The sequence below is a fragment of the Pseudonocardia sp. genome, assembly GCF_029263155.1.
In the GTDB taxonomy this organism is placed as follows: domain Bacteria; phylum Actinomycetota; class Actinomycetes; order Mycobacteriales; family Pseudonocardiaceae; genus Pseudonocardia.
The window spans coordinates 53123-109694 of the sequence record NZ_JAJCYB010000111.1; the positions used below are offsets into that span (position 1 = coordinate 53123).

The following is a 56572-nucleotide window of genomic DNA, read 5'->3' on the forward strand; positions in this document are numbered from 1 at the left end:
TTCGTTGCGGTCTCGGCGGGTCAGCTCCAGTCGGCGAGCACCGCGTCGACGTCCTCCGGTTCCCGCGCCCCGGTCGGCACCTCGGCCGCGGTGCGGGAGAAGCGTGGCGCGGGTGCGGCCTGGGGCACGCCGTCGGCCTCGACGATCGTCTCCCGCGCGGCGATGTGCGGGTGCACGGCAACCTCGCCGAACGCCAGCACCGGCGTCACGCAGGCGTCGGTGCCGTCGAACACGGCGGCCCACTCGTCACGCGGTCGGCTCGCGAACTCACTCGTGAAGCGTGCGCGCAGGGTGGGCCAGCCGTCCCGGTCGTACTGCTCGGGCAGTTCGGCCGGGTCGATGCCCAGGCCGGCGAGCAGCGCGGCGTAGAACTGCGGTTCCAGCGAGCCGACGGCCACGTGCCGCCCGTCGGCGCAGGTGTAGGTGTCGTAGAACGGCGCGTGGCCGTCGAGCATGTTCGCGTCGCGCTCGTCGGTCCAGATCTTCTGCGACAGGAAACCCCAGAACATCTGGCTCAGCAGCGACACGCCGTCGACCATCGCGGCGTCCACGACCTGGCCCTGCCCCGATCGCTGCGCCTCCCACAGCGCCGACAGCACGCCGACGACGAGCAGCATCGAGCCGCCGCCGAAGTCGCCGACCAGGTTCAGCGGGGGCACCGGCCGCTCGCCGGACCGCCCGATGGCGTGCAACGCGCCGGTCAGCGAGATGTAGTTGATGTCGTGCCCGGCGCGCTGGGCCATCGGCCCGTCCTGGCCCCAGCCGGTCATCCGCCCGTAGACGAGCTTCGGGTTGCGGGCGTGGCACTCGGCGGGTCCGACGCCGAGGCGCTCGGTGACGCCGGGCCGGTAGCCCTCGATCAGCACGTCGGCGCGCTCGGCCAGTCGCAGCACCGTCTCGATCCCCTCGGCCGACTTCAGGTCGGCGGCGACCCGGCGGCGGCCGCGCAGGGAGGGGTCGGGTGCGCCGGGCACGCCGAGGTGCAGCCCACCCGGGCGGTCCACGCGGACCACCTGAGCGCCCAGGTCGGCGAGGATCATCGCCGCGTGCGGACCCGGCCCGATCCCGGCCAGCTCCACGACCTTCAGCCCTGCCAGCGGTCCAGCCACACTTACCTCCAGTTGATCGACGTGCTCGGACCGGACCCTATGCGACCGCAACCGGTTCCGGCGGCACCCCGGCCTCGACCTGATCGAGGCCCGCCCACGCCAGCAGCAGCCGGTCCAGCGCCGCGTCGACGCGGTCGCGGCGCAGGGTGCAGGGCAGTCGCAGCCGCCGCTCGAACGCGCCGTCGAGGCCGAACCGGGGCCCGGCGGCGATCACGAGTCCGTGCCGGCGGGCGGCGACGGCCAGCCTGCTCGAGACCGGCGCACCGACGTCGACCCACAGGAACAGACCGCCGGTCGGCCGGTTCGCCGCCCAGCCTGGGAACAGCGCGCTCAGCCTGCCCAGCAGGTGGTCCCGGGCGGCGGTGACCTCGATGCGGCGCTGGGCCGCGATCTCCTCCACCTCGCCGAGCAGCCGCGCCGTGATCAGCTGCTCCAGCGGCGGCCCGCCCAGGTCCAGTGCGGCGCGGCGCGCGGCGAGCCTGCGCACCATGGGTGCCGAGGCCCGGACCCAGCCGACGCGAAGTCCACCCCAGATCACCTTGCTGGCCGAACCCACGGTGAGCACGTGCGGCGAGTCGGGTCCGCCGAAGGACCCGACCGGCGGCGGCGACGGCCCGTCGAGGGACAGCTCGGCCAGCGTCTCGTCGACCAGCAGCGGGGTGCCGGTGCGCCGGGCCAGATCCACCAGACGTTCCCGGTCCTGCGCGGGCAGCACCGCCCCGGTGGGGTTCTGGAAGTCCGGGATGAGGTAGGCCAGCCGCGGGGCGGCGTCGCGGACGGCGGCGGTGAGCAGGTCCAGGTCCCATCCGTCGGCACGGGTGCCCGGGTCGGTGGTCATCGGCACCGGCACGGGGTGCGCACCCCGTGCGGCGATCGCGTCCAGCGCGTTGGGGTAGGTGGGGTGCTCGACGAGCACGCGGTCGCCCGGACCGGTCAGCGTGGCGAGGACCAGCGCGATCGCGCCCTGCGCCCCCGTGGTGACGAGCACCTGGTCGGCGGTCGTCGGCAGGCCGCGCGCGGTGAACCGCCCCGCGATCGCGGTCCGGAGGACGGGCAGGCCCAGCAGGTCGTAGCCGTGGCCGCCGAGCAGGGCGTCGAGGTCGTGGACGGCCGCCGTGGTCGCCCGCCGCAGGTGCTCCGACGGGGCCGGCAACGCGGCGTGGGCCAGCTCGTGCGGGGCGGTGTCGTCGAGCAGGAAGAACGGGGACGGCGGCGCGCCACCCGGCGGGCCGGTCGGGAGCCGGGTCCAGCTGCCCGCGCCGCGCCGGCTGCGCAACACCGCGGCATCGCGCAGCTGGTCGTAGGCCGCGGCCACGGTGGTGCGGCTGACGGCGAGGGCTCCCGCCAGCTCGCGCTCGGCGGGGACCCGGATCTCCAGCGGGAGCCTGCCGTCGAGCACGAGCAGGCGGATGCGGTCGGCCAGCGCGCTCGCCAGCCGGCGGCCGTCGGCCGGGCGCCACTCGCCGAGCAGCCGGGCGAAGCTGCGCGCCCCGACCCGCCGTTCTGTGTGGTCCATGCCACTCCCTCACGATTGGCCCTGCATGCGCAGTCCAATCCTAGGTGCCGGGGTGGCGTCGGTCAGGTGGCCCAGTCGAACGTGCCTCGCGCGAACACGGCGAGCGCGTGCCCGCCGTCGTCGCGTTGTTCGGCGCTGTAGTGGTAGCGACCGGCCTGCCAGCCCTCGGTGGACGCGACCGTTCCCAGGCATGCCACGGCCCACTGCTGCCACCCGCCCACGACCGCAGGCAGGGGCTCCGGCGCCGGGCACGCCACGTCGGTGAACGGACGGAAGTTGCCCTGCAGCCCGGTCCACATCCGCACGTCGAGCCACACCTGGTCCATGGCGCGGAGTATCGGGCCACGGGTCCACCGGAGCCGGTCGGACCACCGGATCGGGTGATCAGGCCTCGAGCAGGTCGGAGCGGCCCTTCGACGCCACCAGCTCGCGGTACGGGCCGAAGAGCTGCTTGGCCAGCGGCAGCACCTTGAGCAGCTTCGCCACCGGACCCTTGGCCCGCACCTGCCCCTTGGCCAGCGCCACCGGCAGGATGACCTTGCCCAGCCAGAACCGGTTGCCCGTGTCGGCGGTCATGAACAGCTCGACGTTCGGGTCCGGGCCCGCTCCGGCGCCCTCGTGCAGCTCCTTGCCGGGCATGTCGACGGTGATCACCGCGTCCGGCTCGGTGTAGGTGATGCGCAGCACGATCCCGGTCGGCTCGAGCTTCGACACCAGCTCGGGATCGTCCAGGCCCATCCGGAACACCCCGCCCAGGAACTCGTAGACCTCGGCCTCACTGCTGAACGCCGCCACGTCGGCCCCTCTCGTCTCCGGTTGGACCGGGAGTGTCCCGCATCGGGATCGCCGCGCACAGGACCACGATCGGGCCGTACGTGGCCCGCACGGGCCAGTTCGCGCCCACCCGTCAGCAGGCGTCGGGGTCGTCCAGCAGGCCGTAGCGGCCCGCCAGCGCCGCGGCCTCGATCCGGTTCGCCGCACCGAGCTTGTGCAGCAGGGACGCGATCATCCGCTTCGCCGTGCGCTCGCTGACCAGCATCGGCTTGGCGATCTCGCTGGTCTCCAGGCCGCGCGCGAGCAGCCGCCACAGCGTCACCTCGCGGCTGCCGAGGCGCTCCAGCAGGCCGTCGGCGGTGCGGTCGCCTGCCACGAGCAGCGCGTCGAGCAGGTCGGGACGCACCACCCGCACGCCCGCGACGATGGCCAGCAGCGGCGCGACCAGCACGTCCGGGTCGGCGGACTTGCCCAGGAAACCCGCCGCCCCCGCCCGCAGCGCCGCGGTGGCCAGCGCGAGGTCCTCGGTACCCGACAGGGCCAGCACGTGGGTGCGGGGGTAGGCGGCCCGGATGCGGCGGATCGTCTCGACACCGCCCAGCGGGGGCAGCGCGAGGTCGACGACCGCGATGTCGGCCGCCTCGCGCCCGACCAGCGCCACGGCCTCCTCGCCCGCCGTGGTCGACCCCGCGACGAGGAAGGTGTCGCCCGCGCGGGACTCCAGCAGCAGCGCCAGGCCCTGGGAGAACAGGGCGTGATCGTCCACGATGACCACCACGTACCGGCCGTCGCGCACGGTCGGGGACTGTAGCGGGGATGGGAGTGCGGGTGGACGCCTGGCGGAGCGGGGGATGGGAGCGCGTGCCGCGTGCGCAGCGCACGGCCGAGGACCGCACGGCCGCGGTGATCCGGGTCGCCGCGGTGCTGGCGGTCGGCCTCGCGCTGGTGCTGGGACCGGAGCTGGCGCGCGGATGGCTGGTCCCGCTCGCGGTGCTGGTCGTCGCGACGACCGGGTACGCGCTGGCCCTCCTGATCGGTGAGCTGCGCGGGCGCCAGCTCGTCCCGGCCTGGTTCTCCACCGCCCTCGACGGTGTGCTGGTGCTCGTCGCGTGTGCCCTGACCGGCGGGGCCGAGAGCATCATGGTCGCGCTGCTGCCGCTCGTCGTCGTCGCGGCGGCGGTGCGGGGCGGCGCGGTGATCGGGCGGCTGGCAGCGCTCGTCGCCGGGGCCGGGTTCACCGTGGGCGCGGTGCTCGGCTCCGATCCCGACGTGTCCCTCGCCGACCGCTGGCTGGCCGGGGCGTGGTGGACGGGGTTCCTGGTGGCGGCCGCGGTGCTGGTCGGGGTGCTGGTGCAGATGCTGGAGCGCCAGCTCGACGAGTCGGCGGTGTCGCGGGCCCGCGCGCTCGCCGAGCACGAGGCGTTCCTGGAGGAGCGGGACCTGCGCGCCCGGCTGCTCGCCGCCCAGCAGGCCCGCCTCGACGGGGTGCGCGTCGTGCTGCACGAGTTCCGCACGCCCGTCGCGTCGCTGACGGCGCTCACGGCCGACCTCGCCGCGGGCCGGCTGCGGGGGCCGTCGCAGGAGACCGCCACGCGGCTGCTCGCCGAGCACGCCGTGCACCTGCGCGACATGCTCGACGGGCTCGCCGACGTCGCGGTCACCGACGGCAGCCCGCTCGGCCGGGTCCGGGAGCGGCCGGTGCGCCTCGCCGAGCTGGCGGACGCCGTGCTCGACGCGGCTGGCGTCGCGCCGGCGCGCCGGGTGCCGCTGGCCGAGCCGCCGGGTGCGGTGGTGCGCTGCGACCCCCAGCGCCTGCGTCGGGTGCTCACCAACCTCGTGGAGAACGCGGCCCGGCACAGCGGCGACGCGCCCGTCGAGCTCGATCTCCGGCTCCGGGCGGGGCGGCTGGTGGCCGAGGTCCGCGACCGCGGCCCGGGCCTGCCACCCGGCCAGGAGGGCGTCGTGACGGCGAAGGGTGTGGCGATGGGGGAGCGGCAGGGCACGGCGGGCCTGGGCCTGTGGATCGTCGAGGCGCTGGTGGCGGCGATGGACGGCGAGCTGACCCTGAGCCCCCGCGACGGCGGCGGCCTCGTCGCCCACCTCAACCTCCCCCTCCCCTCGCCCTGACCCCGCCCGCCCGCCCGCGAGTCGGGGTGTGAGCACCCGCGAGTCGGGGTGTGAGCGCCCGCGAGTCGGGGTGTGGGTGCGCGCGAGTCGCGTCCCGGCGAGCCGGTATGCGGCCCCTCGACCGCACGCAGGCCCCGACTCGCGCGCACGCAGGGCCCGACTCGCGCGTGCGGAGGGCCCGACTCGCGGGTGCGGAGGCCCCGACTCGCGCGCACGCAGGGCCCGACTCGCGGGTGCGGAGGCCCCGACTCGCGGGTACACGGACGGGTGAACTGGCACCTGCGGGCCAGGGGCGGAACCCGCGGGCCGGTGCGGTGGGGGTCACGTTCCGGGCAAGCTGACCGCCATGAGAACCACCGCGGCGGTGTTGTGGGAGCTCGGCGGCAAGTGGACCGTCGAGGAGGTCGAGCTCGATCCGCCCGGCGCGGGTGAGGTGCTCGTCGAGCTGGCCGCGAGCGGGTTGTGTCACTCCGACGAGCACCTGGTCACCGGGGACCTGCCGATCGGGTTCCCGATGATCGGCGGGCACGAGGGTGCCGGACGGATCCTGGAGGTCGGCCCGGGGGTCACCGACGTGGCCGTCGGTGACCCGGTGGTGATGACGTTCCTGCCGAGCTGCGGGCGCTGCTCGTACTGCGTGCGCGGCTACACCGCCCTGTGCGACGACGGCGCGGGCGCCACGCTCGGTCCGCAGCTCGACGGCACCTACCGCTTCCACGCCCGCGGTGCGGACGTCGGCCAGATGTGCCTGCTCGGGACGTTCGCGAAGCACACCGTCGTGCCGGTCAAGTCCGTCGTGAAGATCGACGAGGGGTTCCCGCTGCACCTGGCCGCGCTCGTCGGCTGCGGGGTGACGACCGGCTTCGGCAGCGCCGTGCGCACCGCGGAGCTGCGTGCCGGGGACGCGTGCGTCGTCATCGGGATCGGTGGCGTCGGCGCCAACGCCGTACAGGGGGCGAAGGCGGCCGGCTGCCGCTACGTCGTGGCCGTCGACCCGGTCGGCTTCAAGCGCGAGAAGGCGCTGGAGCTGGGGGCCACCCACGTCGCCGCGAGCATGGACGAGGCCTGGAACACCGTGTCGAGCCTGACCCGTGGCCAGCTCGCCGACGCCGCCATCCTGACGACGGGCGTCGCCGAGGGCTCCTACCTGCAGCCGGCGCTGCAGCTCGTGGGGAAGAAGGGCCGCGTGGTCGTGACCGCGCTGGGCCATCCCGACGAGGACACGGCCACCCTGTCGCTGCTGGACCTGACGCTCTACGAGAAGCAGATCCGCGGCGCCCTGTTCGGCAGCTCCAACGGTCAGCACGACGTGCCGCGGCTGCTGGAGATGTACAACCTCGGGCTGCTCAAGCTCGACGAGCTGATCACCCGCGAGTACGCCCTCGAGGAGATCAACCTGGGTTACGAGGACATGCGCGAGGGTCGCAACATCCGCGGCCTCATCCGGTACTGACCAGCACACACGGAGGTCTGCAATGACGCGGTCGATCGAGCACGGAAAGCGCACGGGCTACGCCACGCTGGGGCGGGGCGGGCTGAACTTCGACTCGTTCCCGATGCGGCTGTTCGCCAAGGGCAACGGGCGGCACTGGAACCCCGCCGACATCGACCTCGCGCAGGACGCCGCCGACTTCGCGGCCCTGAACGACTCCGAGCGCTGGTGGACGACGATGCTCGCCGCGCAGTTCATGGCCGGTGAGGAGTCGGTGACCCAGGACCTGCAGCCCTTCGTCGCGGCGATGGCGGCGGAGGGGCGCCTGGCCGACGAGATGTACCTGACGCAGTTCGTGTTCGAGGAGGCCAAGCACACCGAGGCGTTCCGCCGCTGGTTCGACGCCGTCGGCCTGACCGAGGACCTGCACCCCTTCCTCGCCGACAACGACGCCTACGGGCAGATCTTCACCCGGGAGCTGCCGCAGAGCCTCTACGCGCTGGCCGACGACCCGTCGCCGCGCAACCAGATCCGCGCGTCGGTCACCTACAACCACATCGTCGAGGGGACGCTCGCGCTCACCGGGTACTACATCTGGGCGAAGATCTGCAAGAGCCGCGGGATCCTGCCCGGGATGCAGAAGATCATCAAGCACATCGGCGACGACGAGCGCAGGCACATGGCCTGGGGCACCTTCACCTGCCGGCGCCACGTCGCGGCCGACGACTCGCTGTTCGACGTCGTCGACGAGCGGATGCAGGAGCTGCTGGTGCCCGCGATGGGTGTCGTGACGGCGCCGTTCGACCGGCTCGCCGAGGGCGAGGAGCCCCCGTTCGCGATCGACCTCAACGAGCTCGCGGAGTACGCGATGGACAAGATCGGCCGCCGCCTCGGCGCGATCGAGTCGGCCCGCGGGGCCAACCTGTTCGACATCGACGTGGACGCCTCGCCCGAGGCGTTGGAGGAGCGCTTCCACACCGAGGACCAGGCCGAGCTCGCGGCCGCCTGAGTACCCGATCCCCGGCGGCCCGGACCCCTCACCGGGCCGCCGGTCCCCGTCCCGGCCCGAGCGCTCCGTCCAGCTCGCCACGACCGCAGATGCCCAGCTTGGTGTAGGTGCGGGCGAGGTGGGTCTCCACCGTCCGGACCGAGACGACCAGACGCCGTGCGATCCTCTGATTGGACAGGCCGCTCGCCGCGAGCCGGGCGATGTCGTGCTCGCGGGCGGTGAGTCGTGGGGGCTCCAGGCCGGCCAGGGCCGGGGTGCGGGGGCTGCCGCACCGGCGCGCGAGGTGCACGGCACGGGCGGACGCCGTCGCCGCGAGCCTGCGCCGACCGGTCCGCTGATGATCGGCGGCGGCGGCCGCGGCGCAGTCGGCGGCCGACAGCAGCGCACCGAGCTCCTCGAACCGGTCGCCCGCCGCGTCCAGGCGGGTCGCGTCGCCTGCCACGGCGGCGTCCGCGTGCTCGGCGGCGATCCGCACGATCGGCGCGTCGCAGGAGCGGGCCAGCGCCCGGAGGGGTTCGGCGGCGTCCGCCGCGTGTCCCAGGCGGACCGCGTCGTGCAGCAGGCCGGCCGCCACGACGACCTGACCGGCTGCCCCGGCGGGTCCCGCCGCGTCCCGGGCCAGGGCGGCCGCGTCGGCGACGCGCTGCCTGGATGCCAGAACCCAGACCCGGGCGCGCTGCCGCTGTGGCGTGACCAGCGGCCCGGCCCCGTCGAGATCGTCCAGGAGGGCCTCCGCGGCGCGGGAGTCGCCGAGCAGGGCGCGCGCGGTCGCGAGCCACGCGGTACAGATCGGCTGCAGGTCCAGGGGGTCGCGATGGCTGAGCCCGAGCCGCGCCTCGGTGAGCCAGCGGGCCGCGGTGTCGACCCGGCCCGCGGCCAGCGCCGCCGCGCCGCGGTGCAGCGCACCGATCGCGTCACCTGCCGACTCGGTGGCCGCCATGCTGGCGCGGTGCAGCGCTGCGGCCGCGGCCGTGTGGTCCTCGATGCGCCCGGCGTGCAGCAGGGCCACCAGCCCGGCCTGCTCCAGCGCGAGCGCGCCGAGCACCGGACCGGCCGCTTCCGTGTCCTGCCCGGACGTCACGATCCGCAGCGCCTCGGCGGCGCGCCCCTGCACGGCCAGCCCGGTACCGGCCGCGGCCGCGGCGAGCCGGTGCCCGGCCGCGCAGGCGGGGGACGCGAGCGCCCGTCCCCCCAGCTCGACCGCCCGCCGGACGTCCCCGGAGCGCAGCTCGAGCAGGGCGAGCGTGCCGGTCAGCACACCGGTCCGGTCGTGCCGGACGGTGGGCTCGAGCACGCCGCGTGCCTCGGCGGGCCGGCGCAGGCCGAACTGCAGGTTCAGGGCACGGACCGCCACCAGTCGCGCCGACGCCGGCCGCGCGGCGGCGGCGACCTGCTCGGCCTCGGCCGCCCGGCCCTGCCACATCAGGGCCTCGACCAGTGTCGGGGCGGCCCGTTGCGTGCTGCCCGAGGCCAGCGCGGCCCTGGCCAGCCGCTCCGCCAACCGGTGGTCGCTGCGGGCCGCGGCCTCCTCGGCCGAGCGGGCCAGTACCTCGGCGTCGACGTCCACGCTCTCGCCGTCGAGGAGCATCCGGCCGGTCCGCAGCAGGTCGTCGCTCGATCCGGCGCCCGGGTTCCCCGGGTCGCGGACGACCTGGCGCCGGATCCGGCCGGCGTCGGCCTCCGGCAGCTGGTCGGCGAGGACGGCGGCGTGCACCGGGTAGGCAGGTTCGGCGTGCGCGCTTCCGGGGACGTCACCGCAGCGCACGGTGATCAACCCGGACCGCTCCAGTGCGGCCACCGTGGGCCGGCCGGCGAGCTCGACGAACCGGCCGACGGGCAGGGGCCCGGCCACGGCCAACAGGTCGAGTGCGGCCCGCTCGTGCGGGGCGAGACCCGCGAGCTGGGCGAGCACGATGCCGGTCAGCCGGGGGGTGGGTTCCATGGGGCCCGACCAGCGCCACAGCCCGTCGACGCGGTGCAGCCGGCCGGACTCCCTGCCGCCCTCGACGAACTCCCGCAGCACCCGCGGGTTGCCGTGGCTCAGCCGCCAGAGCTGCTCGGTGAGCCTGCTGTCGACGGCGCCGTCGAGCACCTCGGCCAGCAACCGCTCGGACCGGGCCCGCGACAGCGGGCGCAGATCGATGCGGGCGGCGAGGTCGTCCTTCCACAGGGTGGTCGTCGGGTCCGGGCCGGTTGCGGGGACGGTGGCGACGAGGGTGGCGTCACCCGCGGCGACGAGCCGGTGTACGAGGGTGACGCTCAGCGGGTCGAGCAGGTGCGCGTCGTCGACGACGAGTACCGGTCGACCGGGACCCGCGGTCAGGGCGCGCCTCGCCCGCTCGAGCAGTTCGGGTTCGGCGGCGCCCGACGGGGCGGTGGGCAGCAGGTGCGCCAGTGCGCCCAGGGGCAGCGCCGCGGCGGCGGCACTGGCGGCGGCACGGTGCACCGGTCGCCCACGGGCACGGGCCAGGTCGACGGCCTCCCGTGCGAGGCGGGTGCGACCGACCCCGGGCGGGCCCGCGACGACCACGCCCGCGGCGGATCCGTCGAGCGCAGCGGCCAGGGTCGCCATCTCGGTGTCGCGGCCGATGAGCGGCCACGTCGCACGGACCCCCGTCATCCGACCGCCCCGCCGGCGCGCGCTCCTCGTCGAGCCTCCATATGAGGATCTACGTGGCCATCGTTCGCCGGGTTCGGTGACGAGCGTGATGGTTTAGGGGGGCCGCCGGGACGCGCGACGCCCGGTTCACGCGGGATCCCGGGCGAGGTCGATCGTGTAGTGGATCACCACGCCGTCATCCGCGGCGGTGACGTCGGCCGGACGGAACGGCGGCCGCTGGCCGTCGAGCCAGCGGCTGAGCACCTCGACGGCGGCCGGCTCGGTGACCGGGACGCCGTCGACCGCGGTGACGACGCCCGCGCGCCGGGGCGCGCCCGCCGGCTCGCCCGCGACCGCCGGGAACCCGGCGACGGTCAGGACGTGCGCCCCGGCCAGGCCGGTGACCGTCGCGGCCAGCCGCGGGTCCACCGCGCCGGAACGGAGCATGTCCGCGGCGTCCGGGGTGAGGACGAGCGCCGGGTTGCCGAGCAGCAGCGAACCGGCGACGGGTTCGGCGGCGGCCGGCGTGGTGGCCCGGAGCACCGTCGGGGCCCCGTCCGGGCCGGCGGGCAGCTCCAGCAGGACCGGGCCCGCCGCGTCGGGTGCGAGGGTGGCCCCGACCGGTGCGCCGGCCGGCACGAGCCGGTCCGCGGGGAACCCGTCGGCGGCCAGCTGTGCGGCAGCGAGCGGGGTGACCGCGAGCTGCACGTCCGCCTGGAGCTCGGAGCGGGCCCATGCGGCGAGCCGGTGCGGATCGGGATCGGCCGCCGCGGCGGCGCGCACCGCCGGCCCGCCTGCGAGCACCGCGGTGACCACGGTGGCCGCCAGCAGCGCCCTGCTCTGCCCCGGTCGCGACGGATCGGTGCGGCTGTGGGCGTACACGCCGGCCAGCACGGCGAGCACGGGCAGCACGACGAGTACCGCGCCCACGGACAGCGGCGTGACCGGCAACAACGCGGCTGCACCGGTCGCGACCGGGCGTAGCGGCGGCAGGTGCCGCAGCGCGAGCCCGACGGTCGCGGCCCCCAGCACGAGTACCGGGACCCAGCCGGCCGGCGCCGGCGCCGGGGCGCCCGGCACCACGGTCACCGCGACCGCGGCCGCTCCGGCACCGAGCAGCACGGTGATGGCCGACGCCGCCCCGCGTCGCAGCCCGGAACCGAGCTGCCCGGTCGCCACACCGTGCGCCGCGAACCCCAGCAGCCCGACGGCGGCCACCGGCGCGGTCAGCAGGCCGATGCCGACGGCCGTCGCCGCCGCGGCGTCGGCTCCCCGCCCCCGCCCGGCCAGCGCCGCCGCCCCGACCAGCCACAGGGCGGCGAGGCCTCCGGCGTCGACGGTGCCGAGGACCGGGGCCAGCAGCGCGGGGAACGCGGCGAGCGCCACCACCAGCGCGGCGGCCGTACCCGGCAGCCGCAGCCGGCGCGCGACGGGCCACAGCAGCAGGGCCCCCACCACACCGGCGACGACGAGCGCGGCCCGCGCCGCGGTGAGGACCCCGGGCCCGCCGAGGACGCCGTCGAGCAGGGCGCCGGCGGCCGCGATCTGGTGCGCGGCCACCGGATCGACCGAGGGAACCGGCAACGGGGGCCCGCCGACGGCGCCCGCGGCGGCGGCGAGGGCCGCCTCGCCCGGGCCGGCCGCGCGCTGGTCCACGCCGGCCACGACGAGCAGGCCGAGCAGCACCACGGGCACCGCGACGACGAGCAGGCTGCGCAGCGGCCGCTCGCCGGGCCGGGCGCGGGGCCGGGGCCGCTGCTGCAGCCAGCCGCCGATGCGGCGCAGGGCCAGCCCCAGCAGCAGCGTCATGCCCAGAACCGGAAGCAGCAGGAACAGCAGCCGCACGGCGTCCAGCGCCCCGGCCGCGCCATCCCCGGCGCGTACCGCGGCGCCGACGCCCGCGAGCCGGTCGAGGACCCCGTCCCACACCACGGGCAGCACCTGCGGTGCGAGCGCCACGAACAGCACCAGGAAGGAGAGCAGGAACGGGATGACCAGCAGCACCCAGGCGACGATGATGCGCCGGGTCCTCGGCGCCAGCTCGGCCACCCGGGGGTGCGGCTGCCGCCCGGGCACGAGCCCGGTGAGCACCGGGCGCAGGAACATGAACAGGTCGGGCAGCCCGATCAGGTCGGACAGGATGTAGTAGCCGTCGAGCCGGATCGAGGGCAGGAACTGGCGCGCGGTCTCCACGTGCAGCGCCAGCACGGCGAGCAGCAGCCACGGCGTCGCGGTCGCGAGCCAGGCCGCACCGAGCGCGGCCATCGCGATCGCGTTGACGTGGACGCCGCCGAGGTCGGTGCGCAGGCGTCCCGCGCGGCTGAGCCGGTAGGAGTCGGTGACGGTGCTGTAGTACGCGGGCCACACCAGGTAGATGCCGACGCCCATGGCGCCGGGGCGGGCCCCGCCGTAGCGGCAGGCGGCGACGTGTCCGCACTCGTGGAGCACGCCCGCCAGCAGGAGCGCGACGATCACCAGCAGTGCCGATGCCGGTGACTGCACGAGCCCGACCGTCGCCGCGACCAGCGCGTCGAAGCCGCCGCCCACCACGATGGCGACGTCGACGGCCACGAACGCGGCCAGCGCCAGTGCCACGGCGACCGGGGCGAACAGCGGTGCGAACACCCCGGCGATCCGCCACACCACCGGCGCAGGCACGACCGGCAGCCGGAATCGCAGCATCAGCAGGGGGTCCGGACGCGGGCTCGCGACCCTCGGCGCGGACCCCGGCCCGGCCGCGGCGATCCCCGCCGGCACCAGCTTCGTCTCGATCAGGCGGGCCACCTGGGCCGCGTCGATCGCGCGCCCGGTCTCGGTGTGCACCTGCGCGGCGATCTCCGCGGTGCCGCGGTGCCCGTCCATCGTCGCGGCCAGTCGGTACAGCAGGAGGGGGAGCTGGACCACCTGCCCGTCGGGCCGGTTCACCAGGTACCGGGGTTCGACGTAGCCGGCGCCGTGGAACTGCCCGACCAGCTCGACGCCCTCGGCGAGGCGGGGCGGCGGCGGGTCGGCGCGGTACCGGCCCGGGCTCGGCTCGTCGCGCGCGGCGGCGGCCTCGCGTACCGCGGTGTCGGGCACTGACGCACCTCCGGGGCCGGGTGGACGGTGGGCGACCGACGGCACGGGAGGGGCGATGGGTGCCCCTCCCGCGCCTGGGTCGTGCGGGTCGGATCAGCGCCAGCTGCCGACGAACCTGTCGTAGTAGGAGTCCTCGTCGCCCGAGTCGCCGCCGTCACCGCCGTCGGCGTCGGCGTCGCCGCCGTCACCGCCCTCGGCACCGGCGAACTGGTCGGTGTCGCCGCCGTCGGCGTCGTCACCCAGGCCGATCGCGTTGCCGTTGAGCGCGGAGATGTTCAGGGCACCGCCGTCGCCGCCGTCGCCACCGATTGCACCGGCCGATCCGCCGTCGCCGCCGTCGGCGTCGCCGCTGTCCCCGCCGAAGCCGAAGCCGAAGCCGTCGCCGGCACCGCTGTCGGCGTCGCCGCCGTCGCCACCGTCGGCGTCGGCGTCACCGCCGTCCCCGCCGATGCCGACGGCGCCCTGGTCGGTGTCGCCGCCCTCGGCGTCACCGAACAGACCCAGCGCGTTGCCGTTGAGCGCGGAGATGTTGGCCGCGCTGCCGTCGCCGCCGTCACCGGCCTCGGCGAACGCGTCGCCACCGGAGCCGCCGTCGGCGTCGCCGCCGCCGCCGACGGTGGTCAGCAGGGTGCGGGCGGGGAGCAGCTCGGCGTGCAGGGCGTCGAACTCGTCGAGACGCATGGTCTGGTCGTTCATGCTGCGATTTCCTCCGATGTGTGGAATGCGGGCGATCACCTCGGTGCGGTGCACCGCCCTTGCCGTGCACCTCCTGGCTACCCGCGGGACTCGGCCGTCGGCACGTCGGGCACTGCGTATGTTCGACGGCCCGACACCACGGAGGTTCAGGCGCGGGACACTGAGATCCGAAGATCACTACGTACGTGCCCGAACGCCGATCCGACCCCGTCCGTCGCCGCCGGGTGGCCCGGTCGGCGGCGCCCCGATCCGACAGTCCGTCGCTCGCGGACGTCCGAAGGGAGCAATTTCCCCCGCAGAGGTGACTGCTCAGTAACCCACCTCACCCCTCCTCGTTGACCGGTTGTGGGCAGTCGGCCGCCCGCTCCCCGTTGTGCGGCCGCGAACGGCCCGAGCGCGCAGAGAGGCGGCGGCGTGGCCGGTGTCGAGGTGAAGGTCGAGGGGCTCTCGAAGTCCTTCGGGCGGGCGAACATCTGGTCCGACGTGACCCTGACACTGCCCCCCGGCGAGGTCTCGGTGCTGCTGGGCCCGTCGGGCACGGGCAAGTCGGTGTTCCTCAAGACCCTGATCGGGCTGCTGAAGCCGGATAAGGGCTCGATCGTCATCCACGACACCGACCTGGTGCGCTGCTCGGAGTCGCGGCTCTACGAGCTGCGCAAGCTGTTCGGGGTGCTGTTCCAGGACGGCGCGCTGTTCGGGTCGATGAACCTCTACGACAACATCGCGTTCCCGCTGCGGGAGCACACGAAGAAGCCCGAGGCGCAGATCCGCGACATCGTCGCGGAGAAGATGGAGATGGTCGGTCTCACCGGCGACGAGAAGAAGCTGCCGGGGGAGATCTCGGGCGGGATGCGCAAGCGCGCGGGGCTGGCCCGTGCGCTCGTGCTCGACCCGGAGATCATCCTGTTCGACGAGCCGGACTCCGGGCTCGACCCGGTGCGTACGGCGTACCTGAACCAGCTGATCATCGATCTGAACGCGCAGACCGACTCGACGTTCCTGATCGTCACCCACGACATCAACACCGCGCAGACCGTGCCCGACAACATCGGGATGCTCTACCGCAAGCACCTGGCCATGTTCGGTCCGCGGGAGGTGCTGCTGACCAGCGAGGAGCCGGTGGTCAGCCAGTTCCTCAACGGTCGCCGCCAGGGCCCGATCGGGATGAGCGAGGAGAAGGACACCGCTCAGGCGGCCCGCGAGATGCAGGAGGCGGGCGAGCTGGCCGGGCTGCCGGAGATGAAGCCGCAGCTGGGTACGAGCCCGGGGGTGCCCGAGCGCAAGGCCGTGGGCCGGCGCCGGGAGCGGGTGATGCAGATGCTGCACACCCTGCCGCCCGCCGCCCAGGAGGCCATCCGCCGCAGCTACGCCGACCAGCCGCAACCGGCCATGGCGGGCGCGCCGCTGCCCCCGCGCAATCGGGGCCTGCTCGGCGGTCCGGGACCCGACACCGATGTGATCATGTCGGAGGATCCGCAGACCGCGTGGTACCCGGGGCCGTCGTCGGGCCCCGGTTCCCAGGGCCCCCCGCCCGGCCCCGGGCGGCACCGTCCCCGGCCCGGACCGTGAGGCACCGGCGATGAGCGCACCCATCACCCGCGCGCTGACCCCGGTCGGCCGGCTGTTCAGCCTCGGTGTCGACGTCGTCGTCAACATCTTCAGGCCGCCGTTCCAGCTGCGCGAGTTCATCGAGCAGACCTGGTTCGTCACCAAGGTCTCGGCCCTGCCGACGGCGCTGTTCACGATCCCGTTCGGGGCCACCATCGCGCTGCTGCTCGGCGAGTTGACCCGCCAGTTCGGCGCGCAGAGCCAGACCGGCGCCGGCAGCGTGCTCGCGATCGTGCAGCAGGCGGCCCCGATCGTCACCGCCCTGCTCATCGCGGGCGCGGGTGGCAGCGCCGTCTGCGCGGATCTGGGCGCCCGCACCATCCGCGAGGAGATCGCGGCCATGGAGGTGCTCGGCATCTCCCCGATCCAGCGGCTCGTGGTGCCGCGGGTGCTGGCGATGACGGTGACCGCCGTGGTGCTCAACGGTCTGGCCACGGTCGTCGGCGTGGGCGGCGGCTACTTCTTCAACGTCATCGTGCAGGGCGGGACGCCGGGTGCCTACATCGCGGCCTTCTCCTCGATCGCCCAGGTCAGCGACATCCTGGTCAGCGAGCTGAAGGCCGCGCTGTTCGGCTTCACCGCCGGTGTCGTCGCCGCCTTCCGCGGGCTCAACCCGCCCCCGGGCCCGAAGGGCGTGGGTGACGCGGTGAACCAGTCCGTCGTCATCTCCTTCGTGCTCGTGTTCTTCCTGAACCTCGTGCTGACGACGCTCTACCTCGACCTCGTGCCCCCGAAGGGTTCGTGATTGCGACGCGGAGGGACGGAATGAGCACGGTCAACGAGCGCGCGCGGCGGCTGGTGGCCGCGCCGCTCGCCCAGCTCGACGAGCTGGGCGACCAGCTCTCCCTGTACGGGCGGGCGATCGCGTGGATCCCGCGCACGCTGCGCCGCTACCGCAGCGAGATCGCGCGCCTGCTCGCCGAGGTCAGCTTCGGTTCCGGCGCGCTCATCGTCATCCTCGGCACGGCCGGGGTCATGCTGTCGTTGTCGCTGTTCGTCGGCTCGCTGGTCGGCCTGCAGGGCTTCCGCGCGCTCGACTCGCTCGGCGTCGAGGCCCTGACCGGGTTCATCACCGCCTACTTCAACACCCGCGACATCGCGCCGCTGGTCGCCGCGGCCGCGCTCACCGCCACGCTCGGCGCCGGGTTCACCGCGCAGCTGGGCGCGATGCGGATCTCCGAGGAGGTCGACGCCCTGGAGGTGATGGCGGTGCCCAGCGTGCCGTTCCTGGTCACCACGCGCGTGATCGCCGGCGTCATCGCGATCATCCCGATCTACACGATCGGCCTGCTGTCGAGCTTCGCGGCCTCCCGGCTGAACGTCACGCTGATCAACGGGTTGCCCGGTGGCACCTACGACCACTACTTCGACCTGTTCCTGCCGGTCAGCGACGTGCTCTACTCCTATCTCAAGGTGATCGTCTTCGCGATCGTGATCATTCTGATCCACTGCCACTACGGCTACAACGCCAAGGGCGGGCCCGCGGGCGTGGGCATCGCGGTCGGCCGGTCGGTGCGGCTGTCGATCGTCAGCAGCGCGGTCCTGGACTTCTTCCTGACGCTGGTGATCTTCGGTACCGAGACGTCCGTGCGGGTGGCGGGATGATGAACCTGCGACGGGTACGGGGGGTGGCGTTCCTCGCGGTCATCGTCACGCTGCTCGGTCTCTCGGTGGCCACCTACAACGGGGTCTTCGAGCGCGGCGTGCCGGTCACGCTGCAGGTCGAGCGCGCCGGCAACCAGCTCACCGAGCGTGCCGACGTCAAGGTGCGCGGCCTGATCGTCGGCAAGGTCGCGGGGGTCAGCTCCGACGGCGACGGCGCCACCGTGGAGCTGTTCCTGGAGCCGGACACGGTCGACATGATCCCGGCAGGCGTGTCCGCACGGCTGCTGCCCAAGACGCTGTTCGGTGAGAAGTTCGTGTCGCTGGTGCTGCCCGAGCGCGGCGGCGGGCCCCCGATCCGCGCCGGCGACGTCATCCCCCAGGACCGCAGCGAAACCGCCCGCGAGCTGGAGCGCGTGCTCGACGGGCTGCTGCCGCTGCTGCAGGCCGTCGAGCCGCAGGACCTGGCCACCACGCTCGGCGCGCTGTCGCAGGCCCTGGCCGGGCGCGGGGAGGACCTGGGCGAGACGCTGGTGAACCTGCAGGAGCTCACCGGGGGGATCCGCCCGGCGATCCCGGACCTGCAGGAGGACATCACCCAGCTCGCCGACTTCGCCGGCAACCTGGACAGTGCGGCACCGGACCTGCTCGACGCGCTGGAGGACCTCACCGTCACCGGCGACACCATCGTCGAGCAGCGCACCGAGCTGCGGGCGCTGCTGGGCGGGCTCACCACGGCGTCGGACGACCTGCGCGGGTTCCTCGACCGCAACGGCGAGAACCTGATCTCGCTGGCCGCGTCGAGCCGGCCCACCCTGGAGAGCCTGGAGCGGTACTCGCCGCAGTTCCCCTGCCTGTTCGACCAGCTCGCCGGCATCATCCCGCTCGCCGACCAGGCGTTCGGCAAGGACACCGGTCGCCCCGGCGTCTACATCACCCTGGAGATCGTCAACAACAAGGGCAAGTACGTGCCGGACCAGGACGAGCCCGAGTACCTCGACGACCGCGGGCCGCGCTGCTACCCGATCCTGCCGCTGGGCCCGCAGGAGCCGCCGGACGGTCCGTTCCGCGACGGCTCCGAGCCCGCCGAGACGCCGGTCGACACCCCGATGGGCAACATCGACGAGTTCGGCGGCGACAGCTTCGGCACCGCCCCCGCGTCGTACGAGGGAATGGGTATCGCGAACTCCCCGGGCGAGCGGCAGATCGTCGCCGAGCTGGTGGCGGTGCAGGACGGCGGCGATCCCGCGGCCGTGCCGAGCTGGAGCTCGATGATGGTCGGTCCGCTCTACCGCGGAGCGGAGGTGCGGTTCGCATGACCCGGATCCCCGTGGGCCCGCTGGTCAAGTTCCTGAGCCTGACCGTGGTGGTCGCGCTCGCGACGACCGTGCTGGCCCTGACCATCGCCAACGCGTCGGGCGGCGACCGGGTCGGCTACACCGCCCGGTTCACCGACGCGGCCGGGCTGCTGCGTGGCGACGACGTGCGGATCGCCGGTGTCGTCGTCGGGTCCGTCGACGACATCGAGATCGTCGACCGGCGCATCGCCGAGGTGTCCTTCAGCGTGGCGGAGGGGCAGCGGCTGCCCGCGTCGGTCACCGCCGGGATCCTCTACAAGAACCTCATCGGCCAGCGGTTCCTCTCCCTGGAGCAGGGCGAGGGGCCGGCCGGCACGCTCGCACCCGGCGGCGTGATACCCGAGGACCGCACCCGCGGCCCGCTCAACCTGACCACGCTGTTCAACGGCTTCAAGCCGCTGTTCACCGCGCTGGACCCGCAGCAGGTCAACCAGCTCTCCTTCGAGATCGTCGAGGTGCTGCAGGGCCAGGGCGGCACCGTCACCAGCCTGCTGGCCAGCACGTCGTCGCTCACCAACGAGATCGCCGACCGCGACGAGGTCATCGGCCAGGTGATCGACAACCTCAACGCCGTGCTGGAGACCGTCAACGCCCGCGACGAGCAGCTCTCCGAGCTGGTGATCTCGCTGCAGCAGCTGGTGTCCGGCCTCGCGCAGGACCGGGAGCCGATCGGGCGGGCGCTGGGCTCGATCGCCGACCTCACCGACGTGACCGCCGGATTCGTGGACGAGGCCCGGCCCCCGCTGCGCGACGACATCGCCGCTCTCGGCGACCTCTCGGACAACCTCAACGCCAACGAACCCGTCGTCGAGAGCTTCCTCGCCAACTGGCCCGGCAAGCTCACCACCATCACCCGGGCGGCCACCTACGGCAGCTGGTTCCAGTTCTACCTCTGCGGGCTCACCGGCTCGGTCGGTCTCGAGCCGTACCTGGCGCCGACGGAGATCCCGGCCTACTCGAGCCCCTCGCCACGCTGCGGAGCCGATCCCGACGGGGTGGAGGGGCAGGAGCCGGGCCTGCTCGACGGGCTGCCCCCGTCGCTGCCGACCGGCGCGCAGGAAGCTCCCGCGGCCCCGGACCTGTCGCCGCTGCTGGGAGGGAACTGATGCCCGAGAAGCGCGGTCCCGTGCCCGTCGCGATCACCGGGATCCTGGTGATCATCCTGACGCTGGTGCTGGCCTTCAACGCGCCCCGGCTGCTGCAGGGCGGCACCACCTACCAGGCGGAGTTCGGCGAGGCCGCCGGCCTGATGTCCGGAGACCTGGTCACCGTGGCCGGTGTCGAGGCGGGTCGCGTCGACTCCGTGGAGCTCGCGGGCGACCGGGTGCTCGCCACGTTCACCGTCACCGACGCGTGGGTGGGCGACGAGACCTCGGCCTCCATCGAGATCAAGACGCTGCTCGGCGCGAAGTACCTGGCCCTGGACCCCCGGGGCGCGCGTGCCATGCCCGCGGACGCGACGATCCCGCTGGCCCGCACCGCGTCGCCGTTCGACGTGGTGGAGGCCTTCAACGGCCTGTCGGGCACCATCGACGAGCTGGACACCGACCAGCTGGCCACCAGCCTGAACACCCTGTCCGACACCTTCCGCGACACCCCACCCGAGGTCCGCGGAGCGCTCGACGGCCTCTCCCGGCTCTCGCGGACGATCGCGAGCCGCGACGAGGAGATCAAGCGGCTGCTCGGCGGCACCCGCCAGCTCTCCGCGGTGCTCGCCGACCGCAACGCCGAGTTCGAGACGCTGCTCTCGGATGGCAACCTGCTGCTGGCCGAGATCCAGAACCGCAAGGACGCGATATCGGCGCTGCTCGACGGGACGCGCGAGCTGTCGGTGCAGCTGCGCGGCCTGGTCGCCGACAACCAGGAGCAACTCAACCCGACGCTGGAGGCCCTGGACCGGGTCGCCGCGGTGCTGGAGCGCAACCGGGACAACCTCGACGAGGCCCTCGAGAAGCAGGCCGTGTTCACCCGGCTGTTCGCCAACGCCGTCGGCAACGGGCGCTGGTTCGACAACTACGTCTGCGCGCTGGTTCCCCCGGCGTTCGGCCCGATCAACTCCGGGGGGTGCTGAGGTGGCACCCGGAGCGAACGGGCTGAACCTGGCCGACCGCCGGCAGCTGCAGTTCACCGCGCTCGTCGCCGTGATCGCGGTCCTGCTGGCCTCCGCGGCCTACCTGATCCTGCAACCGCCGGGGCGCTCCGTCGTCGCGTACTTCACCTCGGCCGAGGCGGTGTTCGAGGACAACTCGGTGCGCGTGCTGGGCGTCGACGTCGGGCGGATCACGAAGATCACGCCCGAGGGCACCCAGGTCCGGGTCGAGATGCGCCTCGACGACCCCGACGTGCTGGTGCCGGCCGACGCCCGGGCGGTCGTGATCTCGCCGAGCCTGGTCACCGGCCGCTACGTGCAGCTGACGCCGCCCTACACCGGCGGCCCCGAGCTGGCCGACGGTGCCGTGATCGGCGTCGACCGCACCGCGGTGCCACTCGGCGTCGACGACCTGACCCGCACGGCCTCCGAGCTGTCGGTCGCGTTGGGGCCCAACGGCGTCAACGCCGACGGCGCGCTGTCGGACCTGCTCGACGTCGGCGCGGCGAACCTGGACGGCAACGGCCAAGCGCTCAACGACACGCTCACCAACTTCGGCGAGCTGTCGGGCACGCTCGCGAACTCCCGCGAGGACCTGTTCGGCACCGTCACCGAGCTGCAGTCGTTCGTCTCCACGATCGCGGCCAACGACGCCGAGGTCCGGGAGTTCAACGAGCGGCTCGAGGACGTCGCCGGGTTCCTCGCCGACGAGCGCGGCGACCTGGCCGCCGCGCTGTCGGAACTGTCGATCGCGCTCGGTGAGGTCGCCGTCTTCGTCCGCGACAACCGGGAGATCCTCAACTCCAACGTGGAGCGGCTGACCGAGGTGACCTCGGTCCTGGTCGCCCAGCAGCGGGCGCTGGCCGAGACGTTCGACGTCGCCCCGGCGGCCCTGGGCAACCTGGCGAACGCCTACAACGGCTCGTCGGGCACGCTCGACACCCGCGCCAACATCAACGAGCTGACCCTGCCGCCGATCGTGCTGATCTGCGAGCTGCTGGCCCGCGGCACCCCCGTCGGGCTGCCGACCACGATCTCCGACACCTGCGCGGAGGCGGAGCCGATCCTGTCGGGGGCGGTCCCGCTGCCGACGACGGCGGAGGTCATCACCTCGCTGCAGGCCGGCGAGGCCCCGCCGGTGCCCGGACTCGCGCTGCCCACGGACCCCGCCCCCGCCGTGCAGGCCCCCACCGGAGGTGGATCGTGACCACCCGATCCGTGCGGCTGGCCGCGGTGCTCACCACGGCCACGCTGCTGACCAGCGGCTGCGGGGTGCTCTCCGGCGGCCTGCGCGGCGTGGACCTGCCCGGTGGCGCCGACCTCGGCGACACGCCGTACACGGTGACCGTCGAGTTCGCCGACGTCGTGGACCTGGTGCCGCAGTCACTGGTGAAGGTGGCCGACGTACCCGTCGGCACGGTGGAGCAGATCGCCGTCGGCCCCGACTGGACGGCGCTGGTCACCGTCGCGGTCAACGGAGACATCGAGCTGCCGGCCAACGCCGAGGCCCGGGTCCGCACCACGAGCCTGCTCGGCGAGAAGTTCGTCGAGCTCATGGCCCCGGAGCAGGGGGCGACCGGCACGCTGACCGACGGCGCCACCATCGCGCTGGACCGCTCCGGGCGCGCCACCGAGGTGGAGGAGGTGCTCGGCGCGCTGTCGATGCTGCTCAACGGCGGCGGCGTGGCCCAGATCAGGACCATCGCCACCGAGCTCAACCTGGCGCTCGAGGGCAACGAGCCGGAGATCCGCGCGCTGCTCGACGACGTCGACACCCTCGTCGGGGCGCTCGACGACCGCAGGACCGAGATCACCCGTGCCCTCGACGAGATCAACCGGCTGGGCTCGACGCTGAACGAGCGCCGCGGCCAGATCGAGATCGCCCTGGAGGACCTGTCCCCGGGCCTGCGGGAGCTGGAGAACCAGCGCGCCCAGCTCGTCGACATGCTGCAGGCGCTCGACCGGCTCTCCGGCGTGGCCACCGAGGTGATCGGCCGCAGCCGCGAGGACCTGATCGCCGACCTGGAGCTGCTGCGCCCGATCCTCGCCAAGCTGGCCGAGTCCGGCGACGACCTCCCGGCGTCCCTGCAGTTCCTGTTCACCCCGCCGTTCACCGACGCCGCGGTCGACGCGTTCGCCGGGGACTACGCGAACCTCTACGTGCGCGCCGACCTCGATCTCGGCAACGTCCTGGAGAACCTGGCCCGCTCCAACGAGCCGCTGCTCGGCCCGGACAGCCCGCTGGCGGACCTGCCGCCCACGGCGCAGCTGCTGGGCCCGCTGCTCGGCCCGCCCGGCGACGACCAGCCGCAGTTCCCGCTGCTGGGCGAGGGCGAGATCCTGGGCGTGCCGCTGCCCGGCCGCGTCGAGCCGCTGCCGGACCGGGCGCCCGAGGGGTCGACCGACCCCGACACCCGGCCGCGGGAGATCCCCGACGACCCCGAGGCCGAGCCCGATGGCCTGCTCGGCGGACTCCTGGGAGGTGGCCGGTGATCACCAGGGCGGTCCGGATCCAGCTCGCGGCGTTCCTCGTGCTCACCCTGGTCGGGGTCGGCTACACCGGCTTCCGCTACGCCGGGTTCGGCGACATCGTCGGCACGACCACCTACCCGGTCACGATGCGTCTCGCGGAGTCCGGGGGCATCTTCACCGGGGCCGACGTGACCTACCGCGGCGTGAGCGTCGGCCGCGTCGGGGATCTCAGCCTCACCGCCGACGGCGTGGACGTCGAGCTCGACATCGAGCGCAGCGCCCCGGCCATCCCCGCCGACGTCGACGCCGCGGTGCGCAACCTCTCCGCGATCGGTGAGCAGTACGTCGACCTGGCGCCGGCGTCCGACGGCGGCGCGATGCTGGCCGCCGGATCGGTCATCCCGATGTCGCGCACCCGCATCCCGGTCCCGGTCGAGGAGCTCGTCGTCAGCGTGGACGACCTGGCCCGCTCGGTGCCTCTGGGCTCGCTGCAGACCGTGGTCGGCGAGCTCGGCACCGCGTTCGAGGGCACCGCGGGACCGCTGCAGAGGATCCTCGACACCACCGACGCCTTCACCGCCGACGCCGTCGACGCCCTGCCGCAGACGCTGGCCCTGATCCGGGACGGCCGGACGGTGCTCACCACGCAGAACGACGTGGCGGGCTCGTTCCAGAGCTTCAGCTCCGACCTCGCCCTGCTCGCCGAGCAGCTCGAGCGGTCCGACCCGGACCTGCGCCGGCTGATCCGGACCGGTCCGGAGTTCTCCGAGGAGATCGTCGGCCTGCTGCGCGAGAGCGGCAACGGGCTCTCGGTGCTGGTCGCCGACCTGCTCACCGTCTCCCGGGTGGCCGAGCCGCGCCAGGACGGCCTGCGCCAGCTGCTGGTCACCTACGCCGGGTTCTCCTCGGTCGCCTACTCGGTGCTCCCCGACGACGGCACCGCCCACCTGGGGCTCGCGGTCAACCTCTTCGACCCCTACGCGTGCGCGCAGGGCTACGAGGGCACCGATCGGCGCTCGGGGGACGACACCGCCGAGACCGAGCCGAACGTCGATGCCTACTGCGCGGAGCCACCCGGCAGCCCGATCAACGTGCGGGGGGCGCAGAATGTCCCCCGGGCGGAGACTCCCCAGCCGCCCGCCGACGCCCAGATCGGCCCGAACGGGCCGGTGCCCGCGGGCACGGCGCCCGCCGGTTCCCCGGTGGGGTCGACGCCGCCCCTGAGCTCCCCGGCGCAGATCCTCGAGGGCCTGCTCCCGTAAGCGCCCGACTCCCGTCTCCCAGGAGGGCCCGCATGACCGTTCTCGACGAGGCCGACACCGAGGTGGCGGGCGAGCCCTCCGGGCCGCCGCGCCGCGACCCGGTCCGGCTCCTCACGATCGCCGTCGCGGTGCTGACCGTCGTCGCGGTGGTGCTCGGGATCCTCTGGGCGATCACGTTGGGCGACGGCTCCCGGGAGCTGGCGCAGGCCCGCGACGTCGTACTCGTCGACGCGCGGCAGGCCGCCATGAACCTCAACAGCCTCGACCACGAGAACGTCGAGGCCGGGCTGGACCTGTGGGAGCGGTCCTCCACCGCCGGGCTGCTGGAGGAGTTCCGGGCCAACCGTGCCGAGTACGCCCAGCTGGTCACGGAGTCCCAGCGCACCACCGAGGCCACGGTTCCCGACGCCGCGGTCGCCGAGCTGGACCTGCGGGCCGGCGTCGCCCGCGTCCTCGTCGGGGTCGACGTGCAGGTCACCGCGCCCGGGCAGGAGCCCAGCCTGTTCCGCCAGCGCCTGCAGCTGGAGATGACCCGCACCGCCGACGGCTGGAAGGCCAGCCGCGCCGACATCGTCCGCTGACGGTTCCCGACCCAGAGCAGGAGGTGACCGGGATGACCTCCCGTCGCCGCACCACCGGCACGAGCCGGCGCCCGCGCGTCGCGGGTCTGATGCCGAGCCGTACCGACGAGACCGTCGACGGCACCGGCACCGTCACCGAGGACCGGCCGGCCCGCCGACCCGACGGCGAGCCGGACCCGGGCCGGCGGGCGCGCGTGCGCCCGGAGACCGCCCCGGCGGGGGACGCGCCCGCCGGGCCCGTGAACGGGCCGGTGAGGGACGAGCACGCGGTCGGGGAGTCGACGGCCGGGGAGCCGGCCGCCGGGTCGTCGGACGCGGGGGATCGGACCGCCGAGGAGTCGGACGCCGGGGAGTCGGACGCCGCGGAATCGGGCGCCGGGGAGCCGGACACCGCGGAATCGGACGCCGGGGAGCCGGGCGCCGGGGAGCCGGAGGCGGGGGCCGCCGCCGTCGACGTCTCGAAGACGGCGCCGAGCCGCCGTCGAGCGCGCCGCGACCCGGTGGCCGGGTCGTCGCCGGGACCCGCGTCGCGACTGCGGCGCGTGCCCGTGCTCGCCGGGGCAGTCGTGGTCCTGCTGGCCCTCGCGGTGTTCTTCGGCGTGTCGACCGTCGCGCTGCGGAGCTCACCGGCCGCGGCGAACACCGCGCTGACCGACGTCGGCACCACCGCGGAGGTCGCCACCCAGCTCGGGGACGCGTTGGAGACCGTCTACTCCTACGACTTCGCCCGGCTCGACGAGAACGAGCGCGCCGCCCGGGAGGTGATCACCACGGCGTTCAGCACGGAGTTCGACCGGCTCTTCGCGCAGGTCCGCGACCTGGCCCCGCAGCAGCAGGCGGTCGTGTCGGCGACCGTCACGGTCTCCGCGGTGCAGGAGATCCGCGGCGACCGCGCCGTGCTCGTCGCGTTCATGGACCAGCAGGCCACCACCGCCGCCACGGCGGAGCAGGCGGCCGCCGCGGGCCGGCTGACCGTCGTCGGCGAGCGGGTGGACGGCCGTTGGAAGATCGCCTCGGTGGAGAGCCGCTGAGCACGCCCGCACCCCCGGGACCGGCCCGGCGCGGGGGTGCGCGTACTCTCGTGCACGGTTCCACCGAAGACCGCAGGTCTGCGCCGCGCTACCCGTAGCGACGGCACACGAAGGCCCCGCAGCAGCGGGCGACCCGCGCAGGAGGACGAGGTAGCTCAGGGCGCCGCTGTCGTCGGCGTCCGCTGTCGCCCCGTGCGCCCCTGCGCCGGGGCGTTCGCTTTCTCGGCAGGTCGTCGCCGGTGGTCTCACTGCAGTTCACACCACCGCCGACAACCCGAGAGGAGGCAGGGGATGGCACGACCCGACAAGGTCGCTGCGGTCGACGAGATCGCGAGCCGGTTCCGGGGCGCGTCCGCCTCGGTCGTCACCGAGTACCGCGGGCTCACCATGACCCAGCTGATCGCCCTGCGGCGCGCACTGGGAACCGACACCACCTACCGCGTCGCCAAGAACACCCTGGTGAAGCGGGCGGCCGAGGATGCCGGAGTCACCGGCCTGGAGTCGCTGCTCGTCGGCCCCACGGCCATCGCGTTCGTCAACGGCGAGCCGTCGGAGGCCGCCAAGGCCATCCGCGACTTCGCCAAGGAGAACAAGGGCCTGGTCGTCAAGGGCGGCTTCATGGACGGTCGCGCGCTGACCGCCGCCGAGGTCGCCTCGCTCGCCGACCTGGAGTCCCGCGAGGTCCTGCTGGCCAAGCTGGCCGGCGCGATGAAGGCCAACCTGTCCAAGGCCGCCGGACTGTTCGCCGCTCCGGCGTCGCAGGTCGCGCGCCTCGCCCAGGCGCTCGCCGACAAGCGTGCGGAGTCCGGTGACGAGGCTCCTGCCCCTGCCACCGTGGACGCCGCCACCGAGGACGCCGCCACCGAGGCTCCGGCCGACGCCGAGAGCTGATCTCCACCCCCTAGCTGCTGCACCTGTGCCGCACCACCGAGAAAGGACCGCCACCATGGCGAAGCTGTCCACCGACGAGCTGCTCGAGGCCTTCAAGGACCTCACCCTCATCGAGCTGTCGGAGTTCGTGAAGAAGTTCGAGGAGACCTTCGACGTTACCGCGGCCGCCCCGGTCGCCGTGGCCGCCGCCGGTCCCGCCGCGAACGGCGCCGCCGCTCCCGTCGAGGAGGAGAAGGACGAGTTCAACGTCGTCCTCGACGCCGCGGGTGACAAGAAGATCCAGGTCATCAAGGCCGTCCGCGAGCTCGTCTCGGGCCTGGGCCTCAAGGAGGCCAAGGACCTCGTCGAGGCGGCCCCGAAGCCGATCCTCGAGGGCGTCGACAAGGCCGCGGCCGACGCCGCCAAGGCCAAGCTCGAGGAGGCCGGCGCCAAGGTCAGCCTGAGCTGACCACCGGCACCAGCTGAAGCGAACGGCACTTTCGCCCAACCAGGTTGGGCGAAAGTGCCGTTCGTGCGTCCGGGGCGAGGACGACGGCGGTCACGCTGCGTCAAGGGGTCCCGTTGGCCGTCCCGCACGCGGGACGAACGGTCGCGGGCGCCTCGCCGCGGACCGGGACGGGCGGTCGACGCGGCGGGCCGAGGTCGTCCGTTCACCGGGTACCTGTGTGGCGAACACGGTCTGTGCACCCGGTCGTCCCGCGAAAGGGACCACTTACCGACGCGTAGCGTCTTGACTCGGTGCGCCTGTCAGGTCACTCTTAGGTCTCGATGGTTTCCTTGGGGACCCGTCTCGACAGCGGCTGCATTTGCAGCTAGACTGCCTCTTTGCGCTGCCTCCGTCCATCTGTGCCTGCGCAACGAGGACTTCGCTTCGGTGAAGCCACCCCGGTGTGCACGCTCAGGTGGTCGGCGGCCGTGCCCTGACAACAGACGGTGTGCCCCGGTTCTTCCCCCGCGACCATCCCGACCGTTCGGCCCGGACCTCCCGCCCGGGCCGGTCGAGCGAAACGGTAGCGCGTCAAGCCCGGAGCCCGCCAGACGAGAGCGCAGTTCCGGAAGGACGCATCTTGGCATCGCCGCACGCCACCCAGTCAGCGTCGACCCAGTCACCCGCGACCACCTCGGACCACCAGGCCCTCCCCGGAGCACCCACCCGGGTCTCCTTCGCGAAGATCCGCGAGCCGCTCCGGGTGCCCGACCTGCTCGACCTGCAGACGCAGTCGTTCGAGTGGCTCGTCGGCGACGAGGCGTGGTTCCAGCGGCGGATCGACGCAGGCGACGAGAACCCGGTGGGCGGTCTCGAGGACATCCTCACCGAGATCTCGCCGATCGAGGACTTCTCCGGGTCCATGTCCCTGTCCTTCTCCGACCCACGCTTCGACGAGGTCAAGGCCTCGGAGGAGGAGTGCAAGGACAAGGACATGACCTACGCGGCTCCGCTGTTCGTCACCGCGGAGTTCACGAACAACACCACGGGTGAGATCAAGAGCCAGACGGTCTTCATGGGCGACTTCCCCGTGATGACGTCCAAGGGCACGTTCATCATCAACGGCACCGAGCGGGTCGTCGTCTCGCAGCTGGTCCGCTCGCCGGGTGTCTACTTCGACCACAGCATCGACAAGACGACCGAGAAGGACGTCTACTCGGTCAAGGTCATCCCGAGCCGGGGTGCGTGGCTGGAGTTCGACGTCGACAAGCGCGACACCGTGGGCGTGCGTATCGACCGCAAGCGCCGCCAGCCGGTCACCGTGCTGCTCAAGGCGCTGGGCTGGGACGCCGAGCAGATCTCGAAGCGCTTCGGCTTCTCCGAGACGATGCTCGCCACCCTGGAGAAGGACCACACCGCCGGCCAGGACGAGGCGCTGCTCGACATCTACCGCAAGCTGCGCCCGGGCGAGCCCCCCACCCGGGAGAGCGCGCAGACGCTGCTGGAGAACCTGTTCTTCAAGGACAAGCGCTACGACCTCGCCAAGGTGGGCCGCTACAAGGTCAACAAGAAGCTGGGGCTGTCCACGCCCACCGAGGTCGGCACGCTGACCGAGGAGGACGTCGCCACGACCATCGAGTACCTCGTCCGGCTGCACGCCGGCGAGACGGAGATGGTCTCGGGGGCCGACGAGCAGGGCAACGGGGGAGTCGAGATCCCCGTCGAGACCGACGACATCGACCACTTCGGCAACCGTCGCCTGCGCACCGTGGGCGAGCTGATCCAGAACCAGATCCGGGTCGGCCTCTCGCGCATGGAGCGGGTCGTCCGCGAGCGGATGACCACCCAGGACGTCGAGGCGATCACGCCGCAGACCCTGATCAACATCCGTCCCGTGGTGGCGGCGATCAAGGAGTTCTTCGGCACCTCGCAGCTGTCGCAGTTCATGGACCAGACCAACCCCCTCGCGGGCCTGACGCACAAGCGTCGCCTGTCCGCGCTGGGCCCGGGTGGTCTCTCGCGTGAGCGCGCCGGCTTCGAGGTGCGCGACGTGCACGTCAGCCACTACGGCCGGATGTGCCCGATCGAGACCCCGGAGGGCCCGAACATCGGCCTGATCGGGTCGCTGGCCAGCTTCGCGCAGGTCAACCCGTTCGGCTTCATCCAGACCCCGTACCGCAAGGTCGTCGACGGCCGGGCCACCGACCAGATCGACTTCCTCACCGCGGACGAGGAGGACCGGTTCGTCAAGGCGCAGGCCAACGAGCCGCTCGACGAGGACGGCAACTTCACCGGCGACCGCGTGCTCGTGCGTCGCAAGGCCGGCGAGGTCGACTACATCCCGCCGTCGCAGGTCGACTACATCGACGTGTCGCCGCGTCAGATGGTCTCGGTCGCCACCGCGATGATCCCGTTCCTCGAGCACGACGACGCGAACCGCGCGCTGATGGGCGCCAACATGCAGCGCCAGTCGGTGCCGCTGCTGCGGTCGGACTCGCCGCTGGTCGGTACCGGCATGGAGCTGCGTGCCGCGGTCGACGCCGGTGACGTCGTCGTCGCCGAGAAGGCGGGCATCGTCGAGGAGCTGTGCGCCGACTTCGTCACGGTGATGGCCGACGACGGCACCCGGCGTACCTACCGGCTGCACAAGTTCCGCCGCAGCAACCAGGGCACCTGCACCAACCAGAAGCCGATCGTCTCCGAGGGCGCGCGGGTCGAGGTCGGGCAGGTGCTGGCCGACGGGCCGTGCACCGAGAACGGCGAGATGGCGCTGGGCAAGAACCTGCTCGTGGCGATCATGCCGTGGGAGGGCCACAACTACGAGGACGCGATCATCCTCTCGCAGCGCCTGGTGCAGGACGACGTGCTCACGTCGATCCACATCGAGGAGCACGAGATCGACGCCCGCGACACCAAGCTGGGCGCCGAGGAGATCACCCGGGACATCCCGAACGTCTCCGAGGAGGTCCTGGCCGACCTCGACGAGCGCGGCATCATCCGCATCGGCGCCGAGGTCCAGCCGGGCGACATCCTGGTCGGCAAGGTCACGCCCAAGGGCGAGACCGAGCTGACCCCGGAGGAGCGCCTGCTCCGCGCGATCTTCGGGGAGAAGGCGCGCGAGGTGCGCGACACCTCGCTCAAGGTCCCGCACGGCGAGACCGGCAAGGTCATCGGCATCCGGGTCTTCTCCCGCGACGACGAGGACGAGCTGGCGCCCGGCGTCAACGAGCTGGTCCGCGTCTACGTGGCCCAGAAGCGCAAGATCCAGGACGGCGACAAGCTCGCCGGCCGGCACGGCAACAAGGGCGTCATCGGCAAGATCCTGCCCGCCGAGGACATGCCCTTCCTGCCCGACGGCACGCCGATCGACATCATCCTCAACACCCACGGCGTGCCGCGACGGATGAACATCGGGCAGGTGCTGGAGACCCACCTCGGGTGGATCGCCAAGACCGGTTGGGACATCGACGGCAAGCCCGACTGGGCCGAGCAGATCCCGGAGACGCTCTACTCCGCGCCCGCCGGCACGAAGACCGCCACCCCGGTGTTCGACGGCGCCAAGGAGCACGAGATCACCGGGCTGCTCGGGGCCACGCTGCCCAACCGTGACGGTGAGCGGATGGTCGGCTCCGACGGCAAGGCCACGCTGATGGACGGCCGGTCCGGGGAGCCCTACCCGTTCCCGGTGGCCGTGGGCTACATGTACATCCTCAAGCTGCTGCACCTGGTGGACGACAAGATCCACGCCCGTTCCACCGGGCCGTACTCGATGATCACGCAGCAGCCCCTGGGTGGTAAGGCGCAGTTCGGTGGCCAGCGCTTCGGCGAGATGGAGTGCTGGGCGATGCAGGCCTACGGCGCGGCCTACACGCTGCAGGAGCTGCTCACGATCAAGTCCGACGACGTCGCGGGCCGCGTCAAGGTCTACGAGGCGATCGTCAAGGGCGAGAACATCCCGGAGCCCGGCATCCCGGAGTCGTTCAAGGTGCTCCTCAAGGAGCTCCAGTCGCTGTGCCTGAACGTCGAGGTGCTCTCCAGCGACGGGCAGGCGATCGAGATGCACGACAGCGACGACGAGGACCTCGAACGGGCCGCGGCGAACCTGGGCATCAACCTGTCCAGCCGCCCCGGTTCGGAGTCGATGACCGTCGACGACGTCGTCAACTGATCGCCCGCCCTGTGCCTAATTGATCTGGGCTAGATACAACGAAGGACTGAGGACTCATAGTGCTCGACGTCAACTTCTTCGACGAGCTGCGCATCGGTCTGGCCACCGCGGAGCACATCCGCGAGTGGTCCCACGGCGAGGTAAAGAAGCCCGAGACGATCAACTACCGCACGCTCAAGCCCGAGAAGGACGGACTCTTCTGCGAGAAGATCTTCGGCCCCACCCGGGACTGGGAGTGCTACTGCGGCAAGTACAAGCGCGTCCGCTTCAAGGGCATCATCTGCGAGCGCTGCGGCGTGGAGGTCACGCGCGCCAAGGTGCGGCGGGAGCGGATGGGCCACATCGAGCTGGCCGCCCCCGTCACGCACATCTGGTACTTCAAGGGTGTGCCGAGCCGGCTGGGCTACCTGCTCGACCTGGCCCCGAAGGATCTCGAGAAGATCATCTACTTCGCGGCCTACGTGATCACGTCGGTCAACAAGGACCTGCGGCACAATGACCTGTCCACGCTCGAGACCGAGATGAGCGTGGAGCGCAGACGCGTCGAGAACCGCCGCGACACCGACCTGGAGGCGCGGGCCCAGAAGCTCGAGGTCGACATCGCCGAGCTGGAGGCGGAAGGCGCCAAGAGCGACGTGCGCCGCAAGGTCAAGGAGGGTGGCGAGCGCGAGATGCGCCAGCTCCGCGACCGGGCCCAGCGTGAGCTGGACCGGCTCGACGAGATCTGGACCGCCTTCACCAAGCTCGACGTGCAGCAGCTCATCGCCGACGAGTCGATCTACCGGGAGCTCTACGACCGGTACGGCGACTACTTCACCGGCGCCATGGGCGCCGAGGCGATCCAGACGCTGCTGCAGAACTTCGACATCCCGGCCGAGGCCGAGAACCTGCGGGAGACCATCCGCAGCGGCAAGGGGCAGAAGAAGCTCCGCGCCCTCAAGCGCCTCAAGGTCGTCGCGGCGTTCCAGACCACCGGCAACTCGCCGATGGGCATGGTGCTCGACTGCGTCCCGGTCATCCCGCCGGACCTGCGCCCGATGGTGCAGCTCGACGGTGGCCGCTTCGCCACGAGCGACCTGAACGACCTGTACCGCCGCGTGATCAACCGCAACAACCGCCTCAAGCGGCTGATCGACCTCGGCGCACCCGAGATCATCGTCAACAACGAGAAGCGGATGCTGCAGGAGGCCGTCGACGCGCTGTTCGACAACGGCCGCCGCGGCCGGCCGGTGACGGGCCCGGGCAACCGGCCGCTCAAGTCGCTGTCGGACCTGCTCAAGGGCAAGCAGGGCCGGTTCCGCCAGAACCTGCTCGGCAAGCGTGTCGACTACTCGGGCCGTTCGGTCATCGTGGTCGGCCCGCAGCTCAAGCTGCACCAGTGCGGTCTGCCCAAGCAGATGGCGCTGGAGCTGTTCAAGCCGTTCGTCATGAAGAGGCTGGTCGACCTCAACCACGCGCAGAACATCAAGTCCGCCAAGCGGATGGTCGAGCGCGGCCGCTCGCAGGTGTGGGACGTGCTCGAGGAGGTCATCTCCGAGCACCCGGTGCTGCTCAACCGCGCACCGACGCTGCACCGTCTGGGCATCCAGGCGTTCGAGCCGCAGCTGGTCGAGGGCAAGGCGATCCACCTGCACCCGCTGGTGTGCGAGGCCTTCAACGCCGACTTCGACGGTGACCAGATGGCGGTGCACCTGCCGCTGTCGGCCGAGGCGCAGTCCGAGGCGCGCGTGCTGATGCTGTCGTCGAACAACATCCTCTCGCCGGCGTCGGGCCGTCCGCTGGCCATGCCGCGTCTGGACATGGTCACCGGCATCTACCACCTGAGCCGGCTGCGCGAGGGTGCGCACGGTGAGGGCGGGGTCTACTCGTCGGTGGCCGAGGCGATCATGGCCTACGACCGCAAGGTGCTCCACCTGCAGGCCAAGTGCAAGATCCGCCTGCACGGGGTCACGCCGCCCGCGGACGTCGCGGCGGGGATCGGCGAGGACGGCTGGAAGCCCGGGGACGCCTGGCTGGCGGAGACCACGCTCGGCCGGGTGCTGTTCAACGAGCTGCTCCCGGCGGACTACCCGTTCGTCAACGAGATCCTGCCGAAGAAGCGCCAGGCCATGATCATCAACGATCTGGCCGAGCGGTACTCGATGACCGAGGTCGCGCAGTGCCTCGACCGGCTCAAGGACGCGGGCTTCTACTGGGCCACGCGTTCCGGGGTCACCATGGCCGTGTCCGACGTGATCGTCCCGCCGAACAAGCAGGAGATCCTCGACGGCTACGAGGTCAAGGCCGAGCAGGTCAACAAGCGCTACCAGCGCGGTGCGCTCTCCTACCAGGAGCGCAACGACGAGATGGTCAAGATCTGGACCCAGGCGTCCGAAGAGGTCGCCCGGGCCATGGAGGCCAACTTCCCCGAGGACAACCCGATCCCGACGATCGTCAAGTCGGGCGCGGCGGGCAACATGACCCAGGTCCGGCAGCTCGCCGGTATGCGTGGTCTGGTGGCCAACCCCAAGGGCGAGTACATCCCCCGTCCGATCAAGTCCAACTTCCGTGAGGGCCTGTCGGTGCTGGAGTACTTCATCTCCACGCACGGCACCCGCAAGGGCCTGGCGGACACGGCGCTGCGCACCGCCGACTCGGGCTACCTGACCCGCCGTCTGGTGGACGTGTCGCAGGACGTCATCGTCCGCGAGGTCGACTGCGGCACCGAGCGCGGCGTCTCCATGGCCGTCACCGAGGAGACCGCCGACGGCAGGCGGATCCCGCACCGCTACCTGCGCACGGCCGTCTACGCCCGCACGTCGGGTGAGGACGTCACCGGTCCCGACGGCGAGATCGTGGTGAGCCGGGGCGACGACCTCGGCGACCCGGCGCTCGACGCGCTGGTCGCGGCCGGCGTCAAGACGATCAAGGTGCGCAGCCCGCTCACCTGCATGTCGGCCACCGGCATCTGCGGCATGTGCTACGGCCGCTCGATGGCCACCGGCAAGCTGGTGGACGTCGGCGAGGCGGTCGGCATCGTCGCGGCGCAGTCGATCGGTGAGCCGGGCACCCAGCTGACGATGCGTACCTTCCACACCGGTGGTGTGGCGGGCGACGACATCACCACGGGTCTGCCGCGTGTCCAGGAGCTGTTCGAGGCCCGCGTCCCCAAGGGCAAGGCCCCGATCGCCGACGTCGACGGCCGGATCTCGATCGAGGACGGCGACCGCTTCTGGAAGATCACCCTCACGCCGGACGACGGCGGCGAGGAGATCGTCTACGAGAAGCTGTCGAAGCGGCAGTGGCTCGCGATGACCACGGTCGACGGCCAGGAGCGTCCGCTGGCCGACGGCGACCACGTGCACGTCGGTCAGCTGCTCCTGGAGGGCACGGCCGACCCGCACGAGGTGCTGCGCGTCATGGGTCCGCGTGAGGTGCAGCTGCACCTCGTGCGTGAGGTGCAGAAGGTGTACCGCACGCAGAGCGTGGACATCCACGACAAGCACATCGAGGTGATCATCCGGCAGATGCTGCGCCGGGTCACGATCATCGACTCCGGCGCCACGGAGTTCCTGCCCGGTGCACTCGCCGAGCGGGCCGATTTCGAGACGCAGAACCGGCGCGTCGTGGCCGAGGGCAACGAGCCCGCGTCCGGCCGCCCGGTCCTGATGGGGATCACGAAGGCCTCGCTGGCCACGGAGTCGTGGCTGTCCGCGGCCTCGTTCCAGGAGACCACCCGGATCCTCACCGATGCCGCGATCAACGGGAAGCGCGACAAGCTCGTCGGGCTCAAGGAGAACGTGATCATCGGCAAGCTGATCCCGGCCGGTACGGGTATCGCCCGCTACCGCGACATCACGGTCCAGCCCACCGAGGAGGCCCGCGCGGCCGCCTACGCCCTGCCGACCTACGACGACGGCTACTACAGCCCCGACGTGTTCGGCACGGGCACCGGTGCCGCGGTGCCGCTGGACGACTACGACTTCGGCCGCGACTACCGGTAGCCGGTAGTCGGCCGGTCCCTCCACGACGGTGGAGGGACCGGGGCCGAAGGCGAGGTCCCGAACGGGGCCGGACACCGCGCTCCCGTGGCGGTGTCCGGCCCCGTTCCTGCGTCGTGGGGGGCACGACACGAGCGAGCCGCCTCCGTCGGATCCAGGGTTCAGCCGTGGGTGGCGAGGCGGCCGATCTCGCGGGCCAGCGTCGCGGGGTCGCCCGGGCCGACGGTGAGCGCACCGCGCCCGGCCGGCAGCACCTGCATCTGGCCCCGTCCGCCGCACAGGACGCCCACGACGTAGGGGCCGCGGCGCATCCGCCGTCCGTCGCCGCGCCGCCGCGACGACCCGAACTGGGCCCGCCGGTCGACACCGTCGCATGCCCGGGCCAGGGTCTCCGCGTCGGTCCGGGGAACCCCGTGCCGGATCAGGGCGGCGACCAGCCGTGCCGGGTCGCCGCTGTGGTGCGCCGTGGCCCTGACCGCCGCTACCGGCACGGTCACCGCGTCGCCGCGACCGGGTGGCATCGGTCCGAGCAGTTCGACCAGCGCGGCGATGGCGTCGTGCGGATGCCGGTCGAACAGCGTGATCTCGCCTCCGGAGCGGGTGGCCAGTACGCAGCGGCCTGCGCGCGCCGCGGCCACGCCGGCGACCAGGCCGAGCTCGGTCCGGGCCCGCATGTCGAGGACGGCGTCGGGCTCGGCCAGGCACCGGAACCGGTCGGTGAGCAACCGGCCCGGTCCGCGGCCGTCGCCGAGCCCGCGGCACGCGAGCTGCTCCAGCGTCGCGTCGACCAGCCGAGCCCGGTCGTGCCGGGTCATGGCGGCGCGAGGTGGGTCGAGCTGCCACGGGGTCTCCTCGTGCCCGGCGCTGGTCCAGGCGACCTCGAACTCGGTGAGGGTCAGCACGCACGCGGCCGCCCGGTCGGGGATCATCGGTCGCTCTCGCCGCCGATGACTGGCTCGGTGTGCGGCGGCAGCGGCACGTCGAACAGCTCGTCGGTGGGCACCCAGTACCGGCGGCGGTGCTCCGAGGGCCCGGACCCGCCGGCGGCGCCGCCCATCATCGGCAGGTAGCCGGGTCCGTGCCCGGCGCCCCGCGGCGCCGCACCGGGTGCGGCGTACGTGCCGCCGGTCGTGACCGGCGGGCCCGGACGCCCGCCGTGCCCGGCCGCCCGGCCGTCGGCGCCACCCCCGGATCCGCCCCAGCCGCTCGAACCCGGCGACCCCGAGCCGGTCCAGCCGGGTCGCCCTCCCGATCCGGAGGCGATCCGGTCACCCGCATCCGGAGCGTGCCGTGTGGTGATCGGGTGGCCGGTCGTACCGGGTGGGCCGAAGCCGGGCCGACCCGCGCCGCCGGGCCCCGCGCCGCCGGGCCCCGCACCGATCGGCCCCGCACCCATCGGCCCCGTGCCGGGCGGACCCGCCCCCGGTGAACCCGTCCCCGACGGACCCCAGACCGGCGATCCGTGGCCCGGCCCGGGTACGGCCGCGTCCCGGGCGGATCCGGTCGGGACGCCGAGCGCGGCAGGAGCTGCGGGTGTGGCGGTCCGGGCCGGGACGGGCGCGGACCAGGGCACTCCCGTGTTGCCGGGGCCGGCCGGGCCGCCGCCCACGCCTGCCGGACCCGCCCCTCCCGCGCCCGGCGGACCGACCCCCACCGGTACGGCACTGCCTGCGGTGCCCGGCGCGCCCGGTCCCGTCGCGCCGCCGGAGCCCCAGCTGCCCGTACCTCCGCCCGGACCGGGTGCCCCGCCGAGGCCGGAGGCTCCGGCAGGCCCGAGGGTGGCCGGCTCGGCGACCGTGCCCTCACCGGGCCGTCCGAAGGCGGAGACCGCGTCCCGCACGACCGACTCGTGTGCGACGAGCGCGTGGCGCGCCTGAGCCTCCAGCGTGCGGTTCTCCTCGACGGTGGCCATGTAGTCCGACTGCACGTCGAGCAGGCCGCCCATCGGGGTCTGGTCCAGCGCTGCGTCGTACACGTCGATCCCCATCTCCCACCAGTCCCAGGATCCGGGGTCCTGCCACGTCACAGCCGGGCGCAGCGCCTCGAACGACCGGCCGTAGGTGTCGACGGTGCCGCTGCCGATCCCGGTGCCCGTCCCGCCGGCACCGGCGAACCGAGCCGTCTCGTGCAGCGAGGTGCCGACGGCGTCGGCGGCCCGGCTCTCCCACACCGTTCCGAGGTCGCGGGCCAGCTGCTGCAGGTGCGCGTCGGACTCGGCGAAGGAGTTCCCGAGGTTGCCCAGCCCGACCCGCGCCCCGTCGACGGCGGCGCTACCGGGCGCGCCGTTGATCCAGCCGTACATCGTGCGCAGCGCCTCCCCACCGCTGGGGTAGACGTGATAGCTGATCTCGGACATCCGTTCAGCTCCCGTCCCGGGCGATGAGGGTCTGCATGGCCAGCTCCATGGCCCGGCGCGCCTTCGTGCACGATTCCTCGAGCGTGACCTGCAGCTCCGTGCCGTCGTAGCTGTAGATGAGCTCCAGGTTCTCGTCCGGTGCGACGTCCACCAGGACGGTGCAGGCCTCGCCGTCCGAGGAGTAGAGCGTCTCGGCCTCCACGGCGGGGAACCCGGCGATCGTGATCTCGCGCGCGTTGCGGTCGGGGAAGGTGAGCAGCCCGGCCGGGCTGCCCTGCGAGGGCCCGATCAGGTAGTTCTCGATCGGCTCGTCGATGCTCTGCGACCAGAAGCAGCTCTGCAGCACGCGGCCGTCGGGTGGGCTGAACTGGGCCCTGCCGACCTGCAGCTCGATCAGCTGTGGCCTGGTGAGCAGCGCGCAGGGGTCGATGTCGGCCACCGGGATGTCGTAGGGCCGCGCGGCCAGCTGCGGGCCCGCCGGTGCGGGCGGGGCGGCCGGTTCGGCGGCCGGGGCGGTGCACCCGGCCGACCCGAGCAGGGTCGGCGCGAGCAGCGCCACCGCGAGCAGCGCCCGCCTCATCCGACGGTCCGGAACGAGTCGGCGATCTCGGTCTCGGTGTAGCCGTAGCGGCGGGCGGAGTCGTCGAGCGTGCGTGCGGAGGCGCGCAGCGCCTCGATGTAGCGGGCGCAGTGCTGCAGCCAGCCGTCGATGCGGGAGTTGAACGCCGCCGCGGCCTCGGGCGAGACCGGGTCCCCGCCGCACAGCCCCACCCGGCACTCCCGCTGGGCGACCCGGAGGTCTTCGGCGAGCCGGTCGGCCTCGGCGAGGATCCCGGCGCGCAGCTGCAGGACGTTGTCCCGGTCGACGCGCAGCACGCCGACCGCGGCGTCGAGCTCGGACCGGAAATCGGTGGGTGAGGACACGGGAGGCAGGGTAGATCGGACCGGCCGTGCCGCGTGGGCGTTCGGGAGAACTCGCGGGATCGACCAGGCGCTCCGTCGCGCGCCACGGGTGGTCGGTCTCCCTCGGTCGCCCACCCGGGGCAGACTGTCTCGGGGCCCAGGGGCGAGGTCGGCCACCTCGGGCCGGCCGGCGTGCTGGGATCCGCACGGGGCCAGGGACTGCCCACGAGCGGAACACCATGGCTGTTCTACCGGCGGCCCACGACAGCACCGGCGTTCCGCTCGTGCGATTCACGGAGGTCTCGCTGCGTCAGGTCACCTCGTACTCGGCGGGGTCGAACGTCGAGGTGCGCCTGCGGTACTCGCGCATCAGACCGGGCCAGTTGTTGACGATCCGGCCGTTCTCGGTGCGGTACCAGCTCCGGCAGCCGGTCCACACCGTCCCGTCCAGGCGCTGCTGGATCTCGGTGTCGAACGCGTCCTCGACCTCGGGGCGTACCGTGAGCGTGCGGGTCCCGGCGGCGAGGGTCTCGATGGCCTGCCGCACGTAGGCGATCTGGCTCTCCAGCATGGTCACGATCGAGCCGGAGCCGACGTTGGTGTTGGGACCGTAGAGCAGGAACAGGTTCGGAAAGCCGGGCACGGTGATGCCCAGGTGGGCGCGGGCGCCGTCCCGCCAGCTCTCGGAGAGCTCCACGCCGCCGGGACCGAAGACCTTCATCGGGGTGAGGAAGTCGCTGGTGGCGAAACCGGTGCCGAGGATGATCACGTCGGCCGGGTGCTCGGTGCCGTCGGCGGTCCGGACCCCCGTCGGGGTCACCGCCTCGATCGCGTCCGTGACGACGTCGACGTGCGGGCGGGCCAGCGCCGGGAACCAGTCCGAGGAGATGCCCACGCGCTTGCAGCCGACGGGGTAGTCGGGCTGCAGCCGGGCGCGCAGGACGGGGTCGGCGACCTGCCGGCGCAGCATGGTGTCGTGGGCCCACCGGAACGGTGCGGCCATGGCCGGGAAGCGGGTGAAGCCCAGCGCGCCGGTCTCGAAGAAGGCCGTCCAGAACCCGCGGGCCGGCAACCGCGAGGCCGGCACGACCCGCAGCAGGGCCCGGGTGAGGGTGCCGTAGCGGCGGTCCGGCTTGGGGATCAGGTAGGGGGCCGACCGCTGGAACACCGTCATCGCCGAGACGCGGTCGACGATCGCCGGCACGAACTGGATGGCGCTGGCGCCGGTGCCGATCACCGCCACGCGCTTGCCGGCGAGGTCCACGTCGTGGCGCCACCGTGCGGAGTGGAACACCGGACCGGGGAACGAGTCGAGGCCCGGGATGCGCGGCGTCGCCGGGACCGAGAGCTGGCCGCACGCCGGCACCAGCACGTCGGTCTCCAGCGACCCGCCGTCGGCCAGGTCGAGACGCCAGACCGCACGGGAGTCGTCCCAGCGGGCCTCGGTCACCTCGGTGTTCAGCCGCGGCGCGAGGTCGTGCTCGTCGGCGACGCGCTGCAGGTAGCGCAGGATGTCGGGCTGCGGGGCGAACCGGCGGCTCCACTCCCGTCCCGGCGCGAACGAGAACGAGTACAGGTGCGACGGCACGTCGCAGGCGGCACCGGGGTAGGTGTTGTCGCGCCACACCCCGCCGACCCCCGACGCCTTGTCGAGGATCGTCACGTCGGCGACGCCGGAGCCGCGCATCACCGCACCCAGCCCGATGCCGCCGAAGCCGGCGCCGACCACGGCCACCCGCGGCCTGCGCGCGGCGCAGTCGCGCCGCACCCCCCGCCCGAGCTCGCGGACCGCGTCGTCGGCCTCGGCGAGCATGCCGGCGAACACCGGGAAGGCGTGCCACATGCCCGGGGTCCGCAGGTAGCCGACGTCCACGCCCGCCGCCCGGGCCCGCTCGACGAGGGTGTCCGCGTCGCCGACGAGCACCTCGTCGGCCCCGGCCACGACGTGCAGCGGGGGGAACCCGGCGAGGTCGGCGTCGAGGGAGCGCAGCTCGGGCGCGTCGGAGCCGGCACGGTACTGCTGCGCGGCCGTGCCCAGCCAGCCCGGGTCGAGCATCGCGTCGCTCGCGGCGTTGGCGGCGAGCCACGGGGAGGTCAGGTCGAGATCGAGCCACGGGGAGATGAGCCCGACCGAGCCGGGCAGGTCCGCCCCCGCCGCGCGCAGCCGCAGGACCAGCGCCATCGCGAGGCCGCCGCCCGCGGAATCACCGAGCACGGCGATGCGTTGTGCGGCATGCCCGGATGCGCGCAGGGCGTGGAAGGCTGCGAGCGCGTCGTCCAGGGCTGCGGGGAAGGGGTGCTCGGGGGCCAGCCGGTAGACGGGCACGTGCACGGGAGCTGCGGCGGCGCGGCTCAGGTGTGCGGTGAGCGCGCGGTGCGACGCGGGGGAGCCGGTCTGGTATCCGCCACCGTGCAGGTAGAGCACCTGGTGCGGGCCGTCGGCGCCTCGGGCGGTCACGCGCTCGGTCGGCACCCCGCCCAGCGTCGTCGCGGTGCGGCGGGTGCCGGCGGGCCCGGGCACGACGTACCCGGTCACGTCGAGCAGCCGCCTGCGCAGGGCGAGCGGGAGACCGGGGGAGAGCAGTGGGGCGACGACGCCGCGGGTCGTCAGGCGGACGGCGGCACGGGGCAGGCGCATACCGGACGGTAACCGGCGGCGCGGGGCGAGGGGAACGGCTCGCCGGGGCCACCGGATGCACGATCGGGCCATGTCATCGGGCCATGCCGTCGCACCGATCGCGTCGGCGAAGACGGTGCGACGAGCGGAGGGCATCGCGCGGCGAGCGGGCGAGTCCTCTTGCGGCGCGCGGTCGGGTGCGGCACCCTGGCCGGACCGGCAGACGCAGACCAGGACCCGTTTTGACCCCCTCTTCGCGGGGCGGGTACTCTTGGTGCTTGCGCTCGACCTCGGTCGGGCCGATCTGCGCGCCCGTGGCCGTCGATCTCGTGCTCCGGCCGTGATCGCGTCCTCTTGCGCAGGCCCCTGGTCACCACGGTGAGGTTCCCCGATCTCATTGGCACGATGACCCAGGGGTGCGACACGCCCGACCTCGGGGGAGGGCGGCCGGTGCTACCGGCCTCCCCGGCACCACACCCAGTTAGAGCACCAGCACCACCGACGGGAAGAAGCAGACGGTTCATGCCCACGATCCAGCAGCTGGTCCGTAAGGGCCGTCAGGACAAGGCCACCAAGACGAAGACGGCCGCCCTCAAGGGCAGCCCGCAGCGTCGTGGGGTGTGCACCCGCGTGTACACGACCACGCCCAAGAAGCCGAACTCGGCGCTGCGCAAGGTCGCCCGCGTCAAGCTGACCAGCAACATGGAGATCACGGCCTACATCCCGGGTGAGGGTCACAACCTCCAGGAGCACTCGATCGTGCTGGTCCGCGGCGGCCGAGTGAAGGACCTCCCCGGCGTCCGCTACAAGATCGTCCGTGGCTCGCTGGACACCCAGGGCGTCAAGAACCGCAAGCAGGCGCGCAGCCGCTACGGCGCGAAGAAGGAGAAGAGCTGATGCCTCGCAAGGGCCCCGCGCCGAAGCGGCCGCTGGTCAACGACCCGGTCTACGGTGCCCCGCTGGTCACCCAGCTGGTCAACAAGGTGCTGCAGGACGGCAAGCGCTCGCTCGCCGAGCGCATCGTCTACGCCGCACTCGAGGGCACGCGCGAGAAGACCGGCACCGACCCGGTGGTCACGCTCAAGCGGGCGCTGGACAACGTGAAGCCGGCCCTGGAGGTGCGCAGCCGCCGTGTCGGTGGCGCCACCTACCAGGTTCCCGTCGAGGTCCGTGCCGTCCGGCAGACCACGCTGGGGCTGCGCTGGCTGGTGTCCTACGCCGGGCAGCGTCGCGAGAAGACCATGGTCGAGCGCCTGATGAACGAGCTGCTCGACGCGAGCAACGGGCTGGGTGCCGCGGTGAAGCGGCGCGAGGACATGCACAAGATGGCGGAGTCCAACAAGGCCTTCGCCCACTATCGATGGTGATGACTACGGCGCGACAGTTCGCGCCGACCTCTTGAGGGAAGCGAGACAGCTGTGGCACGGGACGTGCTGACGGACCTGACCAAGGTCCGCAACATCGGCATCATGGCGCACATCGACGCCGGCAAGACCACCACCACCGAGCGGATCCTGTACTACACCGGGATCAACTACAAGATCGGTGAGGTGCACGACGGCGCCGCCACCATGGACTGGATGGAGGAGGAGCAGAAGCGCGGCATCACGATCACCTCCGCCGCCACCACCTGCTTCTGGAAAGACCACCAGATCAACATCATCGACACCCCCGGGCACGTCGACTTCACCGTCGAGGTGGAGCGCAACCTGCGGGTGCTCGACGGCGCCGTCGCGGTCTTCGACGGCAAGGAGGGGGTCGAGCCGCAGTCCGAGCAGGTCTGGCGGCAGGCCACCAAGTACGACGTCCCGCGCATCTGCTTCGTCAACAAGATGGACAAGCTCGGCGCGGACTTCTACTTCACCGTGCGCACGATCCAGGAGCGTCTCGGAGCCAAGCCGCTCCCGATCCAGCTGCCGATCGGCTCGGAGAACGACTTCATCGGCGTCATCGACCTGGTGCAGATGCGCGCGCTCACGTGGCGCGGCGAGGTGGCCAAGGGCGAGGACTACGCCGTCGAGGAGATCCCGGCCGACCTGGCCGAGACGGCAGCCGAGTACCGGCTGGCGCTCATCGAGGCCGTCGCCGAGACCGACGACGAGCTGATGGAGGCCTACCTCGGCGGCGAGGAGTTCACCGTCGACCAGATCAAGCACGGGATCCGCAAGATCGTCAACGATCGTGCGGCGTACCCGGTGCTGTGCGGCTCGGCGTTCAAGAACAAGGGCGTCCAGCCGATGCTCGACGCGGTCATCGACTACCTTCCCGCCCCGTTCGACCTCCCGCCGGTCGAGGGCACGCTGCAGGACGGCGAGACGCCGGCCTTCCGCAGGCCCACCACCGAGGAGCCGTTCTCGGCGCTCGCGTTCAAGATCGCCGCACACCCGTTCTTCGGCAAGCTGACCTACATCCGGGTCTACTCGGGTCGGGTCGCCGCGGGCTCCCAGGTCATCAACTCGACCAAGGACCGCAAGGAGCGCATCGGGAAGATCTTCCAGATGCACGCCAACAAGGAGAACCCGGTCGACGAGGCCATGTGCGGCCACATCTACGCCGTCATCGGGCTCAAGGACACCACCACGGGCGAGACGCTCTGCGACCCGCAGGCGCCGATCATCCTCGAGTCGATGACCTTCCCGGACCCGGTCATCCAGGTCGCGGTCGAGCCGAAGACCAAGGCGGACCAGGAGAAGCTGGGCGTCGCGATCCAGCGCCTCGCCGAGGAGGACCCGACCTTCCAGGTGAGCCAGGACGAGGAGTCCGGCCAGACGATCCTCGCCGGGATGGGCGAACTGCACCTCGAGGTGCTCGTCAACCGGATGAAGAGCGACTACAAGGTCGAGGCCAACATCGGCAAGCCCCAGGTCGCGTACCGCGAGACGATCCGCAAGACCGTCGAGAAGTACAGCTTCACGCACAAGAAGCAGACCGGTGGCTCCGGCCAGTTCGCCAAGGTGATCATCACCCTGGAGCCGCTCGACACCGCCGACGGCGCGCTGTACGAGTTCGACAACAAGGTCACCGGCGGCCGCGTCCCGCGGGAGTACATCCCGTCGGTCGACGCCGGGGCGCAGGACGCCATGCAGTACGGCATCCTCGCCGGCTACCCCCTCGTCGGCATCAAGCTGACGCTGGTGGACGGGGCCTACCACGAGGTCGACTCCTCCGAGATGGCCTTCAAGGTGGCCGGATCGATGGCGCTCAAGGAAGCTGCGCGGCAGGCGAGCCCGGCGATCCTGGAGCCGATGATGGCCGTCGAGGTCACCACGCCCGAGGACTACATGGGCGACGTGATCGGCGACCTGAACTCCCGCCGCGGCCAGATCCAGGCCATGGAGGAGCGGGCGGGTGCTCGCGTCGTCAAGGCGCTGGTCCCGCTGTCCGAGATGTTCGGCTACGTCGGCGACCTCCGGTCGCGGACCCAGGGCCGGGCGAACTACACCATGGTCTTCGACTCCTACGCGGAGGTCCCGACCAACGTGGCCAAGGAGATCATCGCCAAGGCCACGGGCGAGTAGCACGCATCACCGCCGCGGGCCCGCACGGGCCCGCGGCGTCGCACGATCCCACAGACCCCCCGTCAGCACGGCGGATGAAGAACCCCAGTCCAGGAGGAATCCCCAGTGGCGAAGGCGAAGTTCGAGCGGACCAAGCCGCACGTCAACATCGGCACCATCGGTCACATCGACCACGGTAAGACCACGCTGACGGCGGCAATCACCAAGGTCCTGCACGACAAGTTCCCGACGCTCAACGCGGCGTCGGCGTTCGACCAGATCGACAAGGCTCCCGAGGAGCGCCAGCGCGGCATCACGATCTCGATCGCGCATGTCGAGTACCAGACCGAGAAGCGCCACTACGCGCACGTCGACTGCCCCGGGCACGCCGACTACATCAAGAACATGATCACCGGTGCGGCGCAGATGGACGGCGCCATCCTGGTGGTCGCCGCCACCGACGGACCGATGCCCCAGACGCGCGAGCACGTGCTGCTCGCCCGCCAGGTCGGCGTGCCCTACATCGTCGTGGCGCTCAACAAGGCCGACATGGTCGACGACGAGGAGATCCTGGAGCTCGTCGAGCTCGAGGTCCGCGAGCTGCTGTCGTCGCAGGAGTACCCGGGCGACGACCTGCCGATCGTGCGCGTCTCGGCGCTCAAGGCGCTCGAGGGCGACGCCGAGTGGGCCGACAAGCTGCTCGAGCTGATGGACGCCGTCGACGAGTCGATCCCGGAGCCCGAGCGCGACGTCGACCGCCCGTTCCTCATGCCCGTCGAGGACGTCTTCACGATCTCCGGACGTGGCACGGTCGTCACCGGCCGCATCGAGCGCGGCGTCGTCAAGGTGAACGAGGAGGTGGAGGTGGTCGGCATCAAGGAGAAGTCCTTCAAGACCACCACCACGTCCATCGAGATGTTCAAGAAGTTCCTGGACGAGGGTCGCGCCGGCGACAACGCGGCGCTGCTGCTCCGCGGGGTCAAGCGCGAGCAGGTCGAGCGCGGCATGGTCATCACCAAGCCGGGCACCACCACCCCGCACACGGAGTTCGAGGGCCAAGTCTACATCCTGTCCAAGGACGAGGGCGGCCGGCACACGCCGTTCTTCAACAACTACCGTCCGCAGTTCTACTTCCGGACCACGGACGTCACCGGCGTGGTGACGCTGCCCAGCGGCACCGAGATGGTCATGCCCGGCGACAACACCCTCATGGACGTGAAGCTGATCCAGCCGATCGCCATGGAGGAGGGCCTGCAGTTCGCCATCCGCGAGGGTGGCCGCACCGTCGGCGCCGGCCAGGTCACCAAGATCACCAAGTAGTTCCGCACCACCCCGGTCAGGGATGCCGCACGCCCGTGTGGCATCCTTGACGGGTTGCGCATCGGGCGTGGCGCACGAGCGATCGTGTGCCCACCGGTGCGGACCCACCTCAGCACAGCGATCCCCCCGGGGGTCGCGGGTGTGACCGGGGCACCGGTATGCGGATCGGGAGCGACACGCCCGACCTCGTGGACCGGAGCCCGGACCAATCGATGCACGTAGCGCCCGCACCGCCAGGTGCGCCCAGGGCACTGCGTGAGACGAAGTACGGGTCAGACCCGGACACCCGCACACGCGGCAGGAAGAAGAGGACGACCGACGACCATGGCGGGACAGAAGATCCGCATCAGGCTGAAGGCCTACGACCACGAGGCCATCGACGCCTCCGCGCGCAAGATCGTGGAAACGGTCACGCGCACGGGTGCTCGGGTCGTCGGGCCGGTGCCGCTGCCGACGGAGAAGAACATCTACTGCGTCATCCGTTCGCCGCACAAGTACAAGGACTCGCGCGAGCACTTCGAGATGCGCACCCACAAGCGGCTGATCGACATCCTCGACCCGACGCCCAAGACCGTCGACGCGCTCATGCGCATCGACCTCCCAGCGTCCGTCGACGTGAACATTCAGTAGGGCTGAGTCGACATCATGAGCGAACGACAGATCACCGGGATCCTGGGCACCAAGCTCGGGATGACCCAGGTCTTCGACGAGAACAACCGGGTGGTCCCGGTCACCGTGGTCCAGGCGGGCCCGAACGTGGTGACGCAGATCCGGACCGCGGAGAAGGACGGCTACGTCGCCGTGCAGCTGGCCTACGGCGCCATCGACCCGCGCAAGGTGAACAAGCCGCGCACCGGCCACTTCGGCAAGGCGGGCACCACGCCGCGCCGCCACCTGGTCGAGCTGCGCACCACCGACGCGACCGAGTACGCGCTGGGCCAGGAGATCACCGCCGAGGCCTTCGAGGCCGGCGCCGTGGTCGACGTGGTCGGCACCAGCAAGGGCAAGGGCACCGCGGGCGTCATGAAGCGCCACGGCTTCCACGGCCTCGGCGCCAGCCACGGTGTGCAGCGCAAGCACCGCTCACCGGGTTCCATCGGCGGCTGCGCCACCCCCGGGCGGGTGTTCAAGGGCATCAAGATGGCCGGCCGGATGGGGGTCGCGCGGGTGACCACGCAGAACCTCACGGTCTACCGCGTCGACGCCGAGCGCGGCCTGCTGCTGATCAAGGGCGCGGTCCCCGGCCCCCGCGGTGGGCTGCTGCTGGTCAAGTCGGCCGTGAAGCGAGGTGAGAAGGCATGAGCAACGTCGACGTCCGCACGCCCGACGGCAAGACCGACGGGTCGGTGGAGCTTCCCGCCCACGTCTTCGACGTCACGGCCAACGTGCCGTTGATGCACCAGGTGGTGACCGGCCAGCTCGCGGCCGCCCGCCAGGGCACGCACGACACGAAGACCCGCGGCGAGGTCCGTGGTGGTGGCAAGAAGCCCTACCGCCAGAAGGGCACCGGCCGCGCCCGCCAGGGCTCCACCCGGTCGCCGCAGTTCGCCGGCGGTGGCATCTCGCACGGCCCGACGCCGCGCGACTACACCCAGAAGACCCCCAAGAAGATGAAGGCTGCCGCCCTGCGCGGCGCGCTCTCCGACCGCGCCCGCGCGGGCCGGGTGCACGTCGTCTCCTCGGTGGTCTCGGGTGAGGCCCCGTCCACCAAGGCGGCGCGGCGGATCCTCGAGTCCGTGGTCGGCGACGCCGGCGCGCGGGTGCTCGCGGTCATCGGCCGCGAGGACGTCTCGAGCCAGCTCAGCCTGCGCAACCTGCCGACGGTCCACCTGATCGCCCCGGACCAGCTCAACACCTACGACGTGCTCGTCAACGACGTCGTGCTGTTCACCTCCGAGGCGCTCGAGACGTTCCTGGCCGGCCCCATCGCGGTGCCGACGCGCAGGTCGGCCGCGGCCGAGCCGCAGGGCCTGCTCACGAAGGCGCCCGCGCCGAAGGTCGAGGACGAGCCCGCGGGCGAGGGCCCCCACGGCCCGCAGAGCCACGCTCCGCTCGCCGACGGCTCGCAGCCCGAGGGGTTCCCCGTCAAGGGCAACGCCGACTCGATGCTCTACCACGTGCCGGGCAGCTCCTTCTACGCCCGCACCGTGGCCGAGGTCTGGTTCGCCACCGCCGAGGCGGCCGAAGAGGCCGGCTTCCAGCTGCCGCCGTCGCAGCGTGATGCAGCGAAGGAGGAGGACAAGTGATTCCCGATCCGCGCGACATCCTGCTCGCGCCGGTGGTGTCCGAGAAGAGCTACGGCCTGCTCGAGGAGCGCCAGTACACCTTCCTCGTGCGACCGGACGCGAACAAGACCGAGATCAAGATCGCCGTCGAGAAGGTGTTCGGCGTCAAGGTGCTCTCCGTGAACACCCTGAACCGCAGCGGGAAGCGCAAGCGCTCCCGCACCGGCTACGGCAAGCGCCGGGACACCAAGCGCGCGATCGTGACGCTCTCCGAGGAGAGCCGCACCATCGACGTGTTCGGTGGAAGGGCAGGGGCGTAGAGCCATGGGTATCCGCAAGTACAAGCCGACGACACCCGGTCGCCGCGGCTCCAGCGTCTCGGACTTCGCCGAGATCACGCGCTCCACCCCGGAGAAGTCGCTGATCCGCCCGCTGCACTCCAAGGGCGGTCGCAACGTGCACGGGCGCGTCACCACCCGGCACCAGGGCGGTGGTCACAAGCGTGCGTACCGGCTGATCGACTTCCGGCGCAACGACAAGGACGGGGTGCCGGCCACGGTCGCGCACATCGAGTACGACCCGAACCGCACCTCGCGGATCGCGCTGCTGCACTACCTCGACGGCGAGAAGCGCTACATCATCGCGCCGGAGAAGCTCAAGCAGGGCGACAAGGTCGAGGCCGGCCCGCGGGCCGACATCAAGGTCGGCAACAACCTCCCGCTGCGCAACATCCCGACCGGCACCGTGATCCACGCGATCGAGCTGCGGCCCGGTGGCGGCGCGAAGATGGCCCGCTCGGCCGGGGCGAAGGTGCAGCTGGTCGCCAAGGACGGTCCCTACGCGCAGCTGCGGCTGCCCTCGGGCGAGATCCGCAACGTCGACGTCCGCTGCCGCGCCACGATCGGCGAGGTCGGCAACGCCGAGCACTCCAACATCAACTGGGGCAAGGCGGGCCGCATGCGGTGGAAGGGCAAGCGCCCGACCGTCCGCGGTGTCGCCATGAACCCGGTCGACCACCCGCACGGTGGTGGTGAGGGCAAGACCTCCGGTGGTCGCCACCCGGTCAACCCCGCGGGCAAGCCCGAGGGCCGCACCCGCCGCACCAAGCCGTCCGACAAGTTGATCGTCCGCCGCCGGCGTACCGGCAAGAAGCGCTGAGCAGGGAGGTTAGAAGATGCCGCGCAGCCTGAAGAAGGGCCCGTTCGTGGACGACCACCTGCTCAAGAAGGTGGACGCTCTCAACGCGGCCGACAAGAAGACCGTGATCAAGACATGGTCCCGCCGGTCCACGATCATCCCCGACATGATCGGCCACACGATCGCGGTGCACGACGGCCGCAAGCACGTGCCGGTCTTCGTGTCGGACTCGATGGTCGGCCACAAGCTGGGGGAGTTCGCGCCCACGCGCACCTTCCGGGGCCACATCAAGGACGACCGCAAGTCGCGCAGGCGCTGAGCGGACCGGGAGAGGAGGAGAGATCATGGCTGAAGTTGCCGAGAGCTCTGCCGACGCGCCCGTCCGGGCGCGCGCGGTGGCGCGGTTCGTTCACATGTCACCGACCAAGGTGCGGCGCGTCGTCGCGCTGATCAAGGGTCGGCCGGTACAGGAGGCGCTCGACATCCTGCGGTTCTCGCCGCAGGCCGCCTGCGAACCCCTGTACAAGGTCGTCGCGAGTGCGGCGGCCAATGCCGAGAACAACCTCGACCTGGACCGCGACACCCTCGTGGTGGCGCTGGCCACGGCCGACGAGGGCCCGACGCTCAAGCGCATCCGGCCGCGGGCCCAGGGCCGCGCCTACCGGATCCGCAAGCGCACGAGCCACATCACCGTCGAGGTCGAGTCGCAGCCCGCCAGGGGCGGGCGCGGAGCAGCGCGAGTGCGTGGGCGCGACGCGAGCGCGAAGGGGAGGACCCGCTAATGGGTCAGAAGATCAACCCGCACGGTTTCCGGCTCGGTATCACCACCGACTGGAAGTCGCGCTGGTACGCCGACAAGCAGTACTCCGAGTACGTGAAGGAGGACGTCGAGATCCGCCGCATGCTGTCCAAGGGCATGGAGCGGGCCGGCATCTCCAAGGTCGAGATCGAGCGCACCCGGGACCGGGTCCGCGTCGACATCTTCACCGCGCGTCCGGGCATCGTCATCGGTCGCCGTGGCGCCGAGGCCGACCGCATCCGGGGCAACCTCGAGAAGCTGACCAAGAAGCAGGTCCAGCTCAACATCCTCGAGGTCAAGAACTCCGAGTCCGACGCGCAGCTCGTCGCGCAGGGCGTGGCCGAGCAGCTGTCCAACCGCGTGGCGTTCCGCCGCGCGATGCGCAAGGCCATCCAGTCGGCCATGCGCTCCCCGCAGGTCAAGGGGATCCGGGTGCAGTGCTCGGGTCGCCTCGGCGGCGCGGAGATGTCGCGCTCGGAGTTCTACCGCGAGGGTCGCGTCCCGCTGCACACGTTGCGTGCCGACATCGACTACGGCCTGTTCGAGGCCCGCACCACCTTCGGGCGCATCGGCGTGAAGGTGTGGATCTACAAGGGTGACGTCGTCGGTGGCCGTCGCGAGGGTGCCCCGGCTGCCGCCGCGGCTCCCGGTGGCGACCGCGGTCCGCGTCGCGAGCGTCCGGCCCGCCGTCGTTCGGGTGCCTCGGGCACCACGGGCTCGGGTACCGAGGCCGGTCGCGCCGCGGAGCAGCAGTCGGCCGGCGGTGGCACGGCCACCGCGACGGTCGACGCGCCGGCGCCGTCCACGGACAACGCGACCGGTGGGGAGGCGTAGACCATGCTGATCCCCCGCCGGGTCAAGCACCGCAAGCAGCACCGTCCGCACCGCACCGGTGCGGCCTCGGGCGGCACTCGCGTCACCTTCGGTGACTACGGGATCCAGGCCATGGAGCCCGCCTACGTCACCAACCGGCAGATCGAGTCCGCACGTATCGCCATCAACCGGCACATCAAGCGTGGCGGCAAGGTCTGGATCAACATCTTCCCGGACCGCCCGCTCACCAAGAAGCCCGCCGAGACCCGCATGGGTTCGGGCAAGGGCTCGCCGGAGAAGTGGGTGTCGAACGTCAAGCCGGGCCGGGTGCTGTTCGAGATGAGCTACCCCAACGAGCAGACGGCTCGCGAGGCACTGCGCCGCGCGATCCACAAGCTGCCCATGAAGTGCCGGATCGTGACCCGTGAGGGTGGTGACATCTGATGGCCGCGTCGACGACGACCGCCGCCGAGCTGCGTGAGCTCACCGACGAGGAGCTCACCCTGCGCGTGCGCGAGGCCAAGGAGGAGCTGTTCAACCTCCGCTTCCAGATGGCCACCGGGCAGCTGGACAACAACAGGCGGCTGCGTACCGTCCGGCACGACATCGCGCGGATCTACACGATCATGCGTGAGCGCGAGCTGGGCCTCTCTGCCGCCCCCGACGACAGTGAGGGTGCGGCATGAGTGATGCAGCGAAGACGCCGCCCACCGAGGTGGCGCGCAACGAGCGCAAGATCCGCGAGGGTCTTGTCGTCTCGGACAAGATGGACAAGACGATCGTGGTCTCGCTCGAGGACCGCGTGAAGCACCGCATGTACGGCAAGGTCATCCGCCGGACGAGCAAGGTCAAGGCGCACGACGAGGCCAACACGGCCGGCGTCGGCGACCGCGTCCGGCTGATGGAGACCCGCCCGCTGTCGGCCACCAAGCGCTGGCGCCTGGTGGAGATCCTGGAGAAGGCGAAGTGATCCAGCAGGAGTCGCGACTGCGCGTCGCCGACAACACCGGTGCCAAGGAGATCCTGTGCATCCGGGTGCTGGGCGGATCGGCCCGGCGCTACGCGGGCATCGGCGACACCATCGTCGCCACCGTCAAGGACGCCATGCCCGGAGCCGGTGTGAAGCGTGGTGACGTCGTGAAGGCCGTCATCGTGCGCACCGTGAAGGAGCGGCGCCGCCCGGATGGTTCCTACATCCGTTTCGACGAGAACGCCGCCGTGCTGATCAAGCCCGACGGTGAGCCGCGGGGGACCCGCATCTTCGGACCGGTCGGTCGCGAACTCCGCGACAAGCGGTTCATGAAGATCATCTCCCTCGCGCCGGAGGTGCTGTAGCTCATGAAGATCAAGAAGGGCGACACCGTCGTGGTGATCGCCGGCAAGGACAAGGGCGCGAAGGGCAAGGTCATCCAGGCCTACCCGGAGCGGGCGCGCGTGCTCGTCGAGGGCGTGAACCGGATCAAGAAGCACACCCGGATCAGCCAGAACCAGCGCGGCGCGCAGTCCGGCGGCATCGTCACCCAGGAGGCCGCGATCCACATCTCCAACGTGATGGTCGTCGACTCCGACGGCAAGCCGACCCGGGTGGGCCGCCAGGTCTCCCGCGACGAGGACGGCAAGCGGTCGAGCGTGCGGATCGCCCGGCGCAACGGGAAGGAGCTGTGATGACTACTTCTGGGACGATGACCACCGAGAAGGTCGTGCCGCGCCTCAAGCAGCGCTACCGCGACGAGATCGCGGGCCAGCTGCGCGAGCAGTTCTCCTACGCGAACGTCATGCAGATCCCGGGCGTGGTGAAGGTCGTCGTCAACATGGGTGTCGGCGACGCCGCCCGGGACGCGAAGCTCATCGACGGCGCCGTGCGCGACCTCACGACCATCACCGGTCAGAAGCCGCAGGTCCGTCGGGCGACCAAGTCCATCGCGCAGTTCAAGCTGCGCGAGGGCATGCCGATCGGCGCGAAGGTCACCCTCCGCAACGACCGGATGTGGGAGTTCCTGGACCGGCTGCTCGCCATCGCGCTGCCGCGTATCCGCGACTTCCGTGGCCTCTCGCCGAACCAGTTCGACGGCCGGGGCAACTACACGTTCGGCCTGAACGAGCAGTCGATGTTCCACGAGATCGACCCCGACTCGATCGACCGGCCGCGCGGCATGGACATCACGGTCGTCACCACGGCCACGACCGACGAGGAAGGCCGGGCGCTGCTGCGCAAGCTCGGTTTCCCGTTCAAGGAGGCGTGAGCATGTGTAACTCGCAGGCTCGGCTTCCCGTACCGCATGTCAGGGAGGCGTGAGAGATGGCCAAGAAGGCGCTCCGCATCAAGGCCGCAGCCGTTCCGAAGTTCAAGGTCCGCGGCTACACCCGGTGCCAGAAGTGCGGGCGGCCCCGTGCCGTGCTGCGCAAGTTCGGCCTGTGCCGGATCTGCGTCCGCGACATGGCCCACGCCGGCGAGCTGCCCGGCGTCAGCAAGTCCTCCTGGTAGTACCTGATCGCCGCAGGCCCGGCCCGGATCACCTCGATGCGGGCGGGAACCACGGTGGGAAAGCAGTGGCACACACATGACGATGACCGATCCGATCGCAGACATGCTCACACGTCTGCGCAACGCCAACTCGGCCTACCACGACCGCGTGGTCATGCCGCACTCGAAGCTCAAGGTTGCCATCGCCGAGATCCTCCAGAAGGAGGGTTACATCGCGTCGCACGCGGTGGAGGACGCCGAGGTCGGCAAGTCCCTGGTCATCGAGCTGAAGTACGGGCGCAACCGGGAGCGGAGCATCGCGGGTCTGCGCCGGGTCTCCAAGCCCGGCCTGCGGGTCTACGCGAAGTCGACGAACCTGCCCCGCGTCCTCGGCGGCCTCGGTGTCGCCATCATCTCGACGTCCGCCGGTCTGCAGACCGAGCGGCAAGCACACAAGAACGGCGTGGGCGGGGAAGTCCTCGCCTACGTCTGGTGAGGGGGTAACACCATGTCCCGTATCGGGAAGCTGCCCATCACCGTGCCGTCCGGGGTGGACGTGAACATCGACGGCCGCACGGTGACCGTCAAGGGGCCCAAGGGCATCCTGTCGCACACCGTCATCGAGCCGATCACGGTCGAGCGCGACGACACCGGTGCCGTGGTCGTGAAGCGGCCCGACGAGGAGCGCAAGAGCAAGGCCTACCACGGCCTCTCCCGCACCCTGGTCAACAACCTCTTCGTCGGCGTCACCACCGGCTACGAGAAGAAGCTGGAGATCCACGGCGTCGGCTACCGGGTCGCGCTCAAGGACAACTCGCTGGAGTTCGCGCTCGGGTACAGCCACCCTGTGGTGGTCACCGCGCCCGAGGGCGTCACGTTCGCCGTCGAGAGCCCCACCAGGTTCTCGGTCTCCGGCATCGACAAGCAGCTGGTCGGCGAGACCGCCGCCAACATCCGCAAGCTGCGCAGGCCCGACCCGTACAAGGGCAAGGGCGTGCGCTACGCCGGCGAGGTCATCCGCCGCAAGGTCGGGAAGACGGGTAAGTAATGGCCGAGATCAGCACAGTGCATATTTCTTCGGCTGCCAGGAAGCGGACCGCCTCCCAGGTGTCGGCCAAGCGCCGCACCTCCCGTGCGCGCCGGCACGCCCGGCTGCGCAAGAAGGTCGCCGGCAGCCCCGAGCGACCCCGGCTCGCGGTGAAGCGCAGCTCGCGCCACATCCTCGTGCAGCTCATCGACGACCTCGCGGGCCGCACGCTGGCCTCGGCGTCCACGATGGAGGCCGACGTCCGCGGGCTCGACGGTGACAAGAAGGCCCGCGCGGCCAAGGTCGGCGAGCTGGTGGCCGCCCGGGCCCGCGACGCCGGCGTCACCTCGGTGGTGTTCGACCACGGCGGCTTCGGCTACCACGGCCGGATCGCCGCGCTGGCCGACGCCGCGCGCGAGGGCGGCTTGGAGTTCTGATGGTGAAGACAACGGAAGGAAACCACTGATGCCGGGACGTGCACGGCGCGACGGCGGAGGACCCGGTGGGTCCGGTGGGCCCAACAGCGGGCCCGGTGGCGAGCGCAACAACTCCGGCGGCGGCCGTGACCGCCGTGACGGGGGCGGCCGGGGCGGTGCCCAGGACAAGACCCCTTACATCGAGCGGCTGGTCACGATCAACCGCGTGGCGAAGGTCGTCAAGGGCGGCCGGCGCTTCAGCTTCACCGCGCTGATGATCGTCGGCGACGGCGACGGCCTGGTGGGCGTCGGCTACGGCAAGGCCAAGGAGGTGCCCGCGGCGATCGCCAAGGGTGTCGAGGAGGCGAAGAAGAACTTCTTCCGCGTTCCCCGCATCGGCGGCACGATCGTGCACCGCGTGCAGGGCGAGGCGGCGGCCGGCGTCGTGCTGCTGCGTCCGGCCAGCCCCGGTACCGGTGTCATCGCCGGTGGCCCGGTGCGCGCCGTGCTGGAGTGCGCCGGGATCCACGACATCCTCTCCAAGAGCCTGGGCTCCGACAACGCGATCAACGTCGTGCACGCCACGATCGCCGCGTTGAAGATGATCCAGCGCCCCGAGGAGGTGGCGGCCCGCCGTGGCATGCCGCTCGAGGACGTCGCCCCGGCCCAGATGATGCGCGCGCGTGCGGAAGCCGCGCAGGCGGCGAGGGCCTGATGTCGAAGCTGATCATCACCCAGCGCAAGAGCGTCATCGGCGCCAAGGCCAACCAGCGCGCCACGATGCTGTCGCTGGGTCTGCGCAAGATCCGTCAGACGGTGGAACGGGACGACACCCCGCAGATCCGCGGGATGGTCCACACCGTCCGTCACCTCGTGACCGTCGAGGAGGTGAAGTAGAGCATGAGCGAGTCCACGATCAAGATCCACCACCTGCGCCCGGCGCCGGGGGCCAAGACGGCCAAGACCCGGGTCGGTCGCGGTGAGGGTGGCAAGCGGGGCAAGACCGCCGGCCGCGGCACCAAGGGCACGCGTGCCCGCAAGGGTGTGCCCGACGGCTTCGAGGGCGGGCAGATGCCGCTGCACATGCGGCTGCCCAAGCTGAAGGGGTTCAAGAACCGCTTCCGCGTGGAGTTCCAGGTCGTGAACGTCGGCGACCTCGCGACCCTGTTCCCGAAGGGGGGCGTCGTCG

The 56572-nt window shown here is 72.0% G+C and carries 55 protein-coding genes and 1 pseudogene (1 of these 56 only partly in view); 43 read left to right on the forward strand and 13 right to left on the reverse strand.

Annotated features, from left to right (window positions below; translation table 11 throughout):
• Positions 1–20 precede the first annotated feature (20 nt).
• The 5 genes from Q1K26_RS23285 to Q1K26_RS23305 form a co-directional block, all read right to left on the reverse strand.
• Positions 21–1109 (reverse strand): CaiB/BaiF CoA-transferase family protein, encoded by a 1089-nt coding sequence (locus tag Q1K26_RS23285; protein WP_300016996.1) that lies wholly within the window; start codon positions 1107–1109, stop codon positions 21–23.
• A gap of 37 nt (positions 1110–1146) precedes the next feature.
• The gene (locus tag Q1K26_RS23290) at positions 1147–2625 is read right to left on the reverse strand and encodes a PLP-dependent aminotransferase family protein (protein WP_300016999.1); all 1479 of its coding nucleotides are present in this window, start codon (positions 2623–2625) and stop codon (positions 1147–1149) included.
• Between the two features lie 62 nt (positions 2626–2687).
• Positions 2688–2951 carry a hypothetical protein gene (locus Q1K26_RS23295; protein ID WP_300017002.1) on the reverse strand — a complete coding sequence of 88 codons (264 nt, stop codon included), beginning with the start codon at positions 2949–2951 and terminating at the stop codon, positions 2688–2690.
• Positions 2952–3009: 58 nt separating this feature from the next.
• Positions 3010–3420, reverse strand: a complete 411-nt coding sequence (locus Q1K26_RS23300; protein WP_300017005.1) for a sterol carrier protein — start codon at positions 3418–3420, stop codon at positions 3010–3012.
• A 112-nt stretch (positions 3421–3532) separates the two neighbouring features.
• Positions 3533–4195, reverse strand: a complete 663-nt coding sequence (locus tag Q1K26_RS23305) for a response regulator transcription factor (protein WP_300017008.1) — start codon at positions 4193–4195, stop codon at positions 3533–3535.
• A 20-nt stretch (positions 4196–4215) separates the two neighbouring features.
• On the opposite strand from Q1K26_RS23305, the gene Q1K26_RS23310 reads away from it, so the two are divergent.
• The 3 genes from Q1K26_RS23310 to Q1K26_RS23320 all read left to right on the forward strand — a co-directional run bounded on the left by Q1K26_RS23310 (position 4216) and on the right by Q1K26_RS23320 (position 7967).
• Positions 4216–5526, forward strand: a complete 1311-nt coding sequence (locus Q1K26_RS23310) for a HAMP domain-containing sensor histidine kinase (RefSeq protein ID WP_300017011.1) — start codon at positions 4216–4218, stop codon at positions 5524–5526.
• Positions 5527–5872: 346 nt separating this feature from the next.
• Positions 5873–6979, forward strand: a complete 1107-nt coding sequence (locus Q1K26_RS23315) for an NDMA-dependent alcohol dehydrogenase (protein ID WP_300017014.1) — start codon at positions 5873–5875, stop codon at positions 6977–6979.
• Positions 6980–7001: 22 nt separating this feature from the next.
• Entirely contained in the window at positions 7002–7967 is a 966-nt protein-coding gene (locus tag Q1K26_RS23320; RefSeq protein WP_300017017.1) for a R2-like ligand-binding oxidase, read from the forward strand.
• A gap of 28 nt (positions 7968–7995) precedes the next feature.
• Here Q1K26_RS23320 and Q1K26_RS23325 read toward each other — a convergent pair whose 3' ends face one another.
• The 3 genes from Q1K26_RS23325 to Q1K26_RS23335 all read right to left on the reverse strand — a co-directional run bounded on the left by Q1K26_RS23325 (position 7996) and on the right by Q1K26_RS23335 (position 14340).
• The gene (locus Q1K26_RS23325; RefSeq protein ID WP_300017020.1) at positions 7996–10587 is read right to left on the reverse strand and encodes a LuxR family transcriptional regulator; all 2592 of its coding nucleotides are present in this window, start codon (positions 10585–10587) and stop codon (positions 7996–7998) included.
• Between the two features lie 126 nt (positions 10588–10713).
• Complete coding sequence (locus tag Q1K26_RS23330) at positions 10714–13644, reverse strand: hypothetical protein (RefSeq protein WP_300017023.1); 2931 nt, start codon at positions 13642–13644, stop codon at positions 10714–10716.
• A 93-nt stretch (positions 13645–13737) separates the two neighbouring features.
• Complete coding sequence (locus Q1K26_RS23335) at positions 13738–14340, reverse strand: hypothetical protein (RefSeq protein WP_300017026.1); 603 nt, start codon at positions 14338–14340, stop codon at positions 13738–13740.
• Between the two features lie 414 nt (positions 14341–14754).
• On the opposite strand from Q1K26_RS23335, the gene Q1K26_RS23340 reads away from it, so the two are divergent.
• The 15 genes from Q1K26_RS23340 to Q1K26_RS23410 all read left to right on the forward strand — a co-directional run bounded on the left by Q1K26_RS23340 (position 14755) and on the right by Q1K26_RS23410 (position 35812).
• Positions 14755–15909, forward strand: coding sequence for an ATP-binding cassette domain-containing protein (locus Q1K26_RS23340; protein WP_300017029.1), 1155 nt, complete (start codon positions 14755–14757; stop codon positions 15907–15909).
• Between the two features lie 10 nt (positions 15910–15919).
• The gene (locus Q1K26_RS23345) at positions 15920–16693 is read left to right on the forward strand and encodes an ABC transporter permease (protein ID WP_300017031.1); all 774 of its coding nucleotides are present in this window, start codon (positions 15920–15922) and stop codon (positions 16691–16693) included.
• 20 nt (positions 16694–16713) lie between these two features.
• The gene (locus Q1K26_RS23350) at positions 16714–17553 is read left to right on the forward strand and encodes an ABC transporter permease (protein WP_300017034.1); all 840 of its coding nucleotides are present in this window, start codon (positions 16714–16716) and stop codon (positions 17551–17553) included.
• Positions 17550–18869 carry an MCE family protein gene (locus Q1K26_RS23355; protein WP_300017037.1) on the forward strand — a complete coding sequence of 440 codons (1320 nt, stop codon included), beginning with the start codon at positions 17550–17552 and terminating at the stop codon, positions 18867–18869. The genes Q1K26_RS23350 and Q1K26_RS23355 overlap by 4 nt, the downstream gene beginning before the upstream one ends.
• Positions 18866–20014 carry an MlaD family protein gene (locus Q1K26_RS23360; RefSeq protein ID WP_300017040.1) on the forward strand — a complete coding sequence of 383 codons (1149 nt, stop codon included), beginning with the start codon at positions 18866–18868 and terminating at the stop codon, positions 20012–20014. Before Q1K26_RS23355 ends, Q1K26_RS23360 begins: the two co-directional genes overlap by 4 nt.
• A complete protein-coding gene (locus tag Q1K26_RS23365) occupies positions 20014–20979 on the forward strand; it encodes an MCE family protein (RefSeq protein WP_300017043.1) in 966 nt (321 codons plus the stop codon). Before Q1K26_RS23360 ends, Q1K26_RS23365 begins: the two co-directional genes overlap by 1 nt.
• Before the next feature lies 1 nt (position 20980).
• A complete protein-coding gene (locus Q1K26_RS23370) occupies positions 20981–22204 on the forward strand; it encodes an MCE family protein (protein ID WP_300017046.1) in 1224 nt (407 codons plus the stop codon).
• Positions 22201–23490 (forward strand): MCE family protein, encoded by a 1290-nt coding sequence (locus Q1K26_RS23375; protein ID WP_300017049.1) that lies wholly within the window; start codon positions 22201–22203, stop codon positions 23488–23490. The genes Q1K26_RS23370 and Q1K26_RS23375 overlap by 4 nt, the downstream gene beginning before the upstream one ends.
• Positions 23487–24731 (forward strand): MlaD family protein, encoded by a 1245-nt coding sequence (locus Q1K26_RS23380; RefSeq protein ID WP_300017052.1) that lies wholly within the window; start codon positions 23487–23489, stop codon positions 24729–24731. The genes Q1K26_RS23375 and Q1K26_RS23380 overlap by 4 nt, the downstream gene beginning before the upstream one ends.
• Positions 24732–24763: 32 nt before the next feature.
• Positions 24764–25312 carry a hypothetical protein gene (locus Q1K26_RS23385; RefSeq protein WP_300017055.1) on the forward strand — a complete coding sequence of 183 codons (549 nt, stop codon included), beginning with the start codon at positions 24764–24766 and terminating at the stop codon, positions 25310–25312.
• 32 nt (positions 25313–25344) lie between these two features.
• The gene (locus tag Q1K26_RS23390; RefSeq protein WP_300017058.1) at positions 25345–26343 is read left to right on the forward strand and encodes a hypothetical protein; all 999 of its coding nucleotides are present in this window, start codon (positions 25345–25347) and stop codon (positions 26341–26343) included.
• A gap of 291 nt (positions 26344–26634) precedes the next feature.
• On the forward strand, positions 26635–27234 hold the full coding sequence (rplJ, locus tag Q1K26_RS23395) for a 50S ribosomal protein L10 (protein ID WP_300017061.1): 600 nt from the start codon (positions 26635–26637) through the stop codon (positions 27232–27234).
• A gap of 55 nt (positions 27235–27289) precedes the next feature.
• Positions 27290–27682, forward strand: a complete 393-nt coding sequence (rplL, locus tag Q1K26_RS23400; protein ID WP_300017064.1) for a 50S ribosomal protein L7/L12 — start codon at positions 27290–27292, stop codon at positions 27680–27682.
• A 619-nt stretch (positions 27683–28301) separates the two neighbouring features.
• Positions 28302–31829 (forward strand): DNA-directed RNA polymerase subunit beta, encoded by a 3528-nt coding sequence (locus Q1K26_RS23405; RefSeq protein WP_300017067.1) that lies wholly within the window; start codon positions 28302–28304, stop codon positions 31827–31829.
• A gap of 59 nt (positions 31830–31888) precedes the next feature.
• The gene (locus Q1K26_RS23410) at positions 31889–35812 is read left to right on the forward strand and encodes a DNA-directed RNA polymerase subunit beta' (RefSeq protein ID WP_300017070.1); all 3924 of its coding nucleotides are present in this window, start codon (positions 31889–31891) and stop codon (positions 35810–35812) included.
• Between the two features lie 158 nt (positions 35813–35970).
• Here Q1K26_RS23410 and Q1K26_RS23415 read toward each other — a convergent pair whose 3' ends face one another.
• The 5 genes from Q1K26_RS23415 to Q1K26_RS28895 form a co-directional block, all read right to left on the reverse strand.
• Positions 35971–36738, reverse strand: a complete 768-nt coding sequence (locus Q1K26_RS23415) for an ESX secretion-associated protein EspG (RefSeq protein WP_300017073.1) — start codon at positions 36736–36738, stop codon at positions 35971–35973.
• On the reverse strand, positions 36735–38165 hold the full coding sequence (locus Q1K26_RS23420; RefSeq protein ID WP_300017076.1) for a hypothetical protein: 1431 nt from the start codon (positions 38163–38165) through the stop codon (positions 36735–36737). The genes Q1K26_RS23415 and Q1K26_RS23420 overlap by 4 nt, the downstream gene beginning before the upstream one ends.
• Positions 38166–38169: 4 nt before the next feature.
• Positions 38170–38745 (reverse strand): DUF3558 family protein, encoded by a 576-nt coding sequence (locus Q1K26_RS23425; protein WP_300017079.1) that lies wholly within the window; start codon positions 38743–38745, stop codon positions 38170–38172.
• Positions 38742–39089, reverse strand: coding sequence for a hypothetical protein (locus tag Q1K26_RS23430; protein WP_300017082.1), 348 nt, complete (start codon positions 39087–39089; stop codon positions 38742–38744). The genes Q1K26_RS23425 and Q1K26_RS23430 overlap by 4 nt, the downstream gene beginning before the upstream one ends.
• Before the next feature lie 289 nt (positions 39090–39378).
• Positions 39379–41706, reverse strand: coding sequence for an alpha/beta hydrolase fold domain-containing protein (locus Q1K26_RS28895; RefSeq protein WP_363320526.1), 2328 nt, complete (start codon positions 41704–41706; stop codon positions 39379–39381).
• A 501-nt stretch (positions 41707–42207) separates the two neighbouring features.
• Here Q1K26_RS28895 and rpsL point away from each other — a divergent pair.
• The 25 genes and pseudogenes from rpsL to rplO all read left to right on the forward strand — a co-directional run.
• The gene (gene rpsL / locus Q1K26_RS23445; RefSeq protein ID WP_300017085.1) at positions 42208–42582 is read left to right on the forward strand and encodes a 30S ribosomal protein S12; all 375 of its coding nucleotides are present in this window, start codon (positions 42208–42210) and stop codon (positions 42580–42582) included.
• A complete protein-coding gene (gene rpsG, locus Q1K26_RS23450; protein ID WP_300017088.1) occupies positions 42582–43052 on the forward strand; it encodes a 30S ribosomal protein S7 in 471 nt (156 codons plus the stop codon). The genes rpsL and rpsG overlap by 1 nt, the downstream gene beginning before the upstream one ends.
• 51 nt (positions 43053–43103) lie before the next feature.
• Positions 43104–45203, forward strand: a complete 2100-nt coding sequence (gene fusA / locus Q1K26_RS23455; RefSeq protein ID WP_300017091.1) for an elongation factor G — start codon at positions 43104–43106, stop codon at positions 45201–45203.
• 105 nt (positions 45204–45308) lie between these two features.
• Positions 45309–46502 (forward strand): elongation factor Tu, encoded by a 1194-nt coding sequence (tuf, locus tag Q1K26_RS23460; protein ID WP_300017094.1) that lies wholly within the window; start codon positions 45309–45311, stop codon positions 46500–46502.
• A 324-nt stretch (positions 46503–46826) separates the two neighbouring features.
• On the forward strand, positions 46827–47132 hold the full coding sequence (gene rpsJ, locus Q1K26_RS23465; protein ID WP_040804197.1) for a 30S ribosomal protein S10: 306 nt from the start codon (positions 46827–46829) through the stop codon (positions 47130–47132).
• 15 nt (positions 47133–47147) lie between these two features.
• Positions 47148–47804, forward strand: coding sequence for a 50S ribosomal protein L3 (rplC, locus tag Q1K26_RS23470; protein ID WP_300017097.1), 657 nt, complete (start codon positions 47148–47150; stop codon positions 47802–47804).
• Positions 47801–48430: pseudogene (gene rplD / locus Q1K26_RS23475) on the forward strand (50S ribosomal protein L4); the annotation flags it as partial. The gene rplC and the pseudogene rplD, both read left to right, overlap by 4 nt.
• Positions 48431–48744: 314 nt before the next feature.
• The gene (rplW, locus tag Q1K26_RS23480) at positions 48745–49047 is read left to right on the forward strand and encodes a 50S ribosomal protein L23 (protein ID WP_300017100.1); all 303 of its coding nucleotides are present in this window, start codon (positions 48745–48747) and stop codon (positions 49045–49047) included.
• A 4-nt stretch (positions 49048–49051) separates the two neighbouring features.
• The gene (rplB, locus tag Q1K26_RS23485) at positions 49052–49885 is read left to right on the forward strand and encodes a 50S ribosomal protein L2 (RefSeq protein ID WP_300017103.1); all 834 of its coding nucleotides are present in this window, start codon (positions 49052–49054) and stop codon (positions 49883–49885) included.
• Positions 49886–49901: 16 nt separating this feature from the next.
• Positions 49902–50183, forward strand: coding sequence for a 30S ribosomal protein S19 (gene rpsS, locus Q1K26_RS23490; protein WP_300017106.1), 282 nt, complete (start codon positions 49902–49904; stop codon positions 50181–50183).
• Between the two features lie 25 nt (positions 50184–50208).
• Positions 50209–50646 (forward strand): 50S ribosomal protein L22, encoded by a 438-nt coding sequence (rplV, locus tag Q1K26_RS23495; protein WP_300017109.1) that lies wholly within the window; start codon positions 50209–50211, stop codon positions 50644–50646.
• Positions 50646–51497 carry a 30S ribosomal protein S3 gene (rpsC, locus tag Q1K26_RS23500; RefSeq protein WP_300017112.1) on the forward strand — a complete coding sequence of 284 codons (852 nt, stop codon included), beginning with the start codon at positions 50646–50648 and terminating at the stop codon, positions 51495–51497. The genes rplV and rpsC overlap by 1 nt, the downstream gene beginning before the upstream one ends.
• A 3-nt stretch (positions 51498–51500) precedes the next feature.
• A complete protein-coding gene (gene rplP / locus Q1K26_RS23505; protein WP_300017115.1) occupies positions 51501–51920 on the forward strand; it encodes a 50S ribosomal protein L16 in 420 nt (139 codons plus the stop codon).
• Positions 51920–52162, forward strand: a complete 243-nt coding sequence (rpmC, locus tag Q1K26_RS23510; protein ID WP_300017118.1) for a 50S ribosomal protein L29 — start codon at positions 51920–51922, stop codon at positions 52160–52162. The genes rplP and rpmC overlap by 1 nt, the downstream gene beginning before the upstream one ends.
• Positions 52159–52446, forward strand: a complete 288-nt coding sequence (gene rpsQ, locus Q1K26_RS23515) for a 30S ribosomal protein S17 (RefSeq protein ID WP_300017121.1) — start codon at positions 52159–52161, stop codon at positions 52444–52446. The genes rpmC and rpsQ overlap by 4 nt, the downstream gene beginning before the upstream one ends.
• Positions 52443–52811, forward strand: a complete 369-nt coding sequence (gene rplN, locus Q1K26_RS23520) for a 50S ribosomal protein L14 (RefSeq protein WP_300017124.1) — start codon at positions 52443–52445, stop codon at positions 52809–52811. The genes rpsQ and rplN overlap by 4 nt, the downstream gene beginning before the upstream one ends.
• A 3-nt stretch (positions 52812–52814) precedes the next feature.
• Positions 52815–53141 carry a 50S ribosomal protein L24 gene (rplX, locus tag Q1K26_RS23525; protein WP_300017127.1) on the forward strand — a complete coding sequence of 109 codons (327 nt, stop codon included), beginning with the start codon at positions 52815–52817 and terminating at the stop codon, positions 53139–53141.
• Between the two features lie 17 nt (positions 53142–53158).
• Positions 53159–53719 (forward strand): 50S ribosomal protein L5, encoded by a 561-nt coding sequence (gene rplE, locus Q1K26_RS23530; protein WP_300017348.1) that lies wholly within the window; start codon positions 53159–53161, stop codon positions 53717–53719.
• Between the two features lie 56 nt (positions 53720–53775).
• The gene (locus Q1K26_RS23535) at positions 53776–53961 is read left to right on the forward strand and encodes a type Z 30S ribosomal protein S14 (protein WP_300017130.1); all 186 of its coding nucleotides are present in this window, start codon (positions 53776–53778) and stop codon (positions 53959–53961) included.
• Positions 53962–54037: 76 nt separating this feature from the next.
• Entirely contained in the window at positions 54038–54436 is a 399-nt protein-coding gene (gene rpsH / locus Q1K26_RS23540; protein WP_300017132.1) for a 30S ribosomal protein S8, read from the forward strand.
• Between the two features lie 12 nt (positions 54437–54448).
• On the forward strand, positions 54449–54988 hold the full coding sequence (gene rplF / locus Q1K26_RS23545) for a 50S ribosomal protein L6 (RefSeq protein ID WP_300017135.1): 540 nt from the start codon (positions 54449–54451) through the stop codon (positions 54986–54988).
• Entirely contained in the window at positions 54988–55404 is a 417-nt protein-coding gene (gene rplR, locus Q1K26_RS23550) for a 50S ribosomal protein L18 (RefSeq protein ID WP_300017138.1), read from the forward strand. The genes rplF and rplR overlap by 1 nt, the downstream gene beginning before the upstream one ends.
• Before the next feature lie 28 nt (positions 55405–55432).
• On the forward strand, positions 55433–56098 hold the full coding sequence (gene rpsE / locus Q1K26_RS23555) for a 30S ribosomal protein S5 (protein ID WP_300017141.1): 666 nt from the start codon (positions 55433–55435) through the stop codon (positions 56096–56098).
• On the forward strand, positions 56098–56280 hold the full coding sequence (rpmD, locus tag Q1K26_RS23560; RefSeq protein ID WP_300017144.1) for a 50S ribosomal protein L30: 183 nt from the start codon (positions 56098–56100) through the stop codon (positions 56278–56280). The genes rpsE and rpmD overlap by 1 nt, the downstream gene beginning before the upstream one ends.
• 3 nt (positions 56281–56283) lie before the next feature.
• Positions 56284–56572 carry the 5' portion of a 50S ribosomal protein L15 gene (rplO, locus tag Q1K26_RS23565; RefSeq protein ID WP_300017147.1) on the forward strand. 167 nt of this gene lie beyond the right edge of the window, so only the first 289 of its 456 coding nucleotides appear in the window; its start codon is at positions 56284–56286; its stop codon lies beyond the right edge, outside the window.

Excerpts from the sequence above, each read along its gene's own strand:
- Q1K26_RS23290 (WP_300016999.1), bottom strand. The coding sequence starts at position 2,625 with ATGGACCACACAGAACGGCGGGTCGGGGCGCGCAGCTTCGCCCGGCTG.
- Q1K26_RS23295 (WP_300017002.1), bottom strand. The coding sequence starts at position 2,951 with ATGGACCAGGTGTGGCTCGACGTGCGGATGTGGACCGGGCTGCAGGGC.
- Q1K26_RS23310 (WP_300017011.1), top strand. The coding sequence starts at position 4,216 with ATGGGAGTGCGGGTGGACGCCTGGCGGAGCGGGGGATGGGAGCGCGTG.
- Q1K26_RS23315 (WP_300017014.1), top strand. The coding sequence starts at position 5,873 with ATGAGAACCACCGCGGCGGTGTTGTGGGAGCTCGGCGGCAAGTGGACC.
- Q1K26_RS23320 (WP_300017017.1), top strand. The coding sequence starts at position 7,002 with ATGACGCGGTCGATCGAGCACGGAAAGCGCACGGGCTACGCCACGCTG.
- Q1K26_RS23325 (WP_300017020.1), bottom strand. The coding sequence starts at position 10,587 with ATGACGGGGGTCCGTGCGACGTGGCCGCTCATCGGCCGCGACACCGAG.
- Q1K26_RS23335 (WP_300017026.1), bottom strand. The coding sequence starts at position 14,340 with ATGAACGACCAGACCATGCGTCTCGACGAGTTCGACGCCCTGCACGCC.
- Q1K26_RS23345 (WP_300017031.1), top strand. The coding sequence starts at position 15,920 with ATGAGCGCACCCATCACCCGCGCGCTGACCCCGGTCGGCCGGCTGTTC.
- Q1K26_RS23350 (WP_300017034.1), top strand. The coding sequence starts at position 16,714 with ATGAGCACGGTCAACGAGCGCGCGCGGCGGCTGGTGGCCGCGCCGCTC.
- Q1K26_RS23355 (WP_300017037.1), top strand. The coding sequence starts at position 17,550 with ATGATGAACCTGCGACGGGTACGGGGGGTGGCGTTCCTCGCGGTCATC.
- Q1K26_RS23360 (WP_300017040.1), top strand. The coding sequence starts at position 18,866 with ATGACCCGGATCCCCGTGGGCCCGCTGGTCAAGTTCCTGAGCCTGACC.
- Q1K26_RS23365 (WP_300017043.1), top strand. The coding sequence starts at position 20,014 with ATGCCCGAGAAGCGCGGTCCCGTGCCCGTCGCGATCACCGGGATCCTG.
- Q1K26_RS23385 (WP_300017055.1), top strand. The coding sequence starts at position 24,764 with ATGACCGTTCTCGACGAGGCCGACACCGAGGTGGCGGGCGAGCCCTCC.
- Q1K26_RS23390 (WP_300017058.1), top strand. The coding sequence starts at position 25,345 with ATGACCTCCCGTCGCCGCACCACCGGCACGAGCCGGCGCCCGCGCGTC.
- rplJ (WP_300017061.1), top strand. The coding sequence starts at position 26,635 with ATGGCACGACCCGACAAGGTCGCTGCGGTCGACGAGATCGCGAGCCGG.
- rplL (WP_300017064.1), top strand. The coding sequence starts at position 27,290 with ATGGCGAAGCTGTCCACCGACGAGCTGCTCGAGGCCTTCAAGGACCTC.
- Q1K26_RS23415 (WP_300017073.1), bottom strand. The coding sequence starts at position 36,738 with ATGATCCCCGACCGGGCGGCCGCGTGCGTGCTGACCCTCACCGAGTTC.
- Q1K26_RS23420 (WP_300017076.1), bottom strand. The coding sequence starts at position 38,165 with ATGTCCGAGATCAGCTATCACGTCTACCCCAGCGGTGGGGAGGCGCTG.
- Q1K26_RS23425 (WP_300017079.1), bottom strand. The coding sequence starts at position 38,745 with ATGAGGCGGGCGCTGCTCGCGGTGGCGCTGCTCGCGCCGACCCTGCTC.
- Q1K26_RS28895 (WP_363320526.1), bottom strand. The coding sequence starts at position 41,706 with ATGCGCCTGCCCCGTGCCGCCGTCCGCCTGACGACCCGCGGCGTCGTC.
- rpsL (WP_300017085.1), top strand. The coding sequence starts at position 42,208 with ATGCCCACGATCCAGCAGCTGGTCCGTAAGGGCCGTCAGGACAAGGCC.
- rpsG (WP_300017088.1), top strand. The coding sequence starts at position 42,582 with ATGCCTCGCAAGGGCCCCGCGCCGAAGCGGCCGCTGGTCAACGACCCG.
- rpsJ (WP_040804197.1), top strand. The coding sequence starts at position 46,827 with ATGGCGGGACAGAAGATCCGCATCAGGCTGAAGGCCTACGACCACGAG.
- rplC (WP_300017097.1), top strand. The coding sequence starts at position 47,148 with ATGAGCGAACGACAGATCACCGGGATCCTGGGCACCAAGCTCGGGATG.
- rplB (WP_300017103.1), top strand. The coding sequence starts at position 49,052 with ATGGGTATCCGCAAGTACAAGCCGACGACACCCGGTCGCCGCGGCTCC.
- rpsS (WP_300017106.1), top strand. The coding sequence starts at position 49,902 with ATGCCGCGCAGCCTGAAGAAGGGCCCGTTCGTGGACGACCACCTGCTC.
- rplV (WP_300017109.1), top strand. The coding sequence starts at position 50,209 with ATGGCTGAAGTTGCCGAGAGCTCTGCCGACGCGCCCGTCCGGGCGCGC.
- rpsC (WP_300017112.1), top strand. The coding sequence starts at position 50,646 with ATGGGTCAGAAGATCAACCCGCACGGTTTCCGGCTCGGTATCACCACC.
- rplP (WP_300017115.1), top strand. The coding sequence starts at position 51,501 with ATGCTGATCCCCCGCCGGGTCAAGCACCGCAAGCAGCACCGTCCGCAC.
- rpmC (WP_300017118.1), top strand. The coding sequence starts at position 51,920 with ATGGCCGCGTCGACGACGACCGCCGCCGAGCTGCGTGAGCTCACCGAC.
- rpsQ (WP_300017121.1), top strand. The coding sequence starts at position 52,159 with ATGAGTGATGCAGCGAAGACGCCGCCCACCGAGGTGGCGCGCAACGAG.
- rplX (WP_300017127.1), top strand. The coding sequence starts at position 52,815 with ATGAAGATCAAGAAGGGCGACACCGTCGTGGTGATCGCCGGCAAGGAC.
- rplE (WP_300017348.1), top strand. The coding sequence starts at position 53,159 with ATGACCACCGAGAAGGTCGTGCCGCGCCTCAAGCAGCGCTACCGCGAC.
- Q1K26_RS23535 (WP_300017130.1), top strand. The coding sequence starts at position 53,776 with ATGGCCAAGAAGGCGCTCCGCATCAAGGCCGCAGCCGTTCCGAAGTTC.
- rpsH (WP_300017132.1), top strand. The coding sequence starts at position 54,038 with ATGACGATGACCGATCCGATCGCAGACATGCTCACACGTCTGCGCAAC.
- rplF (WP_300017135.1), top strand. The coding sequence starts at position 54,449 with ATGTCCCGTATCGGGAAGCTGCCCATCACCGTGCCGTCCGGGGTGGAC.
- rplR (WP_300017138.1), top strand. The coding sequence starts at position 54,988 with ATGGCCGAGATCAGCACAGTGCATATTTCTTCGGCTGCCAGGAAGCGG.
- rpsE (WP_300017141.1), top strand. The coding sequence starts at position 55,433 with ATGCCGGGACGTGCACGGCGCGACGGCGGAGGACCCGGTGGGTCCGGT.
- rpmD (WP_300017144.1), top strand. The coding sequence starts at position 56,098 with ATGTCGAAGCTGATCATCACCCAGCGCAAGAGCGTCATCGGCGCCAAG.